Source organism: Streptomyces sp. NPDC047117, assembly GCF_040643545.1.
Taxonomy (GTDB): Bacteria; Actinomycetota; Actinomycetes; order Streptomycetales; family Streptomycetaceae; genus Streptomyces.
Genome location: NZ_JBEYUN010000032.1, coordinates 1 through 49,914 on the forward strand (window position 1 = coordinate 1; position 49,914 = coordinate 49,914).

General features: G+C 72.3%; 44 protein-coding genes and 1 pseudogene. 27 read left to right on the forward strand and 18 right to left on the reverse strand.

Going from position 1 to position 49,914, the window contains the following annotated elements; genetic code table 11:
• Positions 1-1,341, forward strand: a 1,341-nt coding sequence (gene hutU, locus ABZ840_RS35940) for a urocanate hydratase (protein ID WP_361567707.1), incomplete at its 5' end; no start/stop codon positions are given.
• Between the two features lie 87 nt (positions 1,342-1,428).
• On the opposite strand, the gene ABZ840_RS35945 is transcribed toward hutU, so the two are convergent.
• A complete protein-coding gene (locus tag ABZ840_RS35945; RefSeq protein ID WP_361567710.1) occupies positions 1,429-2,853 on the reverse strand; it encodes an amino acid permease in 1,425 nt (474 codons plus the stop codon).
• Between the two features lie 185 nt (positions 2,854-3,038).
• On the opposite strand from ABZ840_RS35945, the gene ABZ840_RS35950 reads away from it, so the two are divergent.
• A complete protein-coding gene (locus tag ABZ840_RS35950) occupies positions 3,039-3,857 on the forward strand; it encodes an IclR family transcriptional regulator (RefSeq protein ID WP_361567712.1) in 819 nt (272 codons plus the stop codon).
• A gap of 36 nt (positions 3,858-3,893) precedes the next feature.
• Here ABZ840_RS35950 and hutC read toward each other — a convergent pair whose 3' ends face one another.
• On the reverse strand, positions 3,894-4,649 hold the full coding sequence (gene hutC, locus ABZ840_RS35955; protein ID WP_361567715.1) for a histidine utilization repressor: 756 nt from the start codon (positions 4,647-4,649) through the stop codon (positions 3,894-3,896).
• Positions 4,650-4,811: 162 nt separating this feature from the next.
• On the opposite strand from hutC, the gene hutG reads away from it, so the two are divergent.
• Positions 4,812-5,891 carry a formimidoylglutamase gene (gene hutG / locus ABZ840_RS35960; RefSeq protein WP_361567718.1) on the forward strand — a complete coding sequence of 360 codons (1,080 nt, stop codon included), beginning with the start codon at positions 4,812-4,814 and terminating at the stop codon, positions 5,889-5,891.
• A 74-nt stretch (positions 5,892-5,965) separates the two neighbouring features.
• Here hutG and ABZ840_RS35965 read toward each other — a convergent pair.
• A pseudogene (locus tag ABZ840_RS35965) lies at positions 5,966-6,034 on the reverse strand (LuxR C-terminal-related transcriptional regulator); the annotation flags it as partial.
• Between ABZ840_RS35965 and ABZ840_RS35970 the strand changes: the two are divergent.
• Positions 6,018-6,275, forward strand: coding sequence for a hypothetical protein (locus tag ABZ840_RS35970; protein ID WP_361567818.1), 258 nt, complete (start codon positions 6,018-6,020; stop codon positions 6,273-6,275). The pseudogene ABZ840_RS35965 and the gene ABZ840_RS35970 overlap by 17 nt on opposite strands.
• Before the next feature lie 755 nt (positions 6,276-7,030).
• Here the strand turns inward: ABZ840_RS35970 and ABZ840_RS35975 are convergent.
• Genes ABZ840_RS35975 through ABZ840_RS35985 form a run of 3 tightly spaced genes read right to left on the reverse strand, consistent with a single transcriptional unit; the run spans position 7,031 to position 9,919 of the window.
• Positions 7,031-8,083 (reverse strand): ATP-binding protein, encoded by a 1,053-nt coding sequence (locus ABZ840_RS35975; RefSeq protein WP_361567720.1) that lies wholly within the window; start codon positions 8,081-8,083, stop codon positions 7,031-7,033.
• On the reverse strand, positions 8,076-9,620 hold the full coding sequence (gene kaiC / locus ABZ840_RS35980; RefSeq protein WP_361567723.1) for a circadian clock protein KaiC: 1,545 nt from the start codon (positions 9,618-9,620) through the stop codon (positions 8,076-8,078). Before kaiC ends, ABZ840_RS35975 begins: the two co-directional genes overlap by 8 nt.
• A complete protein-coding gene (locus tag ABZ840_RS35985; RefSeq protein WP_361567726.1) occupies positions 9,617-9,919 on the reverse strand; it encodes a circadian clock KaiB family protein in 303 nt (100 codons plus the stop codon). The genes kaiC and ABZ840_RS35985 overlap by 4 nt, the downstream gene beginning before the upstream one ends.
• A 206-nt stretch (positions 9,920-10,125) precedes the next feature.
• On the opposite strand from ABZ840_RS35985, the gene ABZ840_RS35990 reads away from it, so the two are divergent.
• Positions 10,126-10,809 (forward strand): response regulator transcription factor, encoded by a 684-nt coding sequence (locus ABZ840_RS35990; protein ID WP_361567728.1) that lies wholly within the window; start codon positions 10,126-10,128, stop codon positions 10,807-10,809.
• An 81-nt stretch (positions 10,810-10,890) separates the two neighbouring features.
• Positions 10,891-11,592, forward strand: a complete 702-nt coding sequence (locus ABZ840_RS35995; protein ID WP_361567731.1) for a GAF and ANTAR domain-containing protein — start codon at positions 10,891-10,893, stop codon at positions 11,590-11,592.
• Between the two features lie 42 nt (positions 11,593-11,634).
• Here the strand turns inward: ABZ840_RS35995 and hemC are convergent, their stop codons facing one another.
• Positions 11,635-12,570 (reverse strand): hydroxymethylbilane synthase, encoded by a 936-nt coding sequence (gene hemC, locus ABZ840_RS36000; RefSeq protein WP_361567734.1) that lies wholly within the window; start codon positions 12,568-12,570, stop codon positions 11,635-11,637.
• Between the two features lie 353 nt (positions 12,571-12,923).
• Between hemC and ABZ840_RS36005 the strand changes: the two genes are divergently transcribed.
• Complete coding sequence (locus ABZ840_RS36005) at positions 12,924-13,514, forward strand: transglycosylase SLT domain-containing protein (protein ID WP_361567737.1); 591 nt, start codon at positions 12,924-12,926, stop codon at positions 13,512-13,514.
• 48 nt (positions 13,515-13,562) lie between these two features.
• Here the strand turns inward: ABZ840_RS36005 and ABZ840_RS36010 are convergent, their stop codons facing one another.
• The 4 genes from ABZ840_RS36010 to ABZ840_RS36025 all read right to left on the reverse strand — a co-directional run bounded on the left by ABZ840_RS36010 (position 13,563) and on the right by ABZ840_RS36025 (position 17,736).
• Complete coding sequence (locus ABZ840_RS36010; protein WP_361567739.1) at positions 13,563-14,018, reverse strand: MarR family winged helix-turn-helix transcriptional regulator; 456 nt, start codon at positions 14,016-14,018, stop codon at positions 13,563-13,565.
• Between the two features lie 46 nt (positions 14,019-14,064).
• Positions 14,065-15,906: an asparagine synthase (glutamine-hydrolyzing) gene (gene asnB / locus ABZ840_RS36015; protein ID WP_361567742.1), complete on the reverse strand. Its 1,842-nt coding sequence runs from the start codon at positions 15,904-15,906 to the stop codon at positions 14,065-14,067.
• A gap of 346 nt (positions 15,907-16,252) precedes the next feature.
• A complete protein-coding gene (locus ABZ840_RS36020; protein ID WP_361567744.1) occupies positions 16,253-17,419 on the reverse strand; it encodes an FAD-dependent oxidoreductase in 1,167 nt (388 codons plus the stop codon).
• Complete coding sequence (locus ABZ840_RS36025) at positions 17,416-17,736, reverse strand: bifunctional 3-phenylpropionate/cinnamic acid dioxygenase ferredoxin subunit (RefSeq protein ID WP_361567747.1); 321 nt, start codon at positions 17,734-17,736, stop codon at positions 17,416-17,418. The genes ABZ840_RS36020 and ABZ840_RS36025 overlap by 4 nt, the downstream gene beginning before the upstream one ends.
• Before the next feature lie 152 nt (positions 17,737-17,888).
• Between ABZ840_RS36025 and ABZ840_RS36030 the strand changes: the two genes are divergently transcribed.
• The 7 genes from ABZ840_RS36030 to ABZ840_RS36060 all read left to right on the forward strand — a co-directional run bounded on the left by ABZ840_RS36030 (position 17,889) and on the right by ABZ840_RS36060 (position 28,356).
• On the forward strand, positions 17,889-18,704 hold the full coding sequence (locus ABZ840_RS36030; RefSeq protein WP_361567749.1) for an IclR family transcriptional regulator: 816 nt from the start codon (positions 17,889-17,891) through the stop codon (positions 18,702-18,704).
• 201 nt (positions 18,705-18,905) lie between these two features.
• Positions 18,906-20,018, forward strand: a complete 1,113-nt coding sequence (locus ABZ840_RS36035; RefSeq protein ID WP_361567751.1) for an S-(hydroxymethyl)mycothiol dehydrogenase — start codon at positions 18,906-18,908, stop codon at positions 20,016-20,018.
• Positions 20,019-20,088: 70 nt separating this feature from the next.
• A complete protein-coding gene (locus tag ABZ840_RS36040) occupies positions 20,089-22,545 on the forward strand; it encodes an FAD-dependent oxidoreductase (protein ID WP_361567754.1) in 2,457 nt (818 codons plus the stop codon).
• 32 nt (positions 22,546-22,577) lie between these two features.
• Entirely contained in the window at positions 22,578-23,717 is a 1,140-nt protein-coding gene (locus ABZ840_RS36045) for an aromatic ring-hydroxylating dioxygenase subunit alpha (RefSeq protein WP_361567757.1), read from the forward strand.
• The gene (locus ABZ840_RS36050; RefSeq protein ID WP_361567760.1) at positions 23,710-25,182 is read left to right on the forward strand and encodes an aldehyde dehydrogenase family protein; all 1,473 of its coding nucleotides are present in this window, start codon (positions 23,710-23,712) and stop codon (positions 25,180-25,182) included. Before ABZ840_RS36045 ends, ABZ840_RS36050 begins: the two co-directional genes overlap by 8 nt.
• 20 nt (positions 25,183-25,202) lie before the next feature.
• Entirely contained in the window at positions 25,203-26,801 is a 1,599-nt protein-coding gene (locus ABZ840_RS36055) for an APC family permease (RefSeq protein WP_361567763.1), read from the forward strand.
• Entirely contained in the window at positions 26,791-28,356 is a 1,566-nt protein-coding gene (locus tag ABZ840_RS36060) for a GMC family oxidoreductase N-terminal domain-containing protein (RefSeq protein ID WP_361567766.1), read from the forward strand. The genes ABZ840_RS36055 and ABZ840_RS36060 overlap by 11 nt, the downstream gene beginning before the upstream one ends.
• On the opposite strand, the gene ABZ840_RS36065 is transcribed toward ABZ840_RS36060, so the two are convergent.
• Complete coding sequence (locus ABZ840_RS36065) at positions 28,353-29,186, reverse strand: ANTAR domain-containing protein (protein WP_361567768.1); 834 nt, start codon at positions 29,184-29,186, stop codon at positions 28,353-28,355. The genes ABZ840_RS36060 and ABZ840_RS36065 overlap by 4 nt on opposite strands.
• Positions 29,187-29,299: 113 nt before the next feature.
• Here ABZ840_RS36065 and ABZ840_RS36070 point away from each other — a divergent pair, with 113 nt between their 5' ends.
• Positions 29,300-30,322 (forward strand): AraC family transcriptional regulator, encoded by a 1,023-nt coding sequence (locus ABZ840_RS36070; RefSeq protein WP_361567771.1) that lies wholly within the window; start codon positions 29,300-29,302, stop codon positions 30,320-30,322.
• A gap of 18 nt (positions 30,323-30,340) precedes the next feature.
• Here the strand turns inward: ABZ840_RS36070 and ABZ840_RS36075 are convergent, their stop codons facing one another.
• From ABZ840_RS36075 to ABZ840_RS36085, 3 genes are all read right to left on the reverse strand, one after another.
• Positions 30,341-30,892, reverse strand: coding sequence for a hypothetical protein (locus ABZ840_RS36075; RefSeq protein ID WP_361567774.1), 552 nt, complete (start codon positions 30,890-30,892; stop codon positions 30,341-30,343).
• Positions 30,893-30,963: 71 nt separating this feature from the next.
• Complete coding sequence (locus ABZ840_RS36080) at positions 30,964-32,592, reverse strand: M4 family metallopeptidase (RefSeq protein WP_361567777.1); 1,629 nt, start codon at positions 32,590-32,592, stop codon at positions 30,964-30,966.
• A gap of 284 nt (positions 32,593-32,876) precedes the next feature.
• Positions 32,877-33,602 (reverse strand): ArsB/NhaD family transporter, encoded by a 726-nt coding sequence (locus ABZ840_RS36085; protein WP_361567816.1) that lies wholly within the window; start codon positions 33,600-33,602, stop codon positions 32,877-32,879.
• Positions 33,603-33,806: 204 nt separating this feature from the next.
• On the opposite strand from ABZ840_RS36085, the gene ABZ840_RS36090 reads away from it, so the two are divergent.
• The 9 genes from ABZ840_RS36090 (at position 33,807) to ABZ840_RS36130 (ending at position 42,669) form a co-directional block, all read left to right on the forward strand.
• Positions 33,807-34,196 (forward strand): cell division protein SepF, encoded by a 390-nt coding sequence (locus ABZ840_RS36090; RefSeq protein WP_030622554.1) that lies wholly within the window; start codon positions 33,807-33,809, stop codon positions 34,194-34,196.
• A gap of 274 nt (positions 34,197-34,470) precedes the next feature.
• Entirely contained in the window at positions 34,471-35,877 is a 1,407-nt protein-coding gene (locus ABZ840_RS36095; protein WP_361567780.1) for an ATP-binding protein, read from the forward strand.
• The gene (locus tag ABZ840_RS36100) at positions 35,874-36,218 is read left to right on the forward strand and encodes a nucleotide pyrophosphohydrolase (protein WP_361567782.1); all 345 of its coding nucleotides are present in this window, start codon (positions 35,874-35,876) and stop codon (positions 36,216-36,218) included. The genes ABZ840_RS36095 and ABZ840_RS36100 overlap by 4 nt, the downstream gene beginning before the upstream one ends.
• 133 nt (positions 36,219-36,351) lie before the next feature.
• Positions 36,352-36,819 carry a DUF6099 family protein gene (locus ABZ840_RS36105; protein ID WP_361567784.1) on the forward strand — a complete coding sequence of 156 codons (468 nt, stop codon included), beginning with the start codon at positions 36,352-36,354 and terminating at the stop codon, positions 36,817-36,819.
• 155 nt (positions 36,820-36,974) lie between these two features.
• Positions 36,975-37,265 carry a hypothetical protein gene (locus ABZ840_RS36110; protein WP_361567787.1) on the forward strand — a complete coding sequence of 97 codons (291 nt, stop codon included), beginning with the start codon at positions 36,975-36,977 and terminating at the stop codon, positions 37,263-37,265.
• Between the two features lie 217 nt (positions 37,266-37,482).
• The gene (locus ABZ840_RS36115; RefSeq protein WP_361567790.1) at positions 37,483-38,406 is read left to right on the forward strand and encodes an LLM class F420-dependent oxidoreductase; all 924 of its coding nucleotides are present in this window, start codon (positions 37,483-37,485) and stop codon (positions 38,404-38,406) included.
• A gap of 148 nt (positions 38,407-38,554) precedes the next feature.
• A complete protein-coding gene (locus tag ABZ840_RS36120; protein WP_361567793.1) occupies positions 38,555-39,781 on the forward strand; it encodes an arginine deiminase in 1,227 nt (408 codons plus the stop codon).
• Between the two features lie 140 nt (positions 39,782-39,921).
• Entirely contained in the window at positions 39,922-40,926 is a 1,005-nt protein-coding gene (gene argF / locus ABZ840_RS36125; protein ID WP_361567796.1) for an ornithine carbamoyltransferase, read from the forward strand.
• 216 nt (positions 40,927-41,142) lie between these two features.
• Positions 41,143-42,669, forward strand: coding sequence for an amino acid permease (locus ABZ840_RS36130; protein ID WP_361567799.1), 1,527 nt, complete (start codon positions 41,143-41,145; stop codon positions 42,667-42,669).
• Between the two features lie 127 nt (positions 42,670-42,796).
• Here ABZ840_RS36130 and ABZ840_RS36135 read toward each other — a convergent pair whose 3' ends face one another.
• Entirely contained in the window at positions 42,797-43,213 is a 417-nt protein-coding gene (locus ABZ840_RS36135; RefSeq protein ID WP_361567802.1) for an ATP-binding protein, read from the reverse strand.
• Between the two features lie 199 nt (positions 43,214-43,412).
• Here ABZ840_RS36135 and ABZ840_RS36140 point away from each other — a divergent pair, with 199 nt between their 5' ends.
• Entirely contained in the window at positions 43,413-44,240 is an 828-nt protein-coding gene (locus tag ABZ840_RS36140) for an enoyl-CoA hydratase family protein (protein ID WP_361567804.1), read from the forward strand.
• Between the two features lie 26 nt (positions 44,241-44,266).
• Entirely contained in the window at positions 44,267-46,636 is a 2,370-nt protein-coding gene (locus tag ABZ840_RS36145; protein ID WP_361567807.1) for an FAD-dependent monooxygenase, read from the forward strand.
• Positions 46,637-46,669: 33 nt separating this feature from the next.
• On the opposite strand, the gene ABZ840_RS36150 is transcribed toward ABZ840_RS36145, so the two are convergent.
• On the reverse strand, positions 46,670-47,653 hold the full coding sequence (locus ABZ840_RS36150; RefSeq protein WP_361567810.1) for a ScbA/BarX family gamma-butyrolactone biosynthesis protein: 984 nt from the start codon (positions 47,651-47,653) through the stop codon (positions 46,670-46,672).
• Positions 47,654-47,896: 243 nt separating this feature from the next.
• Positions 47,897-48,493 carry a ScbR family autoregulator-binding transcription factor gene (locus ABZ840_RS36155; RefSeq protein ID WP_361567812.1) on the reverse strand — a complete coding sequence of 199 codons (597 nt, stop codon included), beginning with the start codon at positions 48,491-48,493 and terminating at the stop codon, positions 47,897-47,899.
• 254 nt (positions 48,494-48,747) lie between these two features.
• Between ABZ840_RS36155 and ABZ840_RS36160 the strand changes: the two genes are divergently transcribed.
• Positions 48,748-49,767, forward strand: coding sequence for an NADP-dependent oxidoreductase (locus tag ABZ840_RS36160; protein ID WP_361567814.1), 1,020 nt, complete (start codon positions 48,748-48,750; stop codon positions 49,765-49,767).
• Positions 49,768-49,914: the final 147 nt, after the last annotated feature.

Below are 49,914 nucleotides of genomic sequence, written 5' to 3' on the forward strand. Positions count from 1 at the left end.
AACTGGGAGGAGTTCCGGCGGCTGGAGCAGCTGGGGCTGACGATGTACGGCCAGATGACGGCCGGGTCGTGGATCTACATCGGCACCCAGGGCATTCTGCAGGGCACGTATGAGACGTTCGCGGCGGTGGCGGCGAAGAAGTTCGGCGGCACCCTGGCCGGCACGATCACCCTGACCGCCGGGCTGGGTGGCATGGGCGGCGCCCAGCCGCTGGCGGTGACGATGAACGACGGTGTGGCGATCTGCATCGACTGCGACCCGCGGGCGATCGAGCGGCGGATCGAGCACCGCTACCTGGATGTGAAGGCCGACAGCCTGGCGCATGCGCTGCAGCTGGCCACCGAGGCCCGCGATGCGCGCAAGCCGCTGTCGATCGGGCTGCTGGGCAATGCGGCGGAGCTGTTGCCGCAGATGCTGGCCGAGGGCGCTCCGGTCGACATTGTCACCGACCAGACCTCCGCGCACGACCCGCTGTCCTATCTGCCGGTGGGCGTGGCGTTTGCGGACATGGCGGACGCGGCGGCCAAGGACCCGGCCGGGTTCACCACCCGCTCGCGGGAGTCGATGGCCAGGCACGTGGAGGCGATGGTCGGCTTCATGGACGCGGGTGCGGAGGTGTTCGACTACGGCAACTCCATCCGCGGCGAGGCCCAGCTGGCGGGCTTTGAGCGGGCGTTTGCCTTCCCCGGTTTCGTGCCGGCCTACATCCGGCCGCTGTTCTGTGAGGGCAAGGGCCCGTTCCGCTGGGCGGCGCTGTCGGGTGAGGCCTCGGACATCCACAAGACCGACAAGGCGATCCTCGATCTGTTCCCGGAGAACGAGTCCCTCGCGCGCTGGATGAAGATGGCCGGTGAGCGGGTGCACTTCCAGGGGCTGCCGGCGCGGATCTGCTGGCTGGGTTACGGCGAGCGGGACAAGGCCGGTGAGCGGTTCAACGACATGGTCGCCTCCGGTGAGCTGCAGGCGCCGCTGGCGATCGGTCGGGATCACCTGGACTGCGGTTCGGTGGCCTCCCCGTACCGGGAGACCGAGGCGATGCTGGACGGCTCGGACGCGATCGCGGACTGGCCGCTGCTGAACGCCATGGTCAACGTGGCCTCCGGTGCCTCGTGGGTCTCGCTGCACCACGGTGGGGGTGTGGGCATGGGCCGCTCGATCCACGCGGGTCAGGTGTCCGTCGCCGACGGCACCAAGCTGGCGGGCGAGAAGGTGCGTCGTGTCCTGACCAATGACCCGGGGATGGGCGTCATCCGGCACGTGGACGCCGGATACGACATCGCCGACACGGTTGCCGACGAGCGGGGTGTGCGTATCCCGATGCGCGAGAACCCCTCCGCGTAACCGTTCCTGCCGGGCGGGGCCGTCGCCAATGACGTCGACGGCCCCGCCCGGCGCTTTTCCGGGCCCGCGAAAGGCCCTTCGGGGTTTTCAGTCCCGTGCCGGTACGGGGGCTTCGACCGGCTTTTCCTGGGGGGAATCGGTCACGGCGGCGGCGCCGTTACGCGGACGGAGCCAGAGGAAATGCACCACCGACAGCAGGGCCAGCCAGACGGCCCCTACGATCAGCGCGACCCGGGTGTCCGCGGAGAACGCAAGCAGCACCATCACCGCGGCCATGAAGACCATGGCGATGATCTGCCCGTACGGCCAGAACGGGACCTTGTAGGCGAGTTCGGCCGTCTCCTTCTCCGACATCTTCCGCCGGGCCGCGTACTGGCTCGCGAGAATCATCAGCCAGACCCAGACGGTCGCGAACGTGGCGATCGAGGAAATGATGAGGAAGATGTTCTCGGGCATGGTGTAGTTCAGCACCACGCCGAGCAGCAGCGCGCCGATCATGATGGCGACGGTCATCGTCGGCACGCCGTTGCGCGAAAGGCGGCGCATGACGGCCGGGGCCTGGCCGCGCTCGGCCATGCCGTACATGATGCGGCCGGCCGCGAAGATGTCGCTGTTGATCGCGGAGAGCGCGGCCACGATGACGACGACGTTCAGTACGGCGGCCGCGGACTTGATACCGAGGCCGGCGAAGATCTGCACGAACGGGCTGCCGTCCGAGCCGATGTCCTGCCAGGAATTGAGGGACATGAGGACGGCGAGCGTCAGCACGTAGAAGAAGACGATGCGCAGCGGAATGGAGTTCACCGCGCTCGGAATGGTCTTCTCCGGGTTCTCCGCCTCGCCGGCCGTGACACCGATGACCTCGGTGCCGCCGAAGGCGAACATCACGACGGCGAAGGACATGATGAGGCCCTCGGTGCCGTGCGCGAAGAATCCGCCGTGGCTCCAGAGGTTGGCGACCCCGACGTGCATTTCGCCACCGCCGATACCGAAGACGAGGATGGCGAGCCCGCCCACGATCATCGCGCAGATGGCGACGATCTTCACCAGCGAGAGCCAGAACTCCAGCTCACCGAAGACCTTGACGCTGAAGAGATTCAGTACGCCGATGATGCCGATGGCGGCCAGCACCCAGATCCAGCGCGGCACATCGGGGAACCAAAATCCCATGTAGACGCCGAGCGCGGTGACGTCGGCGATACAGACGATGACCATTTCGAAGGCATAGGTCCAGCCGGTCGTGAATCCCGCGAGCGAGCCGAGATACCGGGTGGCGTACTCGCCGAAGGAACCCGCGCACGGATGGTTCACCGCCATCTCGCCGAGGGACCGCAGTACGAGGAAGACGGCCGCGCCGCCGATGAGGTACGCCAGCAGCACCGCGGGCCCGCCGGCCTGGATGGCTTCCGAGGAGCCGTAGAAGAGGCCGGTGCCGATGGCCGAGCCCAGCGCGATGAAGCGGATGTGCCGGGACCTCAGCCCGCGGTGCAAGGTCGTTTTTTCGGTACTCACAAGATGCCCTCTCCTTCGGGAACAGCACGCCCGTCCCTGACGTGCGACATGGGCCGTCGCCTGGCGGGAGCGGCTGTCGCCGCCTCTCACTTGAACACAGGCGCCGCATGTATATGCCTGTATAGACAGGACCGTCAAGGGTCGTTCCGGGAAATGGGCAGGCCGGCGCGGAGGGGGTCGCGGCGATGAAGGAGCCCGGTACGACGGCCTCGTCGAGCGCCTCTCCGGCCGTCGGCCGCGCGCTGGACATCCTCACCCACCTCGCCGGGCGCAGCGGCCCCGTACGGGTCGCGACGCTCGCCCGTGACCTCGGCATTCCGCGCTCGTCGGCGTACCACATCCTCACCGTGCTGGCCGGGCGCGGCTTCGTCACCTACCTCCCGCACGAGCAGGCCTACGGCCTTGGTGTCGCCGCCTTCGAGATCGGCTCCGCCTACCTCCGGCACGAGCCGCTCGAACGGCTGGCCCGCCCGATCCTGCGCACCCTCGCCGGCCGCCTCGCGCAACCCGTGCACCTCGGGGTGCTGCACGGCGCGGAGACCGTGTACCTGCTCAAGGAGCAGCCCGCGGCGGCGCGGCCGGGCACCGTCACGGTCCCGCTGGTCACCGAGGTCGGCGTGCGGCTCCCGGCCCACCTGACGGCCAGCGGCCGGGCGCTCCTCGCGCACGTCGGCGAGGCCCAGCTCAAGGCGCTCTTCCCGCGCCCCGGCGACCTCATCACCCGTACCGGCAAGGGGCCGCGGTCGCTGGGCGAACTGCGGGACCTGCTGGCCAGGGACCGGGCGCGCGGCTGGTCGGAGGAGACCGAGCTGGTCTCGGCGGGGTTCCGCTCGGTCGGGGTGGCGGCGTTCGACCACCACGGGCGGCCCGTGGCGGCGCTGAGCAGCACCTGGTACCGGAACCACCGCCCGCGCGACGAGGCGTACGTGCGCGACCTGCTGCGCAAGGGCGCGGCCCGGCTCACCCACGCGGTCTCGGGCCGCCCGCCCACGGCCCGGCCGTAGCGCCCGCCGGCCCGGCGAGCGTCCCTCCGGGGCGGCTCAGCGGTTGTCGAAGGTGCCCTGGAGCCGGTACCGCGACCCCGGGTGCAGCAGCCGCGCGATGCTCACCAGCGCGTCGCCCGACCAGGTACGGCGGTGGATCAGCAGGCACGGCTCGGACTCGGGCACGCCGAGGACGGCGCACTCCTCCGACGACGGCAGCACCGCCTCCACCACGTGCTCGCCCCGGCCCAGCGGCGCCACCTCGGACAGGAACGTGAACGGGGTCCGCCGGGTGAAGTCCTGCTCCAGGTAGCCGGGCGCGAAGTCCGGGTGGACGTACCGGTCCTCCAGCTGGATGGCCACGTCGTCCTCGAAGTGCACCACCCGGGACCGGAAGACCCGGCGCCCGGCGCCCGGGCCGAACTGCGCGGCGACCTCCGGATCGGCGGTCTCGGCGCGTACGTACAGCACCTCGGCGCGGTACCGGTGCCCGCGGCGGTGCACCTCGTCGGCGATGTTGTGCACCTCGACCAGCGCCGAACTGCCCTTGTGCAACGCCACGAAGCTGCCCACGCCCATCACCCGGCGGATCAGGCCCTGGCCCGCCAGCTCCCGCAGCGCGCGGTTGACCGTCATCCGGGACAGGCCCAGCGACTCCACGAACTGGCTCTCCGAGGGGAGCGCGTCGCCCTCCCGCCACCGCCCGCTCATGATCTGCTCGGTGACCAGGTCCTTCACGCGCTGGTACGCGGGCGCCGAACGGGACGCCTGCGCGTGGTACCGCCGCGCGAGGTCAGCAGCCTCCCCGGCCAAGCCGTTCACCGTCCCTCGCACTCGTGGTCACACGCTCCTCGCGGGTGACGTGGGCACCGGAATCCTAGTGGGTCTCGGATCCGAGGAACCGGGGCGCCCGCCCTGGTCCGGAGCCCGGCGCGCGGGTGTGATGGCAGCGGAACACCGAGGAGCTGAGGAACCGTGACGAGCACCGTGCAGCAGGCCGCCCGCGCCACCGACCAGGACCCGGCAGCGCGACCGGAGAAGTGGGCGGCGGACGCGCCCGCCGAACCGTGGACCGGCCGCGACGACGGCCCCGGCGCCGAGCACCTGCGCTGGCACCACGCGGTGACGCCGTACCCGGCGGCCGGCCGGGGCGCGGCCGGCGCCTGGGACGCGGCCTTCGTCGGCTTCCGCAGCGACGAGGGCGTACGCCGCAACAAGGGCCGGCCCGGCGCCGCGGACGGCCCGGGTGAGCTGCGCCGTGCGCTCGCCCCGATGGCCCTCCAGACCCCGCTGCGCGCCCTGGACGCCGGGGACATCGAGGTCGGGGACGGCGACCTGGCGGCCGGCCAGCGACGCCTGGGCCGCGCCGTCACCGCCCTCCTGGACCACGGCCGCCCGGTGACCGTGCTGGGCGGCGGCCACGAGGTCGCCTACGGCAGCTACCTCGGACTGGCCGGCAGCCGCGCGCTGCGCGACGGCGCCCGCCTCGGCGTGCTCAACCTCGACGCGCACTTCGACCTGCGCGACGACGTCCGCCCCAGCTCCGGCACGCCGTTCCTGCAGATGGCGGAGGACGAGGAGGCCGCCGGCCGGGAGCTGAACTACTGGGTGCTCGGGGTGAGCGCGCCGAGCAACACCGAGCGGCTGTACCGCACCGCCGACCGGCTCGGCGTGCGCTACCTCCCCGACACCGCAAGCGGCCTGCTGCACATGCATCGCGTCGACGCCTTCGTGGACGACTTCCTCGCGAGCTGCGACCTGGTGCACCTCAGCATCGACCTGGACGTGCTGCCCGCCGCCGCGGCGCCGGGCGTCAGCGCCCCCGCCGCGTACGGCGTCCCGCTGGAGGTGGTGGAACACGTCTGCGCCAAGGTCGCCGCCGGCGGCCGGCTGGCCGTCTGCGACGTCGCGGAGCTCAACCCGGACCTGGACACCGACCACCGCACGGCCCGGACCGGCGCGCGCCTGGTCCACCGCATCCTGACGGGCGCCGCCGGAGCGCGCCGGGTACCGCCGGCCGCGCCCGCGGCGAGCCGTGCGGGGCTCGGCAGGTAGAGCCCCCGGGCGAGGGCCCGGACGGCGATCTGGGTGCGGGAGGCGGCCCCGAGCTTGGGCAGCACGTGCTCGATGTGCGCGGCGACCGTCCGCTCGGCGATGTGCAGACCGGAGGCGATGCGCTGATTGGTGCAGCCCTCCACGACCAGCCCGGCGATCTGCAGCTCCCGCCGGGTCAGCCCGTACAGCTCACCGGCCGGCGACAGCAGGACCACGGCCACCACGTCGTACGGCGGACACGGCCCGCAGGACAGGACGGTCACCCGGACGTACGCGGACCGCTGCTCGACCGTGGACGGCTGGAGGAAGGCCATGTGCCCGGTCCGCGCGGCGATGGCCGACGCCGGCAGCAGCCCCCCCGAACCGGCCCGCAATGACGGGTGACCGGGCAGCCCGGGCAGCGGCAGGGCCAGGCCCGTGCGGCACAGGGCGACCCCGGCCGTGCACCTCGCCAGCAGCTCGGCCGCCGCGGCCGGCGGGCGCAGCGGGTCGACCGCGTCGGCCATCGACGGGGCGAGCCCCCGCAGCAGGCCGCGCACGGCGGGCGGCGGGGGCGGACCGGAGCCGCGGAGGAGGACGACGAACCCGAGGTGGCGCCGGCCGCTCGTGAACAGGCCCACCAGCACGGCATGGTGGCGTCCGGAGCGGCGCACCAGGCTTCGCCGGCCGGGCAGTTGGGCCGGGCCGTCACCGTTGCGGCACACGTGCACCGCCGACTCCGGCCCGCACGCGACGATCCGGTCGCTGTCCCGCAGTGCCGCCCGGCCGGTGGCCGCCGCGCGCAGGGGGGCGTCGCAGTCCCGCTCCGCGACCGTGACCAGCATGTGTTCCCGGGGGATCAGCAGGACGACGGCGCCCGCTTCGTACGGCACGAGCCGGCGGAGCCGGTCCAGCACCGCGGCCGCGCGCAGCGCCGGCACACCGGGCGTGGACGCGATCCGCCCCACGGCCAGTGCGTGCGCCGCCGCGCTCAGGTCCGGTGCCAGCCCTCCCTGGGGGTACGTCGGCAGAACTGCCCATCGTCCGGCCTCCGGCGAGCTGCTCTCATAGGAACAGAGTGAGTACGGCCCGGCCATGTGCCACCGCCGGCGGCTCCGGACGGGCAGCGACTCCGGCGCCGTCGGTCGCCCCCCGGACGTTCACTCGTCCGGCGCGCGGGGCAGCCGCAGCCGAAAGCACGCGCCGCCGGCGGAGGACGGCTCGTACCAGGCATCGCCTCCGTTGGCACGGGCCAGACCGCGGACGACCCAGAGCCCCAGCCCCGTGCCTTCACCGGCCAGTTCGGCGTTCGGCCCGCGGGTGAACCGCTCGAACAGCTGCGGTGCGAACTCCTCCGGCACCCCGTCGCCGTGGTCGCTCACCGAGATCTCCAGCCACTGGTGGTCCCGGGCCACGACGCGCGCCCTGACCGGCGGGCGGCCGTGCGTGAAGGCGTTCTCCAGGCAGTTGGTGAGCATCTCCGAGAAGGCCAGCCTGTCCACCCGCGCGACCAGTCCGGGCGCACACGACAGCCGTACTGCCTCGATCTGCTCCGTGACATTGCCCAGCCGTTCGATCAGGAACGGCAGGACGGGGATGTCCTCCGCGGCGGCCTGCGGGGCGGCGGCGTCGATGCGCGCCGCGGTGAGCAGCTTGCGCACCAGAGCCTGGAGGTGGGCGGTGCGTTCGGCGATCCGGTGCACGGCCGCGGCTCGCGCCCGGTCCGAGAGCACCGCCCGGTGGTCGAGCAGCGTGTCGGCGAGCACGCCGATCGTGGCCAGCGGATTGTGCAGCTGATGGGCGGCCACCGCCACGACGACGTTCTGCCGCTCCAGCGCCGCTTCCAGCTCCTGCTGGGCCCGGCGCCGCCGGGTGATGTCCCGCAACGCCGCGACGTGCAGCGTGTCGGTCTCCACCAGCGCGGTGGTGACCCGCATCTCCACCACCCGCACGTTCCTGTCCGGGAGCATCAGGTCGATGGTGGTCTCCCCGACGACGAGCGGGAAACCGAACTCCTTGCCCACCAGTTCGGCGGCGGACCGGGAGAACAGCTCCTCGGCCGCCGGATTGCAGAACACGACACGCCCGTCCGCGTCGACCGCCAGGATGCCGTCGGCGGCCGCCGAGGCGACCACCCGCCCGATGTCGCCGGGGACGGCGTCGGGAGCCCCGTTACCGGCCCCGGCGCCGGTGCGTGAACCGTGGTCAGCCATCGGGCCTCACCGGTGAGGCCGGCGCACGACGGTCGGCCGTGCCGTGCGTGCCGGCCGCGAACACGGGGACTCCGTAACCGGTCAGTACGGCGGAGACGCCGCGCAGCGGCTCGCCGATGTGCATCCCGGTGTCGTCGATGGTGACGTCGCGGATCCGGTGGTCGTGGGCCGAGCCGCGGGTCTGGAGGACCGCGACGGCCCGGCCCGTGAGGCCCGCCGTCTCCACGTAGCGCAGCAGGACCGACACATCGGTGAGGCTGGCGACGCGCGCGGCGATGCTCGGGCCGGGGTTCGGCGCCGTGCGGTCGGCGGGCAGCGAGGTGAGCAGTGCGGTGATGGCGCGCGGCCGCAGCACCGCGCCCAGCGCGACGACGAAGTCCAGCAGCGCCCGCGGGGTGGCGATCCGCTCCAGCGCGGAGAGCGTGTCGATGACCAGCCGGGCGGGGCGGAACTCCTCCACCGCCCGCCGCACCAGGATGAAGTGGTCCTCCAGGGACGAGGTCTCGGGGTACTCCGACACCACCTGGAGCAGACCGGCCGCCTCCATGGCCCGCAGGTCGACGCCCCAGCCCGCGGCGTTGCGGTCCAGCTGCTGGCGGGTCTCGTCGAAGGTGTACAGCAGGCAGCGCTCGCCCGCGTCGGCACCGGCCTTCACGAAGTGCAGGCCGGACAGCGTCTTGCCGATTCCGGTCGGGCCGGTGAGCAGGACGACCGAGTCGCGGTAGATCCCGCCGCCGCACATCCCGTCCAGCTCCGCGATGCCGGTGGAGACCCGGTCGCGGATCACGGATCCCTCGTGCGGGGCGAGGAAGGCCAGCGGTACGACGACGATGCCGTCCCGCGGATCGATGGTGAACAGCCACTCGCCGGTGCGGTGCGGAATGCCGCGGAACTTCACGATCTCCAGGGTCCGGCGCCGCCGTTCCTGGAACAGGGTGTTGCGCAGCACGATGACGTTGTCGAGCACGAACTCCTCCACGCCCAGCCGGGTCATGGCGCCGTACTCCGTCTCCCGCTCCGTGGTGATCACCGCCGTCACGCCGAGCGACTCCAGGGACTCCGCCACGCGCAGCAGCTCCCGGCGGACGACGGCCGGCCCGGGGTAGCGCAGGAACACCGCGCCCAACGAGTCCAGGGCGACCCGCTTGGCGCCGACCGTGCGCACCGCGTGCGCGATCCTGGCGGCGAGCGCCCGGAAGTCGTACGCCCCGACGACGGGGCCCTCCTCGGTGTTCCGGGCGGAGGCGTCGACGAAGGCCCACTTCCCGGCGCTCTCCCACTCGGCCACGGCGAATCCCAGTGAGGCGACGTTGCGGCGGATGTCGGCGGGCGGTTCCTCGAAGGTGACGAAGACTCCCGGCTCGTCGAAGAACTGTAGGCCCCGGGCGAGGAATTCGGCGGCGAACAGCGTCTTGCCGCTGCCGGCCGTGCCGGTGACCAAGGTGCAGCGGCCCGCGGGCAGTCCGCCCAGCGCTACTTGATCGAAACCGTTGATCCCGGTGGTCACGCGCGGGACCGTTGCGTCACCTGAGGTCATGCCCGTACCTCCCGGAAGTCCTCGTTCTCGTCGGGCAGGCCCAGGGCGGCGGCGGCGCGGTGATGGTCGGACAGGTCACCGACCACCCGGCGCGGCGGGGGCGGGCTGAGCCTGATGACGGTGGGGGTGGCCAGGATCCGCCCCTCCTCCGCCAGTTCGGGACGTTCTACGGCATCCACGATCTGGAGGTCGTACCGACTGCGCAGCCGGCTGTCGCACAACAGACGTAGATTGACTTCGGCCTCCAGGGAGTGCGGCGTCGGTCCCGCGACGAAGAGCCTGAACGAGTAAGTGGTCACGTGCGACAGCCTCCTGTCTCCCCCCGGCTCGCCGGTCGTCGGGGCAGAGCAGCCCTTCGGGACCACTGTCCTCCGGACGGCCTCCCGCTGCCAGAGCGGGAAGCGGTACCGCGGCGCCTCCGGAGGTCCGGCCGGAAGTCCGGAGGCGCCACACCGGGCGGCGCACCGGACTAGGCTGGACCGGCCGACAGTGTGGGGTGGCCGGGATGACCAAGGTGCTGGTGGTAGAGGACCAGCGGGCGCTCGCCGACGCGCTGGAACTGGCCATCTCCGCGCAGCCGGACCTGGAGTGCGTGGGCGCGGTCGGCACGGTCGAGGCCGCGCTGCCGCTCGCAGCCGCGGGCACGGACGCCGTCCTGATGGACATTCACCTGCCCGGCGCCGACGGCATCGAGGGCACCGCCGCGATCAAGGCGGCTCACCCGGAGGTCCGCGTGCTGATCCTCACCGCGGACACCGACCCCGCGGTGCTCGCCGCCGGCACGGCGGCCGGCGCCGCCGGTTTCCTGTCCAAGTCCGGCGCGCTGGCCGACATCCTCGCCGCGCTGCGGGCACCGGCCGGCGGGACGCTGATGGTCGGGGGCGCGGCGCTGGCGGCGCTGCTCGACCCGGCCGACGGCGCCCGGAACGTGCCGGACGGAGTGGCCCCGGTCCGCCTGACGGGACGCGAACGGGAGGTGCTCCACTTGATGGGGGAGGGGCTGGCTCCCCGGGCGATCGCCGAACGCCTCGTCATCAGCCGGCACACCGCCCGCGGTCACGTGAAGAACCTGCTGATGAAACTGGGCGCCCACAGCCAGCTGGAGGCCGTGGTCGCGGCCACCCGCGCCGGCCTGCTGCCCGGCGAGGGAAAAACAGCCCATTTGAGGGGTGCCGACCGGACCGTTTGAGGCTTCCCGGCCGTCCGGCTCCGCGCTTAGCGTCGGGAGCAGAACGTGGCGCCCGAGGAAGGGAAGGAAGGTGACCGGGCGGTGAGGGATCAGGAACGGGATTTCGGGGAAGTCTCCCGGTTCGCGGCTGTCCTCGCGACCGTCCCTTCCGTCGGCGAGGTACTCCAAAACCTCGCGCGGTGCTCTGCCGCCGCGCTCGCCGTACGGAGCACCGCGGTCTCTCTCGTGCACGGCGGGGAGCTGCACCCCGCCGGCGTACTGGGCCGGATGGCGGCCGAGGCGGGCCACGTCCAGGCCGCGCTCCGGTGCGGGCCGTGCGCCGAGGCCCTGCGCACCGCACGGCCGGTCACGGTGCCCGACCTGGCGCGGGACGTGGCGCGCTGGCCCGGCTACGGCGAGCGGGTGCTCGCACTGGGCGTGGCGGCGACCGCCAGCCTGCCGCTGCACTCCCACGGGAAGGCGCTCGGGACGCTGGACCTCTACCACACGGAGCCGCGGTCCTGGCCCGTCGCCGACCTCGTCCGCGTACGGGTGCTGACCGACATGACCGTCGCCTACCTCACGATGGCCGCCGAGCGGGACCAGCAGCGCCGGGTGGCGGACCAGCTCCAGCACGCGCTGGACAGCAGGGTCGTCATCGAGCAGGCCAAGGGCATGCTCGCGGCCGAGCGTCACATCCCGACCGGCGAGGCGTTCGAGCTGCTGCGCGGGTACGCGCGCCAGCACCGGGCCAAGCTGCGCGAGACGGCCGAGGCGGTCGTCGACGGAGACCTGCGGCCCTGACGGCGCGGCGGCCCCGAGGGGGCAGCACGCGCCGGTGGCGCGTCAGTGCGGGATGCCGTCGATCAGTTCGCGGGCGCCCTGGCGGAGCAGCGCGACGGCTACCGAGGTGCCCAGGGTGGCGGGGTCGAGCCGGCCCGCCCACTCGTGGGCGTTGAGGACGGTCTTGCCGTCGGGGGTGAACACGCAGGCCCGGAGCGACAGGTCGCCGCCGCGCTCGGCCCTGGCGTACCCGGCGATGGGGGAGTTGCAGTGCCCCTGGAGCACGTGCAGGAACATGCGTTCGGCCTGCGTCTCGCGGTGCGTGCCCGGGTCGCCGAGCCCGGAGAGCGCGTCGACGGTGACGGTGTCGTCCTCGCGGCACTGGAGGGCCAGCACCCCGGCGCCGATCGGCGGGCACATCTGCTCGACGGACAGGACCTCGGTGATGACGTCGGGGCGGTCGATGCGGTGCAGCCCGGACACCGCGAGGAGCAGCGCGTCGGCCTCCCCGGCGTGCAGCTTCTCCATTCGCCGGTTGGCGTTGCCGCGCATCGGCACCGTCTCCAGGTGCGGGTGGGACGCGGCGAGCTGGGCGCGGCGGCGTACGGACGAGGTGCCGATGCGGGTGCCCGGCGGCAGCTCGTCGAGGGTGAGCCCGCCGGGGTGGATGAGGGCGTCCCGTACGTCGTCCCGCTTCAGGAACGCGGCGAAGGTCGTACCGGCGGGCAGCGGCCGGTCGGCCGGGATGTCCTTGACGCAGTGCACCGCCACGTCCGCCTCGCCCGAAAGAAGGGCGGCGTCGACCTCCTTGGTGAACGCGCCCTTGCCCTCCACCTGGGAAAGGTCACCCATCCAGCGGTCTCCGGTGGTGGTGACCGGGACGACCTCCGTGACGACGCCCGGGTGCAGCGCGGCCAGTTCGGTGCGGACGCGCTCGACCTGGGCCAGGGCCATCGGGGAGGAGCGGGAGACGATACGGATCAGCTCAGGCGCGGACATGAGGCCACGATAGCCCCGTCCGGCCCCTCCCTTCGCCCGGTCCCGCCCTTCCCGCCGGACCGCCCGGCGCCGCTCCGCCCGCGGCCGTCACGCAAATCTTCGAAGATATCGCCGGTCCGCTCGGACCCGCCCGGTTCGGCCCAACGCTTCGGCGAGTCCTTCCGCCGGTTGATATGACGCCTTCCAAGTGAGCCGGCGGCTCGACGGGAAGGCGATGATTTCCCATGCACATGGCCAGGACTGCGACCACCGCCCTTTCGTCTGTCCTCGCGCTGATAATGCCTGCCGCGATCGCCTTCAAAGGAATGGCGGATACGCGTCCCGGTGAGGCCGGGACACGGACGGAAGAAACCGTGGCGTACACCGGGAAAACCCGGCCGCACACCACGCGTGCGGGTCACCGGGCGCCCCCGCCGCCCCGCCGGAAGGTCCGGGTCTCCCCGGGCGCGCTGGAGGGGCAGGCCGCCACGTTCGTCGCGGCGGGGCTGACGGAGCAGCGGTACGAGGCCGCGGCACGGGCCTCGAGGTCCAGCTCGGAGGCGCGGACGGCGGCACTGGAGGAGCGGCGGGCACAGCGGCGCGAAGCGGCCAGACGGCAGCTGGAGGCGGCCGGCCCGGCCGGCTGGATCCGCGGCTGCCTGCGGGTCACCGGAGTGCCGGGACACTGGTACGCGGGATTGTGGACGATCGCCCGGCGGGAATCCGGATTCGACCCTCGCGCCTTCAACGGATGGGACGCGAACGCGGTCGCCGGTGAGCCGTCCAGGGGACTTTTCCAGACGACCTGGCCGACCTTCCGGGCACACCATCAGGCGGGTACGGCATGGGACATCAACGACCCGGTGGCGAACTGCGCGGCGGCGGTGAATTACATCAAGTCCCAGTACGGCGACATTTCCCGCGTGCAGCAGGCGGATTCGGGCAGCCCGCCGCGCGGATATTAGGCCGGAAGTGCGCCGAGCTGCCCGGAGGAACGCGGTACGGCGGCCGGTTCAGTCGCCCGGCTCGGCCAGCCGCCGCAGCAGCGTGCCCGCTTCGAGGACGCGCCGTACGTCCTCCGGGGCCAGCGTGGCGAGCCGCCCCGCGAGCGCCTCGGCCTCGCTGTGCGCCACGTCGTTCAGCGCACCGACCCCGTCCTCGGTGACGACCACGCGTGCCGCGCGCCCGTCGGTGGGGTCCGGCTCCCTGCGGACCAGCCCGGCCGACTCCAGGCTCGCCACCGCGGCCGTGGCCGTCGGCTGCGAGCAGGGGATCCGCTCGGCGAGTACGCCGATGCGGGACGGGCCGAGCTGGGTCAGCAGGGCGAGCACGATGAGCTGGGTGGGCGGGACGCGGCGGCCGGGGACGGCCCTGCCCAGGCTGCGCAGCAGCCGGTGCAGGGTCACGACCAGCTCCAGGGTGGCTTCCTCGCCGACCGCGCTCAGCGCGGCCTCTCCGCCGACCGCCACGCCACCATCCACTCTCGTTCCAGACCATCGAACTGCCCCGATCAGGTCAAGAAAGTGTAATGGCCGGGGAGTACATGTCCATCCAGAGGGCCAGGTCCAGGGTGCGTTCGAGGCCGCGCCGGGAGGCCTGGGTGATCTGCGGGACGTCGACCTTGACGGCGCGCTGCAGCCAGTCCCGGCTGACCAGGTCGAACACCGGGTGCGAGGGCTTGGCGAGCAGGTCCTTGATGTGGCCCTGCAGCGCGACGGCGTACTTCGGGTCCTGCGTGGAGGGGTACGGGCTCTTCACCCGGTCGTAGACCGACTTCGGCAGGACGTCCGCGGTGGCCTCGCGCAGCAGGCTCTTCTCCCGGCCGTCGAACGACTTCAGGCTCCACGGGGTGTTGTAGACGTACTCCACGAGCCGGTGGTCGCAGAACGGCACCCGGACCTCCAGGCCGACGGCCATGCTCGCCCGGTCCTTGCGGTCCAGCAGGACCCGGACGAAGCGGGTGAGGTGCAGGTAGCAGATCTTGCGCATGCGGTACTCGAAGTCGCTCTCGCCGTCGAGCCGCTGCACGTCCCTGACGGCCGTGTCGTAGCTGTCCTGGATGTAACTTCCCAGGTCCATGGCCTTGGTGACGTGGTCGGTGAGGATGTTGCCGTCGTCACCGAAGTGCTCGGCGAACTGTACGAGCCAGGGGAAGGTGTCCGCCTCGCGCGCCTGGGGGTCGAAGAACTGCTTGTACCCGCCGAAGACCTCGTCCGCCGACTCGCCGGACAGCGCCACCGTCGAGTGCTCGCGAATGGACTTGAACAGCAGGTACAGCGAGGCGTCCATGTCGCCGAAGCCCATCGGCATGTCCCGGGCGCGGATCATCTTGGAGCGCACTTCGGGGTCGGCGAGCTGGTCGGAGTCGAGGACGATGTCCTGGTGCTCGGTGCCCGAGGCGCGCGCCACGTCATGGACGAAGGGGGTGTCCGGGTCGGCGCGCAGCGCGTCGGCCACGAAGTTCTCGGTCTGGCCCACGAAGTCGACCGCGAAGCTGCGGACCGTCTTGTCCTCGGCGGCCAGCTGCCGGGCTGCCAGGGCGGTCATCGCGGAGGAGTCCAGGCCGCCGGAGAGCAGGGTGCAGCGCGGTACGTCGGCGACGAGCTGGCGGCGCACGATGTCGTCGAGCAGGGAGCGCACGTGCGCGATCGAGGTGTCCCGGTCGTCGGTGTGCCGCCGGGTCTCCAGCGACCAGTAGACGCGGGTGCGCAGGCCGTTGCGGGTGAGCGTGACGACGGTGCCGGGCTCGACCTCGCGCATGCCCTCGTACATGGCGTGGCCCGGCGTCTTGACGAAGGCGAACAGCTCGCGCAGGCCGTCCAGCGTCACGGTGGGGGTGACCTCGGGGTTGGCGAGGATCGCCTTGGGCTCGGAGCCGAAGAGCACGCCGTCGTCGGTGGCGTAGTAGTAGAAGGGCTTGATGCCCATCCGGTCGCGGATCATCACGAGCTTCTGCTCGCGGCTGTCCCAGATGGCGAAGGCGTACATGCCGTTGAGGCGTTCGGCGACGGCCTCGCCCCACTCCAGGTAGCCGTGGAGCACGACCTCGGTGTCGGAGTCGGTGACGAAGCGGTGGCCGCGCGCGGCGAGTTCCTTGCGCAGCTCGGTGAAGTTGTACGCCTCTCCGGAGTAGACCATCACCACGGGGCCGCCGTCGGTGTCGACGGTCATCGGTTGGCGGCCGCCCGGCAGGTCGATGATGGCGAGCCGGCGGTGACCGAGGGCCGCCGGGCCCTGGACCCACGTGCCGGCGTCGTCCGGGCCGCGGCAGGACATGGTCTCGGTCATGGCGTCGACGGTGGCCTGCTCGGACCGCAGGTCACGCCGGTAGGCGACCCATCCGGTGATTCCGCACATGCTGCTCCTCCCAATCCGACCCCGGGCCGGTGCCTCGGGGGGCGGCCGGACAACGGCAGGGGTCACCGGCCGGATACCCAGGGTCATTTGTATCGAGCACCTATGTATCGAGCATGTGTCAGTCCGATGTCGTCCGTCAACAGGGCCCGACGGGCGATCTTCGGCCGATCGGGTGGAAGGTATAGCGGGCGCCAAGTGCCGGTATACGAAAGGCCTTTGGGTGGTCATGGAAGTGCCGCGTCGCCCGTCCCGGGGCCGCCCGAGGAGGGGCCGGAGCGCACACCTGCGTCGGCACCCCCTTTCTGCCGAAGGGGGTGCCGGAGGAGGAGTGCCGGTGCGGGGCGGGTCAGCTCGCGACCGGCTGGGCCGCCCGCATCAGCTCGCGGCGCTGCTTCATGAACGGGCGGGGCCGGTTCAGGGCGAGTACGGCGGTGGTGCGCCCCTCGCGCTCGTACGCGGCGAGGAAGGTGCGGTCGTCGGGGGAGCCCTCCAGGATCCGCACGGTGTCGGTGGGCCGGCGGCGGCCGGCGAACTGGATGCGGACGCCGTACTGGTCGGACCAGAAGTACGGGACCGGGCGGTGCGCCTTGAGCGTGGCGCCCGCGAGCAGGTTGTGCGCGGCGACGGCGGCCTGTTCGGTGGCGCTGGTCCAGTGCTCGGTGCGGGAGCCGTCGACGCGGGCCACGTCGCCGACCGCGACGACGTGGGGGAGCGCGGTCACGCACCCGGCGTCGGTGACCACCCCGTCGTCCAGGGCGATCCCGGAGCCGGCGAGCCAGTCGGTGTTCGGGCGGACGCCGATGCCGACCACGACGGTGTCGGCGGGCACCAGCCGCCCGTTGGCCAGCTCCACCCCGGTGACCCGGCCGTCCGGCCCGCCCCGCAGCGAGGCGACGCCCGTACCGGTGGCCAGCGCGACCCCGTGGTCGCCGTGCAGCGTCGCGCAGATCCGGGCCATCTCCTCGCCGAGCTGCGGCAGCAGCGGGAGCGGCGCGGCCTCCACGATCGTGACGTCATGGCCGAGCGCGGCGCAGGAGGAGGCGACCTCGGCCCCGATGAACCCGCCGCCGATGACGACCACCCGTACCGGGCCGCCGGCCAGGTCCTCGCGGAGCGCCTGGGCGTCGTCGAGGGTGCGCAGCGTGTGCACGCCGGACAGCTCGGGCCCTGGCAGCCGGCGCGGGGTGGCGCCGGTGGCGATGACCACCCCGTCGGTCTCCAGGGACCGGCCGCCCTCCAGGAGCACCGATCGGCCGTCGGCGCCGAGCCCGGCGGCGCGGGTGCCCAGCACCCATTCCGCGTCCAGCTCGGCCACCTCCTCGGCGTCCGCCAGGGCCAGGTGCTCCTGGCCCGTCTCGCCCTTGAGGAAGTCCTTGGACAGCGGCGGCCGGTCGTACGGACGGTGGTGTTCGTCGCCCACGATCGTGAGCCGGCCTTCGAAACCCTGGGAGCGCAGCGCCCGCGCGGCGTACAGTCCGGCCAGCGACGCTCCGATGACGGTGACCGTCCTCATGCGGCGGTGCCTTCCTCGGCGGCGTGGTGGACGTAGATCATTCCGTCCTCCACGGTGACGGGGTGGGTGCGGACGGCCCGGCGGGCGGGCAGGCAGGTCGGCATGCCGGTGCGCAGGTCGAAGGATGCGGCGTGCAGCGGGCATTCGACCAGGCAGCCTTCCAGCCACCCGTCGGCGAGCGAGGCGTCCTGGTGGGTGCAGGTGTCGTCGATGGCGTAGATCGCGCCGTCGGCGTTGAAGACGGCGATCGGAGGTGCGGTGTCGATGCGGACGGACTCGCCTGCGGGCAGGTCGGTGAGGTGGCAGACGGGAATCACGGGGCACCCCTCATTACTGTTCGGTATAGTTGAGTTCCGCGATGCGCACGGCGAAGCGCTCTGCGCAACAGAATCCAAGCCGGGAGCCCGCGCGTCAAGCGCCTCCCTTCAGATGCCGGCCCGCGTGGGGTCGCGCCAGGTGGTGAGATCGGATGACGGACAAGGCGAAGAGCACGTCGGAGGGCAGGTCGGCGGAGAAATCGGCCCGTGCGGCGGGGAGTTCGGTGCAGTCGGTGGACCGTGCCGTCACCGTGCTGGAAATCCTCGCCCGGCACGGCGAGGCGGGGGTGACCGAGGTCGCCGACGAACTGGGCGTGCACAAGTCGACGGCCTTCCGGCTGCTCGGCGTGCTGGAGAACCGTGGCCTGGTCTCCCAGGAGCAGGAGCGCGGTAAGTACTACCTCGGCGCCGGGGTGCTGCGGCTGGCCGGCGCCGCCGCGGTGCGCCTGGACATCTCGCAGGAAGGCGCGCCGATGTGCCGGCTGCTCGCCGAGGAGCTGGGCGAGACGGCCAACATCGCGGTGCTCGACAACGGCGCCGCGGTCAACATCATGCAGGCCCGCGGCCCGGCCTCGGTCACCGCGCAGAACTGGCTCGGCCGCCGCACCCCGCTGCACGCCACCTCCAGTGGCAAGGCGCTGCTGGCGTTCCAGCCGGGACCGGTCCAGGACGCGGCGCTCGCCCGCAAGCTGCCGCGGCTGACCGAGCGGACGATCACCTCCGTCGCCGAGCTGCGCGCCCAGCTGGCCGAGGTGGTGCGCAACGGCTTCGCGGTGGCGATCGAGGAACTGGAGCTGGGGCTGCACGCGGTCGCCGCGCCGGTGCGCGCGCACGACGGCCAGGTGATCGGCGCGATCAGCGTCTCGGCACCCGCGTACCGGCTGGAACCCGACCGGATCCCGGAGGTCGCCAAGCGTACGGTCGAGGCGGCGCAGGAACTCTCCCGCCGCATGGGCCACGGGACTTGAGGCCCATCGGGTAGGCGGAAACGATCATACGCAGGGACGATGCGGGGCCGGTGTTCACCGGCCCCGTTCGCATGCGCGCCGACAGTACCGGCGCTTTTACCAACGGTTAACTCGTACCTCTTGACGCCGCCGAGAAGGCGTTCCCAGTATGTCTCCCATCGCGCAACGAGTCGTGCAGTGCGCAACACTGAGGGGTAGGGCATGCCACACGAAGTCCGTGCTGTCGTCGCGACGAAAAAGGGCGCACCCGTCGAGGTGCAGACGATTCTGGTGCCGGACCCCGGGCCGGGGGAAGTGCTGGTATCCGTGCAGGCCTGCGGGGTCTGCCACACGGATCTGCACTACCGGGAGGGCGCCGTCGGCGACGACTTTCCCTTCCTCCTCGGGCACGAGGCGGCGGGCGTGGTGGAGGAGGTCGGCCCCGGCGTCACCGACCTGCTGCCCGGTGACTACGTGGTGCTCGCCTGGCGCGCGCCCTGCGGCGCCTGCCGCTCCTGCCGCCGCGGCCGGCCCTGGTACTGCTTCGACTCCCGCAACGCCGCCCAGCCGATGACCCTGCTTGGGGGCACCTCCCGGACGAAGTCTGGGGGAGGAACCCCGCTCACGGCCGCGCTCGGCATCGGCGCGTTCGCCGAGAAGACGCTGGTCGCGGCCGGACAGGCGGTCAAGGTCGACCCGGCGGCACGCCCCGAGGCCGCCGGACTCATCGGCTGCGGCGTGATGGCCGGATACGGCGCCGCCGTGCACACCGGCGGCGTCGGCAACGGTGACACCGTCGCCGTCATCGGCTGCGGGGGAGTGGGCAACGCGGCGGTCGCCGGCGCCTCGGTCGCGGGCGCCAGAAGAGTCATCGCGGTCGACATCGACGACCGCAAGCTGGACGGCGCGACCCGCTTCGGCGCCACCCACACCGTCAACTCCCGCGGCACCGACCCGGTCGAGGCGGTCCGCCAGCTCACCGGCGGCCACGGCGCCGACGTCGTCATCGACGCCGTCGGCCGGCCCGAGACCTACCGCCAGGCCTTCGAGATGCGGGACCTGGCCGGGACGCTGGTCCTGGTCGGGGTGCCCGAGCCGGACATGCGCCTCGACCTGCCGCTGATCGAGGTCTTCTCGCGCGGCGGCTCCCTGAAGTCGTCCTGGTACGGCGACTGCCTGCCCAGCCGGGACTTCCCCGTGCTCATCGACCGCTACCTCAGCGGCCGGCTCGACCTCGAAGGGTTCGTCACCGAGCGGATCTCCCTGGACGAGGTGGAGTCCGCCTTCGACACCATGCGCGCCGGCCGGGTCCTGCGCTCCGTGGTCGTCCTCTGACCCCGGTCGTCCTCCGACACCGGCGGCCCGTACCCGTTCCGCGCACTCCCTGCCCGACCCAAGGAGCAGCATGTCCCGCACCCCCGCCACCGACGCCCGCGTCGTCGTGATCGGCGCCGGCATCGTCGGCTGCTCGCTCGCCGACGAACTCACCGCACGCGGCTGGCGCGACGTCACCGTCCTCGAACAGGGCCCGCTCCCGGCCCCGGGCGGCTCCACCTCGCACGCCCCCGGGCTGGTCTTCCAGACCGGCCCCTCCAAGACCATGACCGAGTTCGCCGCGTACACCGTCGAGAAGTTCAACTCCCTCGAAGTGGACGGACTGCCCTGCTTCAACCCGCTCGGCGGGCTGGAGCTGGCCACCACCCCCGAGCGCTGGGCCGACCTGCACCGCAAGGCCGGACTCGCCGCCTCCTGGGGCGTACGCGGCGAACTGATCACCCCGGCCGAGTGCAAGAAGCTCTGGCCGATGCTCGACGAGGACAAGGTCCTCGGCGGGCTCTACACCCCCGACGACGGCCTGGCCCGCGCCGTCCTCGCCTGCCGCGCCCAGATCACCCGCGCCGAAGCGCGCGGCGCCCGCTTCCTGGAGCGGCACACCGTCACCGGCATCGAGCGCGAGGGCGGCCGGGTCACCGGCGTCGTCACCGACCGCGGCACCTTCCCCGCCGACCACGTCGTCTCGGCGGCCGGCTTCTGGGGCCCGGTGATCGGGAAGATGGCCGGGGTGGACGTGCCGCTGCTGCCGCTCGCCCACCAGTACGCCAAGACCGCGCCACTGCCCGAGCTGGCCGGCGTCAACGACCCGCGGACCGAGGCGAGCAAGCCGATCCTGCGCTTCCAGGACCGCGACCTGTACTACCGCGAACACACCGACCGCATCGGCATCGGCTCCTACGCGCACCGCCCGATGCCCGTCGACCCCTTCACCGTGCCCGCCTTCGACGACGCGCCCGTCATGCCGTCCTCGCTGCCCTTCACCGAGGAGGACTTCGCGCCGAGCTGGCAGGACAGCGTCGGCCTGCTCCCCGCCCTCGGCGACTCCGAGGTCGAGGAGGGTTTCAACGGCGTCTTCTCCTTCACCCCCGACGGCATGCCCGTCCTCGGCGAATCCCGTGACCTGCGCGGATTCTGGCTCGCCGAGGCGGTCTGGGTCACCCACTCCGCCGGCGTGGCCAGGGCCGTCGCCGAGTGGATGACCGACGGCCGGCCGTCCGTCGACATTCACGAGTGCGACCTGTACCGCTTCGAGGACGCGCAGCGCTCACCCGCGTACATCGAGGACCGCGGCGCCCAGAACTTCGTCGAGGTCTACGACGTCCTCCACCCCCTCCAGCCCATGGAGCAGCCACGCGCCCTGCGGGTCAGCCCCTTCCACTCCCGCCAGCAGGAGCTGGGCGCCTACTTCCTGGAGGGCGGCGGCTGGGAGCGCCCGCACTGGTACGAGGCCAACGCCCCGCTCGCCGAGGGCCTCGACCTGCCGCAGCGGGACGCCTGGTCGGCCCGCTACTGGTCGCCGATCGCCGCGGCCGAGGCGAAGGCGACCCGCGAGCAGGTCGCGCTGTACGACATGACGCCGCTGCGCCGCCTGGAGGTCACCGGCCCCGGCGCCCTCGCCTTCCTCCAGCGCATGTCCACCAACCAGCTGGACAAGAAGCCGGGCGCGGTGACGTACACCCTCCTCCTGGACGAGGCGGGCGGCATCCGCTCCGACCTCACCGTGGCCCGGCTCGCGCCCGACCGCTTCCAGATCGGCGCCAACAGCGGGGCCGACCTGGACTGGCTGCTCCGGCACGCCCCCGAGGGGGTCCACATCCAGGACATCACCTCCGGCACCTGCTGCATCGGCGTCTGGGGCCCGCTCGCCCGCGACCTCGTCCAGCCGCTCACCCGCGACGACTTCTCCCACCGGGCCTTCGGCTACTTCAAGGCCAAGCGGACCCACCTCGGCCACGTACCCGTCACGGCCATGCGGCTCTCGTACGTCGGCGAGCTCGGCTGGGAGCTGTACACCACCGCCGACCTGGGCCTGCGCCTGTGGGACACGCTCTGGGAGGCCGGGCAGGAGCACGGCGTGATCGCCGCCGGCCGGTCCGCCTTCAACAGCCTCCGCCTGGAGAAGGGCTACCGGTCCTGGGGCCACGACATGACCACCGAGCACGACCCGTACGAGGCGGGCGTCGGCTTCGCCGTACGCCCCGCCAAGGGCGACTTCCTCGGGCGGGCCGCGCTGGAGGGCCGCAGCGCGGAGACCGCCCGCCGCAGGCTCACCTGCCTCACCCTCGACGACCCCGCCGCCGTGGTCCTCGGCAAGGAACCGGTCCTCGTGGACGGCGTGCCCGCCGGTTACGTCACCTCCGCCTCGTACGGCTACAGCATCGGCCGCTGCGTCGCGTACGCCTGGCTGCCGGCCGCGGCCGCCGTCCCCGGCACCGCCGTGCAGGTCGAGTACTTCGGCGAGCGGATTCCCGCGACCGTCGCCGAGGAGCCGCTGTTCGACCCGAAGATGACGCGCATCCGCAAGTAGGGACCGCCCGAGCCGCTTGAGGAGACCAGCACATGACGACCACGCCCGAACTCGCGCCCGCTTCCTCCCTCATCACCACGCTGCCCGGCACCTCCTACACCGACCCGGAGACCTTCCGGCAGGAGCAGGAGAAGATCTTCGAGCGCCTGTGGTTCTGCGCGGTGCGCAGCGCCGACCTGGACAAGCCCGGTGCCTTCCGCACCGTGCAGGTCGGCCGGGAGAGCGTCCTGATCACCCGCAACCGCCGCGGCGAGCTGCGCGCCTTCCTGAACATCTGCCGGCACCGCGGCGCCCGCCTGTGCACCGAGGAGTCCGGCGAGAACCGCCGTAACCTCCAGTGCCCGTACCACGCCTGGACCTACGACTTCGACGGCAAGCTGATCGCCGCGCCCAACCTGACGTCGATGCCGGACATCGACCGCACCGAACGCGGCATGCTCACCGTCCCGCTGCGCGAATGGCTCGGCTACGCCTGGGTCTGCCTGGCGGACGAGCCGCCGTCGTTCGAGGACACCGTGATCGGCGCGGCCGTGGAGCGGCTCGGCGACACCGCCTCCATCGAGCGGTACCGCACCGAGGGCCTGGCCCTGGGCAAGCGCATCACGTACGACGTGGCGGCCAACTGGAAGCTCATCATCGAGAACTTCATGGAGTGCTACCACTGCGCCACGATCCACCCCGAACTCACCGACGTGCTCCCGGAGTTCGCCGACGGGTTCGCCGCGCAGTACTACGTCGGGCACGGCGCGGAGTTCGCGCCGGAGGCCGAGGGCTTCACGGTCGACGGCAAGGGCGGCTTCGGCCGGCTCCCGGAGATCGCCGAGGACCAGGACCGCCGGTACTACGCGATCACCGTCCGGCCGCAGGTCTTCGTCAACCTGGTCCCCGACCACGTGATCGTCCACCGGATGTTCCCGATGGCCGCCGACCGCACCGTCGTGGAGTGCGACTGGCTCTACCTCCCCGAGGTCGTCGAGTCCGGTGCCGACATCGACACCTCCGTCGAGCTGTTCCACCGCGTCAACCAGCAGGACTTCGACGCGTGCGAGCGGACGCAGCCGGCGATGGACTCGCGCGGCTACCGGGACGGCGGCGTCCTGGTGCCGAGCGAGCACCACATCGGCGCCTTCCACCAGTGGGTCACCGAGCAGCTGGAGGACGAGCGTGCCTGAACTGTTCATCGACGGGCGGTGGCAGGCGGCGGCCGGCGGGTCCACCCGCGAGATCCGCTGCCCCGCCGACGGGGCCCTCGTCGCGGTGGTCGACGAGGGCGGCGCCGAGGACGCCCGGGCGGCCGTCGCCGCCGCCCGGCGCGCCTTCGACACCGGGCCCTGGCCGCACACCACCGCGGCGCAGCGCGGCGCCAAACTGCTGCGCGTCGCCGCCCTGCTGGAGCGCGACAAGGCCGTACTGGCCCGTGCCGAATCGCTGGACACCGGCAAGCGCCTGGTGGAGAGCGAGATCGACATCGACGACATCGCGGCCTGCTTCCGCTACTTCGGCAATCTGGTGACCGGGGAGGGGGACGGCGGCCGGGACGTCGACGCGGGCAGCACCACCGTCGAGAGCCGTGTCGTCCACGAGCCGGTGGGCGTCTGCGCGCTGATCACCCCGTGGAACTACCCGCTGCTGCAGACCGCCTGGAAGGTCGCCCCGGCCCTCGCCGCCGGCAACACCTTCGTACTGAAGCCCAGCGAACTCACCCCGCACACCGCGATCCACCTGATGCGGCTGCTCGCGGAGTCCGGGCTGCCCGACGGCGTGGCCAACCTCGTCCTCGGCACCGGCCCGGAGGCGGGTGCCCCGCTCACCGACCACTCGGACGTGGACCTGGTCTCCTTCACGGGCGGCCTCGCCACCGGGCGGCGGATCATGGCCGCGGCCTCCGCCACCGTCAAGCGCGTCGCCCTGGAACTCGGCGGCAAGAACCCCAACATCGTCTTCGCCGACGCCGACTTCGAGACCGCCGTCGACTACGCCCTGACTGCGATCTTCCTGCACTCCGGGCAGGTCTGCTCGGCGGGCGCCCGGCTGCTGGTCGAGGGCTCCCTGCACGACCGCTTCGTCGACGAGGTGGTCCGCCGGGCCCGGGACATCCGGCTCGGCGGCCCCTTCGACCCCGAGGCCCGCACCGGACCGCTGATCTCCGCTGCCCACCGGGACAAGGTCGAGGCGTACGTCGCCGCCGGACTCGCCGAGGGCGCCGTGCTTCGCTGCGGCGGCGCACGCCCGGAAGCGCCGGGCCTCGCGGAGGGCCACTACTACCTGCCCACCGTCCTCGACGAGTGCGCCGCCGGAATGTCCGTGGTCCGCGAGGAGTCCTTCGGCCCCGTCCTCACCGTCGAACGCTTCACCGACGAGGACGAGGCGGTGCGGCTCGCCAACGACACCGTCTACGGACTGGCCGGCGCCGTCTGGACCACCGACCCCGCGCGCGCCGACCGGATCGCCGCCCGGCTGCGGCTCGGCACCGTCTGGATCAACGACTTCCACCCGTACCTGCCGCAGGCGGAGTGGGGCGGCTTCAAACAGTCCGGTACCGGCCGCGAACTCGGCCCCAGCGGTCTCGCCGAATACCGCGAGCACAAGCACGTCTGGCGGAACACCGCCCCGAAGCCGCTCCACTGGTTCGACTGATCCGACTGAGGAGAACGCCCTTGACGGCTCCCCGAGACGAGAGACCAGCACGGAACGCACCACCCGCACCGCACACCGCACCGGCTCAGGACGACGAGAGCCTCGCCGAATTCGGGTACCGCCCCGAACTGAAACGCACCCTCGGCAACTTCCACACCTTCGCCGCCGGCATCAGCTACATCTCCATCCTGACCGGCACCTTCCAGCTCTTCTACTTCGGCTTCGGGCACGGCGGCCCCGCCTACTGGTGGTCCTGGCCGATGGTCTTCGTGGGCCAGCTGATGATCGCGCTGTCCTTCGCCGAGCTGGCCGCCCGCCACCCCGTCGCCGGCTCGGTCTACAACTGGGCGAAACGGCTCGGCAACCCGCACATCGGCTGGCTCGCCGGCTGGATGATGCTCGTCGCCTCCATCGTCTCGCTCTCCGCGGTGGCCCTCGCCTACCAGCTGACGCTGCCGCAGATCTCCAGCGCGTTCCAGATCATCGGGGACGGCAGCGGCCGGTACGACGTCGCCACCAACGGCGTCCTGCTCGCCGGGGCCCTCATCCTCTTCACCACACTGGTCAACGCCTTCGGCGTGAAGCTGATGGCCCGCATCAACACCGCGGGCGTCTTCATCGAGCTGGTCGCCACCGTCGTCCTGATCGTGCTCTTCGCCGTGCACGTCGTCCGCGGACCGGACGTCGTCCTGGAGACCCACCACACCGGCAACGGCCAGAGCTTCGGCTACCTCGGCGCCTTCCTCACCGCCTCGCTCGCCTCCGCCTACGTCATGTACGGCTTCGACACCGCGGCCTCGCTCGGCGAGGAATCCCTCGACCCCTCCCGCAACGCGCCCCGCGCCATCCTCCGCGCCCTGTTCGCCTCCTTCCTCCTCGGCGGACTGATCCTGCTGCTCGCCCTGATGAGCGTGCGCAGCCTGAACGGCGAGGGACTGGCCACCGACGGCCTCCAGTACATCGTCCTGGACGTCCTCGGCGACACCGTCGGCAAGGCGATGCTGTGGTGCGTGCTGATCGCCGTGACGGTCTGCGCGCTGGCCGTGCACACCGCCGCCATCCGGCTCGCGTTCGCCATGTCGCGGGACAACAACCTGCCCGCCGCCTCGCTCCTCGCCCGGGTCAGCCCGCGCTTCCGGACCCCGGTGCTGCCCGCCGTGATCGTCGGCGTGCTCTCGCTCGGCGTCCTGCTGATCAACATCCGCCAGCCGCAGATCTTCTCCGTCGTCACCAGCATCGGCATCATCATGATCTACGGCGCCTATCTGCTGGTCACCACGCCGATGCTGATCGCCCGGCTGCGCGGCCGCTGGCAGCCCGCCCCCGGCCGCTTCTCCCTCGGCCGCTGGGGCCTGCCGGTCAACATCCTCGCCGTCCTGTGGGGCGTCGGCATGATCATCAACCTCGCCTGGCCCCGCGAGGCCGTCTACAACGCCACCCCGCCGCACCACTGGTACCTCCGCTGGGGCGCCGTCCTCTTCGTGGGCGCCGTCGCCCTGGGCGGCTTCGCCTACTACTGGCTCGTCCAGCGCCACCGCACGGGCGTCCTCGCGGAACACGCCGCCCAGCAGCAGCCCGGAACCGACACGCAGGAGAGGACGCCCACCCATGTCCAGTGAAGCCGAAGAGTTCGACTACGTCGTCGTCGGCGGCGGCACGGCCGGCAACGTCGTCGCCGCCCGGCTCAGCGAGGACCCCGCCGTCACCGTCTGCCTCCTGGAGGCCGGCCCCTCCGACGTCGGCGACGACGACGTCCTGCGCCTGGAGCGCTGGATGGGCCTGCTCGAATCCGGCTACGACTGGGACTACCCCGTCGAGCCGCAGGAGAACGGCAACAGCTTCATGCGCCACGCCCGGGCCAGGGTCCTCGGCGGCTGCTCCTCCCACAACTCCTGCATCGCCTTCTGGGCCCCGGCCGAGGACCTCGACGACTGGGAGGCGGCCGGCTGTACCGGCTGGGGCGCGCAGGACACCTTCCCCCTCTACCGCCGCCTGGAGTCCAACGACGCGCCCGGCGACCACCACGGCCGCTCCGGGCCCGTCACCCTGCGCACCATCAAGGGCGCCGACCCCTGCGGCAGCGCCCTCCTGGAGGCCTGTGCCCAGCACGGCATCCCCACCACCCCGTTCAACACCGGCACCACCGTCCTCCGCGGCGCCAACTGGTTCCAGATCAACTCAGACGAGAACAACATCCGCCAGTCCTCGTCCGTGGCCTACCTCCACCCGATCCTCGGCCGCCGCTCCAACCTGGAGGTCCGTACCGGCGTCCGCGCCAGGCAGCTCCTCATCGACGACGCGCGCCGCTGCACCGGCGCGACCTATCTCGACCCCGACCTCGTCCACACCCGCACCGTCCGCGCCCGCCGCGAGGTCATCGTCTCCTGCGGCGCCATCGACACCCCCAAGCTGCTGATGCTCTCCGGCATCGGCCCCGCCGCACACCTGCGCGAGACCGGCGTGGACGTCCTCGTGGACTCGCCCGGCGTCGGCGAGAACCTCCAGGACCACCCCGAGGGCGTCATCATGTGGGACGCGAAAAAACCCATGGTGGCCAGCTCCAACCAGTGGTGGGAGATCGGCATCTTCGCCGACACCGAACCGGGCCTGGACCGCCCGGACCTGATGTTCCACTACGGCTCCGTGCCCTTCGACATGAACACGGCGCGGTACGGCTACCCCACCTCCGAGAACGCCTTCTGCCTCACCCCCAACGTCACCCGCGCCCGCTCCCGCGGCACCGTCCGGCTGCGCACCCGCGACTTCCGCGACAAGCCGAAGGTCGACCCCCGCTACTTCACCCACGAGCACGACGTACGGGTGATGACCCACGGGCTGCGCCTCGCCCGCGAGATCGCCGCGCAGCCGGCGCTCGCGGAGTGGGCGGGCGCCGAACTGGCCCCCGGCCCCGACGCCCGCACCGACGACGAACTGCTGGACTACCTCACCAAGACCCACAACACCGTCTACCACCCCGCCTGCACGGTGAAGATGGGCGCCGACGACGACGCCACGGCACCGCTCGACGCCCGGCTCCGTGTGAAGGGCATCCGGGGACTGCGCGTCGCGGACGGCTCGGTCATGCCGGACCTGGTCACCGTCAACCCGTGCATCACCACGATGATGATCGGCGAGAAGTGCGCCGACCTGCTGAAGGAGGACGCGGCCCGCTAACGCCCGGACGGAGGGGCGCCCTTGCGGAACGGGTCGGGGGCCGACCCGTCGACCACGGACCGCGCCAGGTCGTGGAGGCTGCGCTGGTGCGAACGCGCGTACCGGCGCAGCTCCCCGAACGCCCCGTCCGTCGTGACCCCGAACCGCTCCGACAGCACGCCCTTGGCCTGCTCGATCACGATCCGGCTGCGCAGCGCGTGCTCCAGCTGCCGCACCTGCTCCCGGGTGCGCCGGTACCGCAGGTGCAGCGCGGCGACCTCGGCCAGCGCACGCACCGGCACCGCACGCTCAGGCGGCTGCGGGCCGGCCGTGTCGTGGTACAGCACCAGCGCGCCCAGCGCGGCCTCCGTACCGGACGCCGCCGGCTCGTCCTCGGGCCCCGCCGCCGACAGCGGCAGCGCGGTCACCCGGCGCACGCCCAGCTCCCGCGCCCGTACGGCGAACCGCGGCCACCGGGCGGCCCCGGTCTCCTCCAGCGGTATCTCGTCCGCCGCGGCACCGGCCAGGCAGTCGCGCAGCGGGCCCTCGCCCAGCTGCTCCTCCAGCTCCCGCAGCGCCTCGGCCCGCCGCCCCGAGGCGGCGGCGACCGGCGGCCGCCCTGCCACCACGGCCACCGCCTCCGGCGCGGGTCGGCCGCCCAGCACCCCGAGATACTCGATCAGACTCGCGGCATGACGGTCCGGCTCCCGGTCGGCGGACGAGGCGAGGTCCAGCAGCGCACGGGTCAGCAGCCGTTCACGCTCGGGCGGAGCGGGCACGGCGGACGACTGTCCCGGGGCGGCCGGGTGTGCCGCGTCCCTGGCCAGGCGCGGCGCGGGAAAAGCCTCCATTCAGACAGTCAATGCCCGTGACGCACCTGCCGATATCCATTTTGCGTAGCATGTGGACACCAAGCGCAGTCGTTCGCTCACTGCGCGCTGACGACCGGAGAACGGGGGCGGCGATGACGGGGGAGCCCGGCCGCACGGCGGCACGGACCACAGCGGCGGGCCGCGGCCCCGCGCCCGGCGGTCTGCCGGCGTTCCGTACCGGCGACGTCGAGCGGGCCCGCGTCTGGATCGCCGACACCCTTTCCTACCCGGTGGTGATCGACCCACTGGCCGACCCCGCGGACTTCGCGTTCGCCACGAACGCGGTACGCCTGGGCCCGGTCACCTTCGCCACCGCCACCTACGGCACCGACGTGCTCACCAAGAGCGAGGGCCTGGGCGTGGCGTACCACATCAACGTCCCCCGCAGCGGACAGGTGGTGCAACTGCACAGGGGCGAGGTGTTCCGGGTCACCGCCACCGGCGGCCGGGTCCCGGTCTTCGAGCCGACCGGCGCCCTCACCGGCGAACTGGACGCCGAGGCCGAGGTGCTGGCCCTCAGCTTCGACCGGCAGGCCGTGGAGAGCGCCCTGGAGGAACACCTCGAACACCCGGTACGGCCGCTGCACTTCCCCGGCGGCCTGGACCCCCACGACGGCCGGGGGCGGACCCTGAGCGAGCTGGCCCGGGTCGTCGCCCGCGAACTGGACGCGCCCACCGGCCTGCTGGGTCATTCACCGGTCGCCACCGGCCTCGCGGACTCGCTGCTCACGACGATGCTCTACGCCACCCCGCACCAGTACCGGGACGAGCTGGCCGACCCGGCGCCCCGCACCTGCCCGCGCCCGGTCAAACGGGCCGTCGACGCCATGCAGGCCGACCCGGCCCACCCGTTCACGGTGTTACAACTCGCCCGCATCGCGGGGGTCGCCCCGCGCTCCCTCCAGGCCGGCTTCAAGCAGCACCTGGAGAGCACGCCGATGGGCTATCTGCGGCGGCTGCGGCTGGAGCGCGCCCACCACGACCTGGTGCGCCTCGGCCCGGCCGTCTCGGTCACCGAGGTCGCGGGCCGCTGGGGCTTCACGCACCTGGGCCGGTTCGCCGCCGCCTACCAGTCCCGGTACGGCAAGCTGCCCTCCCAGGTGCACCGCCGCTGACGGCCGCCCGCCGCGGGGTCACCGGCCCTGATGCGCGTCGCGCGCCGTCTCCACGAAGGTCTCCAGTGCCCGCCAGAAGGGCGAGTACGCGGCGTCGAACCGCTCCCCGGCGGCGGCCCAGCCCTCCTCACCCGCGCCGTCGCGCAACGCCTGCCGGATCGCGGCGTGGAAGTCGCCCGTCGACTTCTGGACGACCAGCGCGACGTCGGCGGCGGGCGGCGGCCCCTCCAGCTCCACGACCCGCACGCACCGCCGGAGGCGGCCGTACTCCGCCGTCTGGCGCTCACCGAGCGGCCGCAGCGCCGCCGTGCTCGCCTCCCCGTACGGCTGCCGCAGCACGTCCGAGACCTCCCAGAACAACTCGCCCATCTTGTGCGTCTGTTCGATCAGGTCGAGGTAGGCGGTACGGCGGCTGTCGCGGAGCCGCTCGCGGCGCTGGGAGTCGGCCGCGGTCTCGGCCTGGATGCGCGCCGCCCTGGTGCTGCCGCGGCTGGTGACCCAGCTGGCCAGCACGGCGGTGCCGCCGGTGACGGCGGCGATCGACAGGGTCCACAGCGTGCTCTCGGCCATGGTCGGCAACCGTACCGGCCGGACGGGGAACGGCCGCCGGCCGGTACGGGGTGCGGGGGTACCCGCGGCGATCAGCCGACGGCGACCGCGGACCAGGCCGCGGCGACCGCCTTCTGCTCGGCGCTGTCCGCGCCGTAGAGGTCCTTCGCGGCGTTGAGCGTCGCGGTGCGCGCCGCGGCGTAGTTCGTGCCGGAGGTCATGTAGACCGTCAGGGCCCGGTACCAGATCTTGCCGAGCTTGTCCTTGCCGATGCCCTGCACCGTGCTGCCGTTGCAGGTGGGCGAGGAGTGTTTCACCCCGCCGATCTCCTTCTCCCCGCTGCCCTCGGCGAGCAGGTACGCGAAGTGGTTGGCGACCCCGGACGAGTAGTGCACGTCCAGGTTCTTCACCGAGGAACTCCAGCAGTCCGCCGACTTGGTGTCCTTGGAAGGCTTGTCCATGTAGCGCAGCGCCGCCTGCCCGAACTCCGGCCGGACGATCTTCTCGCCGATGAGGTAGTCCCCGGGGTCGCTCGCGTTCTTGGCGTAGAACTCCACCAGCGTGCCGAAGATGTCGGACGTCGCCTCGTTCAGGCCGCCGGACTCACCGCTGTACGTGAGGTTGGCGGTCGCGGAGGTGACGCCGTGGGACATCTCGTGCCCGGCCACGTCCAGCGCCACCAGCGGCCCGAAGACCTTGCCGTCGCCGTCCCCGTAGGTCATGCAGAAGCAGTTGTCGTCCCAGAAGGCGTTGTTGTAGCCGTTCCCGTAGTGCACGCGGTTGTAGGAACCCTTGCCGTCCCCGGCGATGCCGTTCCGCCCGTGCACGTTCTTGTAGTAGTCCCAGGTGGTGTCCGTGCCGTACTGCGCGTCCACCGCGGCCGAGGAGCGGTCCGCGTTGGTGCCGCTGCCCCAGTGGTTGTCGGCGTCGGTGAAGAGGACGGCCGGTGCGCGGCCCCAGCAGATGCCGAGGATGCAGGAGTCGGTCTTGTTCTGCGCGTCACCGGTGTAGGTGCCGCCGCGCGTGGCGTCCTTGAGCTGATACGTTTCGCCGGCCTTGCTGGTCTCCAGCGGCACGGTCCCGCCGTACAGCGACTTGCCGTCCCCGGACACGCTCTCCAGCCGGTCCCAGGAGTCGATCGCCTTGCCGGTGCGGGCGTCGGAGAGCACGACGTGCGCTTCGGGGTTGCCCTTCGAGTCCTGCCCGGCCGCCGTGGTGCGCCAGGCGAGCCGGGGCTTGCCGTGCAGCGCGTCGACGACCAGCAGCGGCTTGGCGGTGACCTTGCGCAGCAGCGTGCCGGTGCGCGCGGCACGCAGCGCGGCGGTGCCCAGGCCCGCGGCCTTCTCCGCGCTGATCGCGGGCTTGACGCTGGGCACGGAGAGGTCGCTGCGGGTGGCGCGGGAGGCGCCGCGGTAGGCGCCGTCGGGGGAGAGGTGGACGACCAGGTCGCCGCCGAGGACGGGCAGTCCGCCGAAGGTCCGGTCGTAGCGGACGTGCCGGCTGCCGTCGGGGTCGATGACGACGTCGCGTACGGAGGTTCCCTGGGCGGCGGTGACGGCGAGGTCGGCGGCGTTGGCGGCGAGGGCGGAGTCGGCGCTGCGGATTGCTTCCGCGCGGTCGGGCGAGGGTTGCGCGGTGGCGGTGGCGGGCAGAACGGCGGCGACCAGAGCGGCCGCCGCCGTGGCTATGACGCTGGTGACGAGGCGCGGTCTCGATCTCATCGGACTCCTCGGGCGGCAGGGCAGCGACCGGCGGAGTGCTCACCGGCGCGCTGATGGCGAGTCACATTAAGCGTTCATGACAACGGCCTGTCCATACCCTGTCCGGCACCGGCACATGCGGGGCACGGGACCTCCGCGCGGTGGTCGCCCGGGGCGCACGGGACGGTGATCTTGTTACGTAGTGGGCGAGCCCGGTGATGCGCCCCTTTTGCGAGCTCGGAGCGGCGGATTGTGCGAGCTCGGAGCGGCGGACCCGCCCCGCCGCGCTGGCGCACCGGGCCGGTTCAGCCGCCGAAGAGCTGCAAGGAGCCCCACGGCGCCACCACGGCCAGGGACAGCGTGGCGGGCACCGTCATCGGACCGAGGCGGGTGAAGTCCCTGAGCACCACGTCGGTGTCGTGCGCGTGCAGGATGCGCCGCCACAGCAGCGTGGCCAGCGACCCCGCGTAGGTGAGATTCGGCCCGATGTTGACGCCGAGCAGCACCGCGAGCACCGCACCGGAACCGGCCGGCGCGGCCGGCGGAACCAGCACGAGGACGGCCGGCAGATTGTTGATCACGTTCGCCGGCACGGCCGCCGGCGCCGCGGCGCCGAGCAGCGCCGACAGCGACGAACCGTCCGGCACCAGTCGGCCGAGCACGTCGGCGAGCCCGTTGTCGACCACCGCGCGCACCACGATGCCGAGCGCCGGCACGAAGACCGCGGCCAGCAGCCGCCGGGGCCGGCCGGCGGCCACGCGCGCCATCCAGGCGCCGCACGCCTCGAAGAGCCCTTCGTCGGCACAGAGCCGGGCCGGCACCAGCACCGCCGCCAGGAAGCCGACCACCGGGCCGAGCCGCGCCGCCTCCGCCCGCGCGTGCGCCGGGGGGATCGCCCCGGCCGCGATGACGACCACGGCGGCCGGCACCGCGACGGCCGCCTCCGGCAGCCGGAACGGCCGTACCACCGCGCACACGAGCACGACGACGAGCAGTGCCGCGGAGAGGGCCTCCGCGAGGGGGGTGTTCAGGGGGGCCTTTCCACTGGTCCGAACGCCGCCTGCAGCCCGGACAAATGTCGCAGAGTATGCGCTGGCCAGGCGTCATGGTGCAGGATGGGGGCAGCGGATGACGCCTGACGCGTGTCACGCGCGGTCAAGTTTGTATGTATATCCCTAGAATTGCTCGATGCAGATATCGCAGATGCCCAGCGCCCTTGCGAGCGAGGTGATCCGGTGACCCGCCCCGACGCCACCGATGAACAGTGGGAGGGCCTCGCCGAGGTCGTCCCGCTGCGAGGTGGCCGTGAGTGGCCCTCATGGCCCGACCACCGGGCTCTCCCGGACGACGAGCCGGGCGAGGCCTCCCGGCGCTTCATCGTCATCCGTGTCCAGACCTTCGCGGACGCCCGTGAAGTCGCCGAACACCTCATGGCCCAGGTTCCCGTGCTCCTCGACCTGAGCAGCGCCGACACCGACGTCGCCAAGCGCATCCTCGACTTCTCCAGCGGCGTCGTCTTCGGCATCGGCAGCGGCATGCACCGCGTCGACACCAACGTCTTCCTCCTCGCCCCGGTCGGCACCGAGGTCGACGAACCCCGCGCGGGGACTGTGCCGCATCAGTGAGGGGCCAGGGGCGGGCCTGAGGGGGCAGGGCAGAACATTCGGGGCCGGGCGGTGAAATCGAGCCGTACTGCCGCGTGTCGGGCCGTATGCGCGAGACCGGAACGTGTTGTCGAGCGCGGAAGCCGTGCGCGAGCCGTACGCGCGCCCCAGGGGGCCCGCGCCGGGCGCAGCACCCGTAAGCACAGCGCGGGCGCCGCGCGGGGGTCCCCCGTTCGTAGGAAGGGCTTTCCGGCGTAACGGTTCTCCGCACCCCGGCCTCTCTAGCGTGCCTGGCATGGACCCCTGGAGTCGCGGCGACGGCACAGACGGCACCGACGAGGACACGACGATCCGCACGGCGGACCCGGGCCCGGCCGTGGCGGTGAGCCCCCGCCCGCCCGGCCCCGCCGCACCGCCCACTGCACAGGACGCGAGAGCCACCGCACAGGACGCGAGAGCCACCGCACAGGACGCGGGGCCCACCGCACCGCCCACCCGCCCCCTCATCACCGAACTGCGCCTCTCCTCCTTCAAGTCGCACCGCGGCGCGACCTACCCGCTCGGTCCGCTCACCCTCTTCGCGGGCCCCAGCGGCAGCGGCAAGTCGAGCGCGCTCCAGGCGTACGGGCTGCTCGTCCGGCTGGGCGCCGGCGACCCGCTGGAACGCGCACTCGCCGCCGTACCGGGCGGCGCAGCCGCCTGCGCACCGGACCGCGCCGCACCGGACGAACAGGGCCGGCGCGGCTTCCGCATCGGCTGCACGGTCGACGGCCCGGCAGGCCCGGTACGCCTCGACGTCGCCGTACAGACGGAACCCGACCTGCGCATCGCCGGCGAACGGCTCACCGGCGGCGGCCGGACCCTGTTCACCACCGCCCTCACCGACCCCGGCCGCCGCACCGTACAGGCCGCGTGGCACACCGCCGGGCCCGCGCCGGTCACCCGCGCACCGCTCCCCGACGACCGGCTGGGCACCGCCCTGCTGCCCCTGCGCGTCGCAGGGACGACGGCGGGCCAGCGCCTCGTGCTGGCGGCCGCCGAACAGATACTGATCGCGCTCCGCTCGTCCTTCCCCTGCGACCCGCGCCCCGAGGCCGTACGCGCCGTCGCGCGGGCCCCCGCGGCCGCGCACCAGCGGCCCGAGGCCGCCCGGCTCCGCCCCGACTGCGGCAACCTCGCCGCCGTACTGGAACGCACCGGCCACGAATGCGCCACCCGCCACGCCCTGCTGGTCGAAGCGGTACGCGCCGGCTGCTCGCCCCAGGTGAACGACGTGCGGGACGTACGGGCGGAGACGGGGGTACGAGCCGGTGGCGACGTACGGGCGGCCGCGGGCGTGCGGGCAGGGGGCGACGGGGCGGCGGCTCGGGCCGTGCTGGAGCGCGGCGGGGCGCTCGGCGCGCTGCCCGTGGACTGGCTGGGCGACGGCGAACTCCGCTACCTCGCCCTGGCGCTGGTGCTGCTGACCGGCCCCGGAGTGCTGGCCGTCGATCCGGTGGCCGAGGTGCTGCCGGCCCGTCAGGTGCTGACCGTGGTGGCGGACGGGATGGACCGCTGCCTGGACCGGCGGCAGTCGGCCGCACTGTTCGAGCTGGCCGTACGGATGGCGGCACGCGGACACATCCGCCTGCTGGGCACGGTGACGGACGCCCCGGCCGCCGAGCGGTTGCCGGGGATCAGAGTGCTACACCTGGGGGCATGAGTGAAGATCTTCCCACCCTGCAGCGCCGCCTGGCCGACTTCGCGGCCGCCCGCGACTGGCAGCAGTACCACACCCCCAAGAACCTCGCCGCGGCACTCAGCGTCGAGGCATCCGAACTGGTCGAGATTTTCCAGTGGCTGACTCCCGAACAGTCCGCCAAGATCATGACCGATCCGCGGTCCGCGGCACGCGTCGAGGACGAAGTGGCCGATGTGCTGGCGTACCTGCTCCAGTTCTGCGGCGTACTGGGCATCGACGCGGCGGCGGCACTGGCCGCGAAGATCGAGCGCAATGAGGAACGATTCCCCGCGAATCGCCCCGGTCGTCACTCTCCGGAGTGATGATCCTCGCAAACTCGCCTTAGTTGTCCACAGATTTGCGAATTACTCTAGCGCTTTTGGCGGTTCCAGTTCACTCTGGGTAGTGGAAGGTGTGCGCAAGACAGTGGACGAGGGGCAAGGGAAGGGGTCGTGCATGGATGCGGTGCGAATCATCGCGGCCAGTCGGCACGGTCTGGCCCAGGCACGGACGGTCCAGGACATCGTCATAGAGGCGTGGCAGGCGCAGGCCTTGGCGGAGGCTGTGGGCAGTCTCCTGGCGATATCGGGACCGTTCGAGGTGCGGGCCAAGGCACGAAGGCTGGGCGAGGCAGGAGGCCGGTCGGGCGCAGCGGTGCTGTGCCCGGTGCCGAGAACCTACGGCCCCAGAGCGGCCCAGCTGTCCGAAGTGCAGGACAGCAAGGTCGCGTTGACGGACCTGTGCGGACTGCTGGCCGAAGTGTGCGAGGCACTGGTGAGCGTGGTCTGCGCGGCGGAGGAGGACGGGCTCTACTGGACCTGTGTGGAGGCGATGGACGCGGCCGACGAGTCCCGCGACCGCGCCGCCGCGATCCTCAAACAACTCCTCGTCCGAGACCGCTTACACGACCACGACCCGGCGTAGGCACAGCCACGCCCCGGCCCAGGCACAGCGCCCGCCCGACTGCCCCAACCTCTCCCCACTCCCACTCCCACCCACCTCCATTCGCCTTCGACTTCTCCCGGGATCGCCGTGTCGACCGGACAACCTGCTACCGCGCGTTCCTGGGTGACGAGGGAGTGGACCGGTTCATCGGCAGCGGGGCTTCGGACGCCCACGTGAAGACTCATCCGGAGCAGCAACAGGAGCAGGGGGGTGCACTGCCTCGGTCCGGAGGGCCGGATCGTCTCCTGCTCCGCCACGCGGAGGAAACGCTCTTCGCCCGGTATGCGGCCATCCGGCTGGAGAGCCTCGCGGGCAATGCCGCGGCCAACTCGTTCTACGAGGCGTGCGGATGGCGGCACGCGGGCCGGCTTCAGGGGGAGAGCCCGGCCAAGGTCGAGTACGTCAAGAACGCGAGCGCCGACTGACAGGATCACGCGCAATCCCGGCCGCTGCACGGATCACGGGCGATCCCGGCCACGGCACGGATTGTGCGCGATCGCGGCCACTGCATGGATCGTGCGCGTTCGCGGCCACGGCAGGCCCGCGCAGCCGGGGTGGAGTGGGCCTGTCGGTTCGGCCTGGGTGCGGGTGCTGGGAGTGGTGGTGCGGGGGTGGGGGCGGGGGGAGGGGGAAGATGGGGCCATGGATCTGCGAATTTTCACCGAGCCCCAGCAGGGCGCCGGCTACGACACCCTGCTCACCGTCGCCAAGGCCACCGAGGACCTCGGCTTTGACGCGTTCTTCCGGTCCGATCACTACCTGCGGATGGGCACGGTGGACGGGCTGCCCGGCCCCACCGACGCCTGGATCACCCTCGCCGGGCTGGCCCGCGAGACCAAGCGCATCCGCCTCGGCACGCTGATGACCGCCGGTACGTTCCGGCTGCCGGGCGTGCTCGCGATCCAGGTCGCGCAGGTGGACCAGATGTCCGGCGGCCGGGTCGAGCTGGGGCTGGGCGCGGGCTGGTTCGAGGAGGAGCACAAGGCGTACGGCATCCCGTTCCCCAAGGAGAAGTTCGGGCGGCTGGAGGAGCAGCTGGCGATCGTCACCGGGCTGTGGGGCACGCCGGTCGGCGAGGAGTTCTCGTACGACGGGACGTACTACCAGCTGGAGAAGTCCCCGGCGCTGCCGAAGCCCGCGCAGCGCAAGGTGCCGGTGCTGATCGGCGGGCACGGCGCGACGCGTACGCCGCGACTGGCCGCGCGGTACGCCGATGAGTTCAACATCCCGTTCGCCTCGCTGGAGGACACTCGGCGGCAGTTCGGCCGGGTGCGGGCGGCCGCCGAGGAGATCGGCCGCAAGGGCGACGACCTGGTGTACTCCAACGCGCTGGTCGCCTGCGTGGGCAAGGACGACGCCGAGGTGGCGCGCCGGGCCGCGGTGATCGGGCGTGAGGTCGAGGAGCTGAAGGCCAACGGTCTGGCCGGTTCGCCGGCCGAGGTGGTCGACAAGATCGGCCGGTACGCGGAGGCGGGCGCCTCCCGTGTCTACCTCCAGATGCTGGACCTCGACGACCTCGATCACCTGGAGATCATTTCCTCGCAGGTGCAGAGCCAGTTGGGATGAGGCGCCACGCCTGAGGGGCGAGGGGCCGGGCCCCGCCCCTCAGGACCGCCGCCCCCGCCCGGCGCCGCGCGGCTCCGGACCGGTGCTCGCGCCGCACCGGGTGGGCGGATATCGAGTGATCATCGTCGAATCCGGCCAGGATGGAGGGATGGGATTCCATGTCGACTCAGAGGTCGGTCGTCTCCGCCGGGTCATCCTGCACCGTCCCGACCTGGAGCTGAAGCGGCTCACCCCGTCCAACAAGGACGCGTTGCTCTTCGACGACGTGCTGTGGGTCCGGCGCGCGCGGGCCGAGCACGACGCCTTCGCCGACATCCTGCGCGATCGCGGCGTCGAGGTGCACCTGTTCGGGGAGCTGCTGGCGGAGAGCCTGCGGGTCCCCGAAGCGCGCGAGCTGGTACTGGACCGCGTCTTCGACGAGAAGGAGTACGGGCCGCTGGCCACCGACCACATCCGGGCGGCGTTCGCCGAGCTGCCGCTGGCGGAGCTGGTGGAGGCGCTGATCGGCGGGATGACGAAGCGGGAGTTCCTCGAGCAGAACCCCGAGCCGACCTCCGTCCGCTTCCATGTGATGGACCTGGACGACTTCCTGCTGCCGCCGCTGCCGAACCATCTCTTCACGCGGGACACCTCCGCCTGGGTGTACGACGGGGTGTCGGTGAACGCGATGCGGTGGCCGGCGCGGCAGCGCGAGACGATCCACTACGAGGCGATCTACCGGCACCACCCGCTGTTCACGCACGAACGTTTCCATGTGTGGTCCGAGGGCCAGGCGGCGTACCCGTCGACCATCGAGGGCGGCGACGTGCTGGTGATCGGCAACGGCGCGGTGCTGATCGGGATGAGCGAGCGGACGACGCCGCAGGCGGTGGAGATGCTGGCCCGCGGGCTGTTCGCGGCCGGTTCGGCGCAGACGATCGTGGCGCTGGACATGCCCAAGCGGCGGGCGTTCATGCACCTGGACACGGTGATGACGATGGTGGACGGCGATACGTTCACGCAGTACGCGGGGCTGGGGATGCTCCGCTCGTACACCATCGAGCCGGGCGCGAACGAGCAGGAGCTGAAGGTCACCGACCATCCGCCGGAGCACATGCACCGGGCGATCGCGGCGGCGCTCGGGCTGGACGGGGTGCGGGTGCTGACCGCGACCCAGGACGTGCACGCGGCGGAGCGCGAGCAGTGGGACGACGGCTGCAATGTGCTGGCGGTGGAGCCGGGCGTGGTGGTGGCGTACGAGCGGAACGTCACGACCAACACGTTCCTGCGGAAGCGCGGCATCGAGGTGATCACGATCCCGGGCAGCGAGCTGGGGCGGGGCCGCGGGGGTCCGCGCTGCATGAGCTGCCCGGTCCAGCGGGACGGGCTCGGCTAGCGGCGGGGGAGGGGCACAGCGCTTGTCGCGGCCTCTCGCCTCCGTCCCGGAGACACCCTTCGTATAGGAATGCGGTTAGTCGTATACACTTCCAATATTCGATTCGACCGTCCCCGTACGCCGCGACCTAGGAGCCTGCCATGGCGATTGACCTCACGGGCCGCCACTTCCTCAAGGAGCTGGACTTCAGCGCCGAGGAGTTCCGCCACCTGATCGACCTCGCCGCGGAGCTGAAGGCCGCCAAGCGCGCGGGTACCGAGGAGCAGCACCTGAAGGGCCGCAACATCGCCCTGATCTTCGAGAAGACCTCCACCCGCACCCGCTGCTCCTTCGAGGTGGCGGCCGCCGATCAGGGCGCCCGCACCACGTACCTGGACCCGTCGGGCTCGCAGATCGGGCACAAGGAGTCGGTGAAGGACACCGCCCGCGTACTCGGCCGGATGTTCGACGCGATCGAGTACCGGGGCAGCGCGCAGACGAACGTCGAGGAGCTGGCGGCCCACGCCGGCGTGCCCGTCTACAACGGTCTCACCGACGAGTGGCACCCCACCCAGATGCTCGCCGACGTGCTCACCATGCTCGAGCACAGCCCCGGCCGCGAGCCGGCCGACCTGGCGTTCGCGTACCTGGGTGACGCCCGGTACAACATGGGCAACTCCTACCTGGTCACCGGCGCCCTCCTCGGCATGGACGTCCGTATCGTCGCGCCGAAGAAGCTGTGGCCCGAGGCGTCGGTGATCGCGAGCGCCCGGAAGCTGGCGGAGCGGAGCGGCGCCCGGGTGACCCTCACCGAGGACGTCGCCGAGGGCGTACGCGGCGCGGACTTCGTCGCCACCGACATCTGGGTGTCGATGGGCGAGCCGAAGGAGGTCTGGGACGAGCGGATCGCGCTGCTCAGCCCGTACGCGGTGACGATGGACGTGCTGCGGGCCACGGGCAAGGACGACGTGAAGTTCCTGCACTGCCTGCCGGCCTTCCACGACCTGGGAACGGCCGTGGGGCGGGAGATCTACGCCCGGCACGGCCTGGAGTCGCTGGAGGTCACGGACGAGGTGTTCGAGTCGGAGCACTCCGTCGTCTTCGACGAGGCGGAGAACCGTATGCACACGATCAAGGCGGTCATGGTGGCCACGCTGGGCCGCTGACCCGCGCCACCGCATCAGCGCCGCCCCTTGGGTCGGGGTGCTCCGTGCCGCTCGCCGCTCGGCAGCGCATACAAATACGCCTTTATGGGCGCTCATGCAGCAATTCGGTTACCATCGGAAATCGAACTCCGGGGGACGGGCCCATCGGCCCGTCCCCTTCTCCGTGCCCGCCCACCCGCACCGGGCACCTCGCACCACCAGGAAGAGAACCACCCCATGTCCGCGTCCGGACTGCGCATCAAGTCCCCCGACCTCCTCGTCGCCGAATCCGGTACGGACCTCGAAGGCCACGGCCTCAAGCGCACGATGGGCCTCTTCCAGCTGGTGTGCTTCGGCGTCGGCGCGATCGTCGGCACGGGCATCTTCGTCGGCCTGTCCGACACCGTCGCCGAGGCCGGCTCCGCCGTCGTCGTCTCCTTCGTGCTCGCCGCGATCACCTGTGTCTTCACGGCGTTCTCCTTCGCCGAGCTGGGCGGCGCGATCCCGGTCTCCGGCAGCTCGTACTCCTACGCGTACGCCACGCTCGGCGAGCGCACCGCCTTCCTCGTCGGCTGGTGCCTGCTGCTGGAGTACGGCGTGTCGGTCTCGGCGGTCTCGGTGGGCTGGGGCCAGTACCTGAACGAGCTGCTGGACAGCCTGGTCGGGTGGCAGCTGCCCACCGCGCTGTCCGCGCCGCCCGGGGAAGGCGGCATCGTCAACGTCCCCGCCGTCGTCGTCATGCTGCTGGCCGCCACGCTCCTCGTGCGCGGCATCCGGGAGAGCGCCCGCGCCACCGCCGCGATGGCCGTCCTGAAGATCGGCGTGCTGATCCTGTTCTGCGCGATCGCCTTCACGGCCTTCAGGAGCGGCAACCTCTCGCCGTTCGCCGCGCAGGGCGTCGCCGGCGTCACCTCCGGCGCCTCGGTCGCGTTCTTCTCGTACATCGGCTTCGACGCGGTCACCACGGCGGGCGAGGAGGTCAAGAACCCGCGGCGGAACGTCCCTGCCGCGATCCTGATCTGCATCGGCGTCGTCACCGTGCTGTACTGCCTGGTCGCCCTCGGCGCGGTCGGCGCGCTCTCGGCCGACGCCGTCGCCGACAAGCCCGCCGCGCTCTCCCTGATCGTCGACCGGGTCACCGGGTCCGCGCTGGGCGGCGGGATCATCGCCTTCGGTGCGGTGGTGGCCATCGCGTCCGTCGTCCTCGCGGTGATGTACGGCCAGACCCGCATCCTGATGTCGATGTCGCGGGACGGGCTGATCCCGCGGGTGTTCGAGCGGATCTCGCCGAAGACCGCTACGCCGGTCCGGGGCACCTGGATCGTCGCCGTCGTCTTCGCCGTCCCGGCCGCGGTGGTGCCGCTGGACGTGGTCATGAACCTGACCACCATCGGAACGCTCGCGGTCATGGCGGTGGTCAACGTCTGCGTGATGGTGCTGCGCCGCACCCGGCCCACGCTGCCGCGCCGCTTCCGGGTGCCGTTCTTCCCGGTCAGCCCGCTGCTGGGCATCGCGTTCTGCGCGTACCTGATCTACGGCACGGGCCCGGCGACGTGGCTGCAGTTCGCCGTGTTCCTGGTGGTCGGCGCGGTGGTGTACGCGGTGTACGGGCGCCGGCATTCGCGGCTGGGGGATGCGGGGCGGGGGTCGGAGGGCGCGGGGCGGGCGGCCGAGGCTGTGGGGCGGGGGCCCGGGGGCGGCGGGCAGGGGGGCGAGGGCTTGGGGGTGGCGGAATCTGTGGGCGAAGTGACGCCGAAGGGGTGAACTTCCCTGGCATGGGCCCCTCCCTCCCCAACCACCAGCGGTAAGGCCCCTCCCCCACCTCCACCGCACTCCCCAGACCGTACCGCCCCCGCCCGCCCCGCCTCACCCCCTGTGGATAACCCCCACCTCACCCCGCCGGCAGCCGGAACCACACCACCTTGCCCTGCTCGGTCGGCCGGTAGCCGGAGTCCACGCTGAGGGTGCGGATCAGCAGCAGGCCCCGGCCGCCCTCGTCCAGCGGGTCCGCCTCCGGGAAGGCGTCATCGCCCAGCCCTTCGACCGGCGCGGGGTCGTTGTCGTGCACCTCGACGTGCTGGTGGCCGCTCGGCAGTACCTCGATGACCAGCTCGATCGGCTTGTCGCCCGCGGTGTGCTCGACCGCGTTGGCGACCAGCTCGGCGGTGAGCAGCTCCGCCGTGTCGCTGTCCGCCGGTACGTGCATGTCGGCGAAGGCCTTGCGGATCAGGGCACGCGCGATCGGCACCGCGGCTGTGGTGTGCGGCAGCGTGATCCGCCACGAGGACGGGGCAGCTGGCTCCGGCAAGGCTGTGGTCCGTTCACAGAGAGCTTGATGTCCTCCTATAACGGTACGAATCTCCGCCGCAAACGGCTCGTCACCGACCGTGGCGACACGAGGCGAACCGAGGGCCAAGTTCTATCGCGTACTCGTGACGACAGTCACAGCTACGTGATAGCTTCGCGAGGCAGGCACCAGCCCTCCGGCCTTAGGGGGCCCGACGCCCATGAGCCCGTTCACCGGTTCCGCGCACGCCACCGACGCATGGGAACACCTCCGCGTGACCAGGGAGGACGGCGTCGTCACCGTCACCCTCGCGCGCCCCGACACCCTGAACTCCCTCACCTTCGGCGCCTACGCCGACCTCCGCGACCTGCTCGCCGAGCTCTCCCGCGAACGTGCCGTACGCGCCCTCGTCCTCGGTGGCGAGGGGCGCGGCTTCTGCTCCGGCGGCGACGTCAACGAGATCATCGGCGCCACCCTGGAGATGGACACCGGACAGCTGCTCGACTTCAACCGCATGACCGGTCAGGTCGTACGCGCGTTGCGGGAGTGCCCGTTCCCGGTGATCGCCGCCGTGCACGGCGTGGCCGCCGGCGCGGGGGCCGTCCTCGCGCTCGCCGCCGACTTCCGCGTCGCCGACCCGTCGGCGCGCTTCGCCTTCCTCTTCACCAAGGTCGGCCTGTCCGGCGGCGACATGGGCGCGGCGTACCTGCTGCCCCGCGTCGTCGGCCTCGGGCACGCCACCCGGCTGCTGATGCTGGGCGAGGCCGTACGCGCCCCCGAGGCGGAGCGCATCGGGCTGCTCAGCGAGCTGGCCGAGGAGGGCAAGGCCCACGAGGCCGCCGCCGCGCTCGCGCGTCGGCTCGCGGCCGGGCCCGCGCTCGCGTACGCCCAGACCAAGGCGCTGCTCACCGCCGAGCTGGACATGCCGCTGGCGGCGGCGGTCGAGATGGACGCGGCGACCCAGGCGCTGCTGATGAACAGCGCGGACTACGCCGAATTCCATGCCGCGTTCACCACGAAGCGCAGCCCGAAGTGGCAGGGAAAATGAGCCCGGGGCTCGAAGTGGCAGGGGAAATGAGCTCGGGGGAGGGGGCGCTGCCCGGCGGCCGGGTCGCGGTCGTCGGGGGCGGTCCCGGCGGTCTGTACGCGGCGGTGCTGCTCAAGCGGCTGGACCCGGCCCGCGAGGTCACGGTCTGGGAGCGCAACGCGCCCGATGACACGTTCGGCTTCGGCGTGGTCCTCTCCGACGAGACTCTCGGTGGCATCGAACAGGCCGACCCGGTGGTCCACGAAGCGCTGCGCCGCGAGTACGTGCGCTGGGACGACATCGACATCGTGCACCGCGGGCACACCCTCACCTCCGGCGGCCACGGCTTCGCCGCCGTCGGGCGCCGCCGTCTCCTCCAGCTGCTGCACGACCGCTGCCGCGAGCTCGGCGTACGGCTGCGTTTCCGTACGGAGGCGCCGCCCGCGGCCGACCTCGCCCGCGACCACGGCCTGGTGATCGCGGCCGACGGCGTGCACAGCGCCACCCGCGGCGCGCACGCCGATGTCTTCCGCCCGCAGCTCACCACCCACCGCTGCCGCTACATCTGGCTCTCCGCCGACCTCGCCTTCGACGCCTTCCGCTTCGAGATCGCGGAGACCGAGCACGGGGTCATGCAGCTGCACGGCTACCCGTACTCCCGCCCGCCCCTAGGCGACGGCCGGCTCGATGCCGCCGCGCCTTCGGGGGACGGGGCCCTTCCGCGGGACGGGGCCAGCACCGTCATCGTCGAGGCGCACGAGGACGTCTGGCGGCGGGCCGGGTGGGACGCCTGCCCCGTCGAGGAGTCCGTCGAGCAGTGCGCCAAGGTCTTCGCGGCCTCGCTGGCCGGCCGGCCGCTGGTCTCGAACAACTCCGCCTGGACGGCCTTCCGTACGGTCACCAACGCCCGCTGGTCGCACGGCAACGTCGTGCTGCTCGGCGACGCGGCGCACACCGCCCACTTCTCCATCGGCTCCGGCACCAAGCTCGCCGTCGAGGACGCCCTCGCGCTCGCCGCCTGCCTCCAGGAGCACGCCGCGCTGCCCGACGCGCTCGCCGCGTACGAGGCCGAGCGCCGGCCCGTCGTGGAGTCCACCCAGCGCGCGGCCCGCGCCAGCCTGGAGTGGTTCGAGAATCTCGGGCAGTACGTCGACCAGCCGCCCCGCCGCTTCGCCTTCAACCTCCTCACCCGCAGCCGCCGGGTCACCCACGACAACCTCCGGCTGCGCGACCCCGGGTTCGTGGCCGCGGTCGAGCGGGAGGCCGGGGTGGCGCCCGGCACGCCGCCGATGTTCACGCCCTTCCGGCTCCGCGACCTCACCCTGCGCAACCGCGTCGTCGTCTCCCCGATGGACATGTACAGCGCCGACGGCGACGGTACGCCGGGCGACTTCCACCTCGTCCACCTCGGCGCACGGGCGCTCGGCGGCGCGGGCCTGGTGATGACGGAGATGGTCTGCGTCAGCCGCCAGGGCCGCATTACGCCGGCCTGCACGGGGTTGTACGCGCCGGAGCACGAGGCTGCCTGGCGCCGGGTCACCGACTTCGTCCACACCGGCGCGCCCGGCACCGCGATCGGCGTGCAGCTCGGCCACTCGGGCCGCAAGGGCTCCACGAGGCTGATGTGGGAGGGCATCGACCAGCCGCTCCCGGAGGGCAACTGGCCGGTGGTGGCCGCCTCCGCGCTCCCGTACCGCACGGGCGTCAACCAGATACCGCACGCGCTCACGCCCGAGGAACTGGCCGGCGTACGGGAGGACTTCGTACGCGCCGCCGAGCGGGCCGCGCGCGCCGGCTTCGACCTGCTCGAACTGCACTGTGCGCACGGCTATCTGCTCTCCGGCTTCCTCTCGCCGCTCACCAACCACCGCACGGACGCCTACGGTGGTGACCTCGAAGGGCGGCTGCGGTTCCCGCTGGAGGTCTTCGACGCGGTGCGTGCCGTCTGGCCGGCGGGGCGGCCGATGACCGTACGGATCTCCGCGACCGACTGGGCCGACGGCGGGACCACGGTCGAGGACGCGGTGGAGATCGCGCGGGCCTTCGCCGCGCACGGGGCCGATGCCGTCGACGTCTCCACGGGGCAGGTCGTGGCCGACGAACAGCCCGCGTTCGGACGCTCGTATCAGACGCCGTTCGCTGATCGCATCCGCAACGTGGTGGGAATTCCGGTGATCGCCGTCGGTGCCATTTCGTCGTGGGACGACGTCAATTCGCTCGTCCTCGCGGGGCGCGCCGACCTGTGCGCGCTGGCCCGGCCGCACCTCTACGATCCGCACTGGACCCTGCACGCCGCCGCGGAACAGGGGTATTCCGGCCCCGGAGCGCCCTGGCCGGCGCCGTACCGCGCGGGCAGCCGCACCCCGCCCACGGGACGGACGGACGCGCCCAAGCAGCGGCTCTCACTGGGGAACTGAGACGCCCGGCGGACGGACCGGGCGAGCGGCGCCTCAGGAAACCGGCGCGCAGGTCACCGTGGCGGTGAAGACGGGGTTGCCCTGGTGTTCCGCCCGTATCGCCACGCGGGGCCGGCCGGTCGCGTCCGGGCCGAGCGCCCGGGCGCGTATCCAGGTGGGCGCGTCCAGCTCGGCGTAGCGGGCGAAGGAGCAGTCCATCGCCGTGGCTGTCCAGCGGCCGGGTCCGACGGTGGCGTACGCGGCCTGCCGTGCGGCCTCCACCAGCAGCATGCCGGGCACGTGGTCCACGGGGTGGTCGAAGAGCACGGGGTGCGTGATGTCGGTGCGCAGCCGCCACCGGCCGGTCCCGTCGGCGGGGGAGAGCACCACGTCGGCCTCCCGGTCCCGGCCGACCAGTGCCGGGCGGAGGGGCTCGCCCGGCGCTAGCACGCGCGAGAGGGCGTGGTCGAGGTCGGCGTACGGGCCGCGCAGCCGCCGGTAGACGGCCGGCGTCAGGCAGGTGAAGGTGCACTCGGTGCGTCCCAGGGGCCGGCCGTCCCGGTAGGCGTCGAAGGTCTGCCGCATGCCGGACAGCCGGCTGCCCCGGCGGACGGCGTCGTGGTCGCGCACGCGGACTTCGACGTCGGCGGGCGTGCCGGCGACCTTCAGGGCCTCGGGGGCGACGGTGTACCGCACGCTGCCCCAGGCCACCGTGTGGCCCAGCGGCACGCCGTGTCCGACGTGGTTGAGGAGGAGGCCGGCCTGGCGCGCGGTCTCCGCCATCATCACGGGGTCGTGCAGTCCGTGCGCGGGGCCGTAGAAGCTGTGGGCGCGCGGCCATTGGGCGTCGACGGTCCAGGCGTCGGTGCCGTCGCCGCGCCAGCCGGTGAGGAACACCTCGGTGACCGCGCTGCGGTGGACGTACTCCCGGGGAACCGTGGTGGTCAGCGCCCGCAGGTGGGTGAGGTCTGTGTCGTACCCCGCGGGCGCGGTGCGTCTGCCGGGCATGGGGGGCGGCACGGTCAGAACGACGGTCATGCGGGTTCCTTCCCTGGGCGGGCGCGGAGTGCGCCCGTACTCAGCGCCTGCTGCCCCAAGATACGAACCGGCTGGTTTGTTTTCTAGTGTCTCAGAGTGAAACTTTGGCTAGAAGTGTTACGTGTGACGTACATGGATGGAGTCAGAGCCGTTTTCGGCCGTGCCGCACGGGACGACGGGGTTGTCCGGGGCAACGAAAAACGGCGGCCGGGAGGCCGCCGTCGGAAGGGGGTGGGGGACAGGTCAGGCTGCGCGGCGCATCCAGCGGCCGCCGGGGTCCAGGTGGCTCATGGCGCCCGGCGGGGCCAGCCCCGGCAGGATGTGCCGCCACAGGTTGGTGACGCGCTCGTGCAGGTCGGCGCGGTTCGTGACGGCCTGCGAGAAGAGCTGTACGCCCATGTACGCGGACACCAGGAACTCCGCGGCCTTCGCCGGGTTCACCGCCGACAGCAGCTCCCCGCGCTCGTGCGCCTCGGTGAACATCCGGGTCACGATGTCGATCCAGTCCTGGTACGGCACCAGTGGCTCGGAGTTGAAGGTGGTCTCCACCGCGATACGGGTGCCGGCCTGCAGCACCGGGTCCTCGCGCAGCGCGTGCGCCACCTGGTGGCTGAAGTCGATGACGTCCTGCACCCGCGACTCGCTCGGCGGGGGCACCAGCATCTCCGTCTGCTCCGCAATGACCGCGCGGGCCAGGGCGTCCTTCGACGGGAAGTGGAAGTACAGCGCGCCCTTCGTCACCTGGGCCCGCTGGATGATCTCCGCGATGGTGGCCGCCTCGTAACCCCGCTCGCCGATGACCTCGGCCGCCGCCACGAGGACGGCCTGTCGAGTGCGCACTGCCCGTTCCTGCTTGGCCACCGGCCGTCCTCCGCGTGTTCGCTCGTGGATGCGGTCCGCCTTCAGCGGATCTGGCCGAATTCTATTGACGGTGCAAACAATAATCCAACCAGACGGTATTGATCTGTCGTGGAGATTTGGGAAAGCTTCGTTCCGGTCGTACCGCTTACCAGCCGTCGGCCGGCGATCCCGGACGCGGCGCGTGCGGTCGGGACCGCACCCCGGCAGCCCTCTACCCCCAGGAGCCTCCCCCCATGGCCGCGCCCGTCCATCCCACGACCCACCGTGAAGTCCGCCTCGCGGAACGCGCCGACGGCGCACTGACCCCGGACCACTTCACGGTGGCCGACGCACCGATCCCGGTGCCGGTTCCGGGCACGGTGCTCGTACGCAACCGCGTCATGGCCGTGACCGCGGCGATGCGCACGATGATGGGCTCGGCCGACCTGCCCATGCCGTCGTTCGTGCCCGGCCGGGCGCTGTGGGGCGCGGCGATCGGTGAGGTGGTCGAGGCGCCCGGCGGCGGCTTCGCGCCCGGCGACCTCGTCCGGCACGACCTCGGCTGGCGGGAGTACGCCCTGGTGGACGCCGCACGGGCCCGGCGCATCGACCCCGACGCGCTGCCCGACCCGGCGGCCCACCTCTCGCAGGGCGCCACCGCCTGGGGCGCCCTCGTGCACATCGCGCAGGTCCGCCCCGGCGACACCGTGTTCATCACGGGCGCGGCCGGCGGCGTCGGCAGCATCGCGGGCCAGATCGCCCGGCGCCTGGGGGCGCGCCGGGTCATCGGCTCCACGGGCTCCGAGCGCAAGGCCGAGTACCTGGTGAAGGAGCTGGGTTACGACGAGGTGGTGCTGCGCGGCGCCGGGCCGATCGGCGAGCAGCTGCGCCGCGCCGCACCCAACGGCATCGACGTCCTGCTGGACATGGTGGCCGGCGAGCAGCTGACGGCGGCGCTCGAATCGGCCCGTACGGGGGCCAGGTTCGCGCTGGTGGGCGCGTTGTCGGCGCAGCTGGGGCAGGGGGACGGGATCACGGCGCCGGTCGAGCTGGACGCCGGGCTGATCGTCTCCCGGCGGGTCTCGCTGCGCGGCTTCTCGGTACGGGACCACCACGACCTCGTGCAGGAGTGGACCGAGGAGTTCGGGCGCGGGCTGCGCGACGGCACGCTGATCTTCGCGCACAGCCGCCTGCGGGGCCTGGACCAGGCGCCGCAGGCGCTGCGCGAACTCGTGGCAGGCGGCCACACCGGGTCGGTGCTGGTCGAGCTGTGAGCTCCGTGCGGCCCGCCGGGGGGCGGGCCGGGCGGCAGCCGGCGGGGCCCGCCCTGACCGGGCCCCGCCGGCACCCGGGCGCGGCGGCCGTCACTACGACGATGACGACGACGATGACTACTCGGGCAGCGGGGGCTCGGACAGCGG

Coding starts and splice junctions, on each gene's coding strand:
- ABZ840_RS36035 (WP_361567751.1), top strand. CDS start 18,906: ATGCCACACGAAGTCCGTGCTGTCGTCGCGACGAAAAAGGGCGCACCC.
- ABZ840_RS36075 (WP_361567774.1), bottom strand. CDS start 30,892: ATGGCCGAGAGCACGCTGTGGACCCTGTCGATCGCCGCCGTCACCGGC.
- ABZ840_RS36070 (WP_361567771.1), top strand. CDS start 29,300: ATGACGGGGGAGCCCGGCCGCACGGCGGCACGGACCACAGCGGCGGGC.
- ABZ840_RS36065 (WP_361567768.1), bottom strand. CDS start 29,186: ATGGAGGCTTTTCCCGCGCCGCGCCTGGCCAGGGACGCGGCACACCCG.
- ABZ840_RS36020 (WP_361567744.1), bottom strand. CDS start 17,419: ATGAGGACGGTCACCGTCATCGGAGCGTCGCTGGCCGGACTGTACGCC.
- asnB (WP_361567742.1), bottom strand. CDS start 15,906: ATGTGCGGAATCACCGGATGGGTCGCCTACCGGCGTGACCTGCGGTCC.
- ABZ840_RS35950 (WP_361567712.1), top strand. CDS start 3,039: ATGAAGGAGCCCGGTACGACGGCCTCGTCGAGCGCCTCTCCGGCCGTC.
- ABZ840_RS35990 (WP_361567728.1), top strand. CDS start 10,126: ATGACCAAGGTGCTGGTGGTAGAGGACCAGCGGGCGCTCGCCGACGCG.
- ABZ840_RS36100 (WP_361567782.1), top strand. CDS start 35,874: ATGAGTGAAGATCTTCCCACCCTGCAGCGCCGCCTGGCCGACTTCGCG.
- ABZ840_RS36030 (WP_361567749.1), top strand. CDS start 17,889: ATGACGGACAAGGCGAAGAGCACGTCGGAGGGCAGGTCGGCGGAGAAA.
- ABZ840_RS35975 (WP_361567720.1), bottom strand. CDS start 8,083: ATGGCTGACCACGGTTCACGCACCGGCGCCGGGGCCGGTAACGGGGCT.
- ABZ840_RS36105 (WP_361567784.1), top strand. CDS start 36,352: ATGGATGCGGTGCGAATCATCGCGGCCAGTCGGCACGGTCTGGCCCAG.
- kaiC (WP_361567723.1), bottom strand. CDS start 9,620: ATGACCTCAGGTGACGCAACGGTCCCGCGCGTGACCACCGGGATCAAC.
- ABZ840_RS36150 (WP_361567810.1), bottom strand. CDS start 47,653: ATGACCGTCGTTCTGACCGTGCCGCCCCCCATGCCCGGCAGACGCACC.
- argF (WP_361567796.1), top strand. CDS start 39,922: ATGGCGATTGACCTCACGGGCCGCCACTTCCTCAAGGAGCTGGACTTC.
- ABZ840_RS36080 (WP_361567777.1), bottom strand. CDS start 32,592: ATGAGATCGAGACCGCGCCTCGTCACCAGCGTCATAGCCACGGCGGCG.
- ABZ840_RS36095 (WP_361567780.1), top strand. CDS start 34,471: ATGGACCCCTGGAGTCGCGGCGACGGCACAGACGGCACCGACGAGGAC.
- ABZ840_RS36060 (WP_361567766.1), top strand. CDS start 26,791: ATGTCCAGTGAAGCCGAAGAGTTCGACTACGTCGTCGTCGGCGGCGGC.
- ABZ840_RS36160 (WP_361567814.1), top strand. CDS start 48,748: ATGGCCGCGCCCGTCCATCCCACGACCCACCGTGAAGTCCGCCTCGCG.
- ABZ840_RS36040 (WP_361567754.1), top strand. CDS start 20,089: ATGTCCCGCACCCCCGCCACCGACGCCCGCGTCGTCGTGATCGGCGCC.
- ABZ840_RS36130 (WP_361567799.1), top strand. CDS start 41,143: ATGTCCGCGTCCGGACTGCGCATCAAGTCCCCCGACCTCCTCGTCGCC.
- ABZ840_RS36120 (WP_361567793.1), top strand. CDS start 38,555: ATGGGATTCCATGTCGACTCAGAGGTCGGTCGTCTCCGCCGGGTCATC.
- ABZ840_RS36145 (WP_361567807.1), top strand. CDS start 44,267: ATGAGCTCGGGGGAGGGGGCGCTGCCCGGCGGCCGGGTCGCGGTCGTC.
- ABZ840_RS36045 (WP_361567757.1), top strand. CDS start 22,578: ATGACGACCACGCCCGAACTCGCGCCCGCTTCCTCCCTCATCACCACG.
- ABZ840_RS36140 (WP_361567804.1), top strand. CDS start 43,413: ATGAGCCCGTTCACCGGTTCCGCGCACGCCACCGACGCATGGGAACAC.
- ABZ840_RS36115 (WP_361567790.1), top strand. CDS start 37,483: ATGGATCTGCGAATTTTCACCGAGCCCCAGCAGGGCGCCGGCTACGAC.
- hemC (WP_361567734.1), bottom strand. CDS start 12,570: ATGTCCGCGCCTGAGCTGATCCGTATCGTCTCCCGCTCCTCCCCGATG.